The sequence below is a fragment of the Rhizobium sp. BIGb0125 genome, from assembly GCF_024810055.1.
GTDB lineage: Bacteria > Pseudomonadota > Alphaproteobacteria > Rhizobiales > Rhizobiaceae > Agrobacterium.
This window is the reverse complement of the sequence record NZ_JANUDV010000004.1, coordinates 288,358-346,028: the sequence shown is the minus strand read 5'-3', so window position 1 is coordinate 346,028 and position 57,671 is coordinate 288,358. Positions and strand designations below refer to the sequence as shown.

Here is a 57,671-nt window from a genome sequence, read left to right as displayed (position 1 = left end):
CTCAAGATCGCACAGAGTGAATACAACGGTATTGCTTTCCCCTCTGGCGAGCGGTTGACCATCACCACCCAGCAAAGACCAGACCACCGGTTGGGTCAGGGCATGCAGATACTGGCCAGCACCAAAGGCGAAACTGGCGGTACGTGCCGTTGCGGTTAACAGATCTATGCGCGCCATGCTGTTTAAATTCCTTTTCATTCAATGCGGTGGGCTATCTAAAGCCCACCGCAATTTCTGCATTAGATGCCGCCAAGGGCGTCATCGACGCTTGCAATAATTTCTGCCGCCGTGTCTTCCGCAGACTGCTGGCCATAGGCGAAGGCTTCGAGGTTGGTATCGAAGGCATCCGTGACGCGCGGATGTTCATTGAGAGGTGAAACGCTCGGACCTTCCGATTCCATCACGATCTTGTAGGCATCGGCCTGCACGGGTTTGATCTTGCCCGCATCGGTCAGCGTCTTGATTGCAACCTTGCTGGAAGGAATGCCACGTGTCGCACCAAGAATGGTGACAGCTTCAGGATCGTTGAGAAGGCAATTGATGATCTCCGCAGCGGCCTTTGGTTCCTTGCTGTTCTTGGAAATGGCGAGCAGCATGGACGGCTTACGGTAGATACCCTCGGTCTTGCCGCCCTCTGAGGTCAGCGACTTAGTGGGGACCAGTTCCTGACCCGCTTCAAGAGGACCGGCAATTTTGCCGTAGGTGCTGTCCCACTGGTAGGAACTGGCATAACGACCATTCGCCCATTTCGGGTTTTCAAACAGCGGGCGGTTGCCCCCAGCCGATGAACTCTTCCAGGATTCGATAACACCCTTGACGACCATGGACTGGTAGAAGTTCAGCGCTTCGGTCAGTTCTTCAGGCGACCATGCGACCTTGTTGGTTTCGGGGTCGATGAAGCTCTTGCCGGTCATCTGCGTTGCACGCAGGATAACGACGATACGGGCATTCAGACCGTTCCCTTCAGAAGGAGCAGCCTCAAACGGATAATAGTCCGCTCCCAACTTTTCTTTCATCACAGGGGCGGCGGCAAACAGCTCATCCCAGGTGGTCGGCAGGGCAACACCAGCCTTTTCATAGGTAGTCTTGTTGAACATGAAGATACGGGCAGTCGTTGAGACCGGCACGCCGTTGAGCTTGCCCTTGACGGCGCCGCTTTCCAGATCGGCATCTGTCCACTGGCTGAGGTCGATTACATCCTTGTACTGGTTGAGGTCAGCAAAACCTTCACCGCCCTTGGAGAAAATCGGCAACCATGGCCAGTTGATCTGCATGATGTCAGCTTCGGTGCGTCCAGCTAGCTGAGTTGCAATCTTTTCCTGGTGCCCGCCCCAACCGGTAAACTCTGGCGAAATCGTGTGACCGAACTTCGCGCCGCAAACCTTCAGCGCTTCCTGCGTCGCAAGATGGCGGTCATCACTGCCCCACCACGACATGCGAAGATTGGCAGCATAAGCGCTACTCAGGCTCGTGGCAGCAAACAGCACCGCTGTAATAAGTAATCTTTTCATAATAACTCCTCCCAAGGAATGACTGTTGAATGATGGATGGATCAGTCCAGGCTGATGTTGTCACCGGACTGGCGATTGAAAATGTGGGCAGATGCAGCATCGGCGCTCAGCCAGACCTGATCATCGCGAAGGCTCTTGCGGTCATAGGCATGCGACGGAACAACCGCGATCAGACGATTTTTACCGGCCTGCACATGCAAATAGACTTCATGACCCATGAATTCGACATGGCTGATCTTGCCGGACAACGCGTTGGCGGCATCTGGTGCAGCAAGGCTGAAATGCTGCGGACGTACGCCCAGAATGATGTCCTTTGGCGCATTTTCTGCCAGGCGATCCATCAACTGCGGACCAAGCTGCAGTTTTTGACCGGCAATATTGATCGACCTGTCACTATCAAGCGTCGCATCGATCAGGTTCATCTCCGGGCTACCGATGAAACCTGCCACAAATGAGTTGGCTGGTTTGTTGTACAGTGTCACCGGATCAGCCACCTGCATGATGTGGCCTTCCTTCATGACGCAGATCCGGTCACCCATTGTCATGGCTTCGGTCTGATCATGGGTCACGTAAACAACGGTTGCCTGCTGCCCCTCAGCCTTCAGGCGCTTGTGCAGATCGGTGATGCGAACCCGCATCGAGGCACGCAGCTTTGCGTCCAAGTTAGACAAAGGCTCATCGAACAGGAAAACCTGCGGTTTTTTGATCAGTGCGCGGCCCACCGCCACGCGCTGCGCCTGACCGCCGGAAAGCTGTTTGGGCAGGCGATCCAGCAAAGCTTCGATTTCCAGCGTTTTGGAAACGTCCTGCGTTGCGTTTTCGATTTCGTCCTTCGGGCGACGCTTCAAGCGCATGCTGAACGACAGGTTCTTGCGAACTTTCATATGCGGATAAAGGGCGTAGTTCTGGAAGACCATCGAAATGCCACGCTCGCCCGGCGGCTTGTCATTGACGAGTTCTCCACCGATGCGAATTTCCCCGCCGGTAATGCGTTCCAGACCGGCAATCATCCGCAAGGTCGTCGACTTGGCACAGCCGGAAGGACCCACCAGCACCATAAATTCACCGTCCTCGATGTCGAGGTTGATGCCATGCACGGCGCGGAAAGAAGCGTAGTCTTTTTCGAGATTTCTGAGTTGAAGACGAGCCATTTTGTTATCCTTTGATGCCGCCAGCAGAGATGCCGTCGATGAAGTATTTCTGCGCGACGAAGAACACGACGAGTGCAGGGGTGATGGCCAGGACCGACATGGCCAAGATACGGTTCCAGTCAAATGCCTCTGTCGTATCGATCGAGAGTTTGAGGGCTAGCGAGACGGGGTATTTTTCGACCGATGACAGATAGATCAGCGGACCGAGGAAGTCGTTCATTGTCCACATGAACTGGAACAGGCACACCGATATCAGCGCCGGCATCAGAAGTGGCACGACGATGAACAGCAATGTCTGCATGGTGGACGCGCCATCAACACGGGCAGCCTCTTCCATATCGCGCGGGATGGCGCGCAGGAACTGCACCAGCATGAACACAAAGAATGCGTCGCCAGCAAAAGCAGATGGCACCCAAAGCGGCAGGTAAGTGTCGAGCCAGCCGAGATCACGAAACAGCAGGTATTGCGGGATGCGCGTGACGACATTCGGCAAAAGCAGTGTCGCGATCAGCGTTGCGAAGAGGATTTTCTTGAACGGAAAATCAAACCGGGCAAAGCCGTAAGCCACCGCCGTGCAGGAGATCGCGGTACCAATCATCTTTGGCAATACGATCCACAGCGTATTCAAGAAGAACGTGCCAAATGTGTACGGCGTCGATGTCTTCCAGCCATTGATATAGCCATCAAGGGTTGGGTTTTCTGGCCAAAAACCTGGATTATTGAAAATCTCGGCATTGGTCTTGAAGGATGCACCAACCAGCCAGATCAGCGGGTAGAGCATCAGCAAACCAACGCCACCCAACATGGCGTAACGAAGGACTGCACCGATGCGCTGGCGACGGACTTCCTTGTCGCGAATGCGCTCTGCTTCCGTGACACCCTGAATATTTGAAACAGTCTGATCGACCATAATCAGCTCCTCTTGTCGCCGGCGTAATAGACCCAGTGGCGCGACGACCAGAAGGCAACAACCGTAAGAACCATGATGATGACGAACAGCACCCATGCGATTGCCGAGGCATACCCCATATCGAACCGCTTGAAGGCTTCGTCATAGATGTACAGCGGCAGAAGATAAGTCGACTTCAACGGGCCGCCCTGTGTGATGATGTAGGGACCGTTAAACTCCTGGAATGCCTGAACCATCTGCATGATTAGATTGAAGAAAATTACTGGCGTGATCAGCGGAAGGGTAATGTGGACAAAGGTTTTCCACTTGCCCGCTCCATCAATCGATGCCGCCTCGTAAAGCGAATTATCAACGCTCTGAAGGGCAGCAAGGAAGATCACCATGGCTGAACCAAATTGCCAGATGCGCAGCATGGTGATGGTGAACAACGCATTTGTGGGGTCACCGAACCAATTGATCGGCTCCATGCCAAATACCGCAAGGCCCATATTGACCAGACCGGTGTCGGCAAAGATGTAACGCCACAGAACGGCGATAGCTATGGAGCCGCCGAGGATAGACGGCACATAATAGGCCGTACGGAAGAAATTGATGAACTTCAGCTTGTAGTTCAGGATCACCGCAATGAAGAGCGCAAACGCCAGCTTAAGCGGGACCGTGGTGAACACATAAATGAGTGTCACCCACAGCGACTTGCGGAACGTGCGGTCACTGGTGAACAGCTTGATGTAGTTGGCAAGTCCGGTGAACGTCGGCGAGTCCAGTAGGTTGTAGTTCGTAAAGCTCAAATAGAGCGATGCAACGAAGGGCAGGGTCGTGAAGACCAGCAACCCGATGATGTAGGGCGTCAGATAGAACAGCCCGAGAAAACGGTTGTCTCCACTCATTCAGCAACTCCGGAGGTCAGTTCTTCCGGCAGGAAGTGACGTGTAGCGGCCACCCTTTCCCGGAACATTGTAATAGTCTTGTCTGGCCCGATAGGCTGGACAAGCATATCGGAAAGAGCATCTGCCCCACGAATGTCCTCGGCACGCTCTGCGTGATATTCGACCTTCGGGCCGTCCGACGCCGCAGAATATCGCATGCCGATTGCCGCGTTTCGCTCAACAGCCGAATGATCGATGTCATGGAGTTTGATTGTTGCCGGGATAGTACCGTCACGGGCGAGGTCGCCCATGAGTTTCATCGCCCAGTTGAGAGATCCGCCGACCATATAGACGATACGGACAGGGTTTGTATATTCCGAATTGTGCATCCTCATATCGATGGCTGAACAAGGAGAATCACCCCATACAGGGTAATTTCCCAGAACAGCCTCGCTCCTCCCATTGAAAAGGCCGTCAATCTGGTCAATCTGACACTTGCCGGGTAATATCAGCCGATGTTTTGTGAAAAAGAATAGATTCTTCAGGACAAAAAGATGGACAAAAGCGAACAAGGCATTCTCGGCAGCATTCCGGTTCAAGCGCTCAGCCTTTCCCTAACGCGCTCCGCCATCAAGATGGAGCACTCATCAAGCTGGCGGATCGATAAAACCAATAGCGTTCATGACCTTGTCATCTGCCTGACCGGTCGTGCGGAGTATGAAATCGAGGGCGAAAGAGTGGTGATGGAGCCCGGCTGCGCCATGCTGATTGAGGCCAATACCCGTTTCGTCGGTCAAGCTTTGTCGCGGGAGTTATACACCGGCGTCGCGCAACATTTCACGCTGGATGTGTTTGGCCGCATAGACCTGATTTCACAGATGGAAAAGCGCCGCTGGGTGATGATGCCACGCTGGCACATGCTGGAACCGCTGGTACGGCACTTTCGCGAAACCGTGCCGCTGTCATCGACCACACTTGTTCAGCATCACCAATTCATGGTTTTTCTGATCGACTTTCTCGAAACAGCATTTATCGGTTGGCGACAGCAGAAACAGGCTCCCGTAGACAATCCGGATGCATTGTCACTGGCGATCATGGTGGCTGCCAGCCAGATCGCCGCTGAGCCACTCGACGATGAGATCGTGGAAAAATCGCTGACGGCAACGCCATACAATCCCGACTATTTCCGCCGAATGTTCAGAAAACAAGTAGGGCTAACGCCGGCAAAATATCAGGAATTCAAGCGCATGGAACGCGCCATGGGGCTTCTGGCAGGTGGCAGTTCGGTCAAAAAAACCGCAGAACTGGTGGGCTATAGCGACAGCTATTATTTCTCACGCATGTTCCGGCAATATATCGGTGTCAGTCCAGCCGGCTACAAGGCCGCAGAACGGCGCAACAGGGACGGACAATTCCCGCGCGGCGAAGAAGATGGGCAGGTCAATTACCCCAAAATAAACAGAACACAGCCATCGCTGCAGGATTTGCAAATGGCTGACAAACTTAGTCACGATTGAAATCCCCAAGGCGAAGGTGCTCGAGAAGGGGCTCGCACGCCGAAAGCGGCGGGCCGTGCAAAATGCGTTTAACCGCAGTTGCATGGTATTGTCGTTCATTGTATGGAAGTGTCGTCAATTATTGATGGCCTCATCGAAAGCGAACGCCATGAGCGGAAAAACAGCGTCAGAAAGCATGGCTCACAAGGTGGAGCGGCAATTGCGTGGAGATATTCTTTCGCTTGTCCTGCCGCCGGGCTCCCGTATTTCCGAACAGGAAATCGGCGAGCGGTACGGCTCCTCACGCCAACCGGGGCGCGAAGCGCTGATTGCACTTACCAAAAGCCGCTTGGTCGAGGTTTTGCCGCAGCGTGGCGCTGTTATCGCGAAAATCTCGGTCGCCAAGCTGATGCAAGCCGCCTTCATTCGCGAAACGATAGAGACAGCCGTCGCAAAGACCGCCAGCCGTACCTTTCACTTCCATGCCCGTTCACGAATGGAAGACTGTCTGCGGGAGCAAGAAAGGGCGGCCGAGATTGGCGACCATGTCGAATTTCGCCGATACGACGATCTGTTTCACAAAATTCTAGCCGAGGGCGCCGGTATTCCAATGGCCTGGCCGGTCGTCGAGGATTTGAAGGCGCATATCGACCGGGCCTGCAGCCTGTCGATCCACGATGCGTCCTCCTTCACGCGGCTCATCGGCGAACATCGCGCCATTCTCACCGCAATTGATGCGCGAGACGAAATGGCTGCAGAAAAAGCGATGACAGCCCACCTTTCCGAACTGCTTCGTGACCTGCCAAGGCTGGAAGCAAAACATCCTGATCTTTTTGAGTAAACCAAGGGAGGTTCAAAACCCATGACAACGAAAATCGAAACACTTCACGCCGTTCACTACACCCAGTCGGAACGCATGACGAGCGGCGAACTACGCGAAAACTTCCTGATGGAAAGCCTGTTTGTCGCCGGTGAAGTCAATGCCGTCTACACCCATTACGACCGCCTTCTGTTGGCTGGTGTCATTCCGCTTGCCTCGTCCTTGAGCTTTGGCGAAGAGATTGCCAAAACGGTTGGCACCTCGTTCCTGCTCGAACGCCGTGAGCTTGGCCTCATCAACATCGGTGGCGCAGGCCGCGTGATTGCCGACGGAACGACCTACGATATCGGTTTCCAGGATGCGCTTTATCTGGGCATGGGCACCAAGGAAATCAGCTTCGAAAGCGTTGACGCAGCAGCACCCGCAAAGTTCTACATCAACAGCGCACCAGCCCATGCAACGTATCCATCGCGGACCGTCAGCGTAACGGAAGCCATCGAAAACAATCTCGGCGATAGCGCTACATCCAATAAGCGCAAACTTTACCAGTACTTGCACCCGGATGTTCTCCCAACCTGCCAATTGCTGATGGGTCTGACACGTCTTGAAGGTGGTAGCGTCTGGAACACAATGCCAGCCCACCTGCACGACCGCCGTATGGAAGCCTATCTCTATTTCGAAATTCCGAAAGAATCGTTTGTTGTACATCTGATGGGGCGCCCACAGGCGACCAACCACCTGATCGTTCGCAGTGAGCAGGCTGTCGTTTCTCCGTCCTGGTCCATCCATTGTGGCGCAGGCACCGGCTCTTACGCCTTCATCTGGAGCATGGCCGGTGACAACCAGTCCTTCAAGGACATGGACTTCGTGCCCATGGGCGACCTGAAGTAAGGAGCGTCGAATGACCCTGTTTGATTTCACCGGAAAGCGTGCGCTTGTGACGGGTGCGCGCAAGGGATTGGGCCAGGGCTTGGCTCTTGCCCTGGCTTCAGCTGGCGCTGACATCATTGCGCTTGGCTCACAGGAAATGCCTGAAACCCGTAAAAAAGTTGAGGCACTCGGACGCAAGTTTGAGGAGGTCGTTTACGACCTCACCAACCCGTCGGGACTGGCGGATGTGGTCACATCTCTCACCACGGACGGCCGCAATATCGACATCCTGGTCAACAATGCAGGCCAAATCCGCCGCGCCGACTTTACGGAATTTTCCGAACAGGATTGGGATGATGTGATGAACATCAATCTCAAAAGCATCTTCATGCTCTCGCAGGCGGTCGTGCGTCATATGACGGATCAGAAAATTGCTGGCCGTATCGTCAACATTGCTTCGCTGCTGTCATTTCAGGGCGGCATTCGTGTCGCCTCTTACACATCGAGCAAACATGCGGTTGCCGGTCTTACACGCCTGATGGCCAACGAACTGGCTGTCAAAGGCATCACCGTCAACGCCATTGCACCGGGTTATATGGAAACAGACAACACGGAAGCACTGCGTAACGACCCTGACAGAAACCGCAGCATCATGGAGCGTATCCCCGCCGCACGTTGGGGCACCCCTTCTGATCTCGATACTGCACTGTTGTTCTTTGCTGCACCAGCAAGCAGCTACGTCACAGGCCAAATTCTTGCCGTTGATGGCGGGTGGATGGCACGTTAAGTTGTAAAAAACACTTTCAATCGCGGTGATTGAAGGTATGTATGGAATTCCTGCCACTTAAGGGGGGCGGGAAGGTGATGAGGGGCATATCCAGCCATGTTGGGCAATATGGCTGGAGTTGGAGTGGGGGCTTTATGCCTCTCATCATCATGATTTCATAGAAGATGGCGGATATTCACGCCATCAGTGATGGCTGACCCATTCCGCCAGTTCTTTTTCTGCTTTTTCCAAAGCGTTGTAATTCAACAGCTTGCGCAGGATTGCGATGGTGACAGCACGTGTGCGCAAATTATAGCGACCGTCGGGCTCATCCTCACCGGTTGCCTGATAGACGTTCAACTTCTCATACAGCGCCTGAAGACGGTTCTGCACACTGCGAAGCGAGAGATTACGCCGCCGCGCTATCGTCTTGTCGGTCAGACCCAGCGCGATATCGATCAGAATTTCATATTCGGAATCACTGACGCCATTGACCTTGCCAAGGCTCTTTTCCTGCAGGCCACGCACCTCACGGTCGATGACACATTGTGCTTCGATGAAGATACCGCGCAATGCCAACCGTAAACGTTCGTCAGATGCGGATTTAAGAACATATCCGTAAGCCGCACCTTCCGGAACGATACGGGACACGCCGCGAACATAGGCCTCATCGGCATAGTTCGACCAGAACAGGATGCGGGTATCGGGGCGTTCCTTCCAGATGGTGCGGGCAGCTTCGATGCCATTGCGTTCATTCATCTGCAAATCCATGACAATATGGGCTGTACGGTTTTCCCGCGCCAGTTTTTCGCCCACCTTACCGTTCTCCGCCTCCAGCACCCTGGCGCATTCCGGCAGGGCATTGCGCACGACTTCATTCAAGTAAGCACGGTGCAGAACATCATCCTCAACGATCAGCACGTCCATTTAACTCTCCTCCGCCGTTTTTCCCGCCAAACCAGGTTTTACGCTGACACTGACGCAAGTCCCCGGCCCATGACGATTTTTTCCAATCCCGAAACGGGCCGATATCAGTCTCGCTCGGGTTTTCATGTTGCCAATGCCATGGCCAGTTGAGTTGCCAGATGCATCTAGACCGGCTCCGTCATCGTTTATCTCAACCGTCAGCCAGTCTTCACGACGGCGAAGCGTCACCACAATACGATCCGGCTGCCCATGTCGTATGGCATTATTGATGGCTTCCTGCACGATCCGGAACAGCGAAGTCGCGACACCTTGCTCCAGCTCATCGACCATGCCCTTGCTATCATCGGCAATTTCCCAAGCAATTGATGCGCCGCTATCGCGAACCGATCGGTCGAGATATGTTTCAATCGCCTGCACCATTCCAAAGAGTTGCAGGATCGAAGGTTTTGCCTCTTCGATGATCTGACGCAGATCATGCATGCAAAATTGCAGACTGCGCGCCAGCGGCTCCAGCATTTCACCGCTTACTTCAGGCAGATGGGTCATGCGCTCGACACGCCGGGTGAGCCGTGTCAAATCCGCCAGCGTCTGGTCATGCAAATCCATGCCGATGCGCTGCCTTTCCGCTTCCAATGCCTGGGTAAGTTTCAAGGCACCGGAGCGCAGTCCTTCTTCACGTGCGGTCGCTTCTGCCTCTTCAATGGCAGACCGTTTTGCCTGTTCGGCAGCGCGAATTGCAAAGAAATAGGGCGCCAACAGGTCTGCCACCGCACGGGCGTTAAACACATCATCCATCGTGTAAGCGTCTGTCGTGTGAGACGAACAACTCAGCGCACCGATGATGTCGCCATGCACCTTCAAGGGAACATGCAAGCGGCTGTGTAACGACAGCGTAATGATCGGGCTGGAAAACGCTCCCTCGAAATGAAAGCGTGGATCAACGCAGGCATTGCCACTCAGCAGAAACTCTACCTCGCCAGCCAGCAACGAACGGATTGGACTCCCGGTCAACAGCGCGGGCGGATGTTTGCTCCAGTCGCTTTCCAGACCGCTTTCATAGGCAATGTGATATTTATCATCGACCAGCTTGATACAGACGTCGAGATGATCATGCGGAATGATATGGGATATTTCCGTCGCAACAGCCTGAATGATGGAGTTGAACTCCAACTGCCCCGCCAGCAAACGGGAAATACCGAGATAATGCTCGAATAACGAACTACGTAGGGAATTAAGCATTCTCGGCGCCCTCCCAAGCACCTGCGGCACAGTTTTCAACACATGCGAAAAACCATGCTTCTATCCGTCATTGTGCGCCTTGTAACGAGCCTCGTCCTGCATTTTTGCGCACATTATGTGCGGGTTCCCGCAAATGGTTTGCCAAGATCAGCCTATACAACTGCGCCTTTGTTGGTCATGCTGGCGGTTACTGGGGGAGGAGCCTCAGGGCCATAAAAATCCGTTGAAAATCCGCGACTTTTGCGGAGGGATCTCTATGCCCCGGTTATAGTTTTGTGAGCCATCAGGGAGGAAATCAATGGCTATCAAAAAAATGCTTGTGGCTTCAGTCACGCTTGCATGCGCTGCCTTGCCGATGGTGGCACAGGCGGACACATCCGCCAAGAAAATCGCACTGTCCAACAACTACGCTGGCAACTCCTGGCGTCAGGCCATGTTGACCAGCTGGGACAAGATCACCAAAGAGGCTGTATCCAAGGGAACGGTTGCTGCTGCAGACGCTTTCACAACAGCTGAAAATCAGGCGACCGAACAGGCCGCGCAAATCCAGAACCTCATTCTTCAGGGTTATGACGCAATCGTCATCAATGCCGCTTCGCCAACTGCGCTCAACGGCGCCGTAAAAGAAGCCTGTGATGCCGGCATTACGGTCGTTTCCTTTGACGGTGTGGTGACGGAACCTTGCGCATGGCGCATCGCGGTTGACTTCAAGTCCATGGGCGAAAGCCAGGTCGATTTCCTGGCAAAAAAGTACCCTAATGGTGGCAACCTACTCGAAATCCGTGGCCTGGCCGGCGTATTCGTGGATGATGAAATCCACGCAGGTATCCAGGCCGGCATTGCCAAGCATCCAAACTTCAAAATTGCCGGTTCTGTAAACGGTGACTGGGCGCAGGACGTCGCACAGCGTGCCGTTGCCGGCATTCTGCCAAGCCTGCCGGAAATCACCGCTGTGGTGACACAGGGTGGTGATGGTTACGGTGCGGCACAGGCATTTGCAGCTGCAAAACGCCCGACACCAACCATCGTCATGGGTAACCGTGAAGACGAGCTGGTCTGGTGGAAACAGCAAAAGGATGCCAGCGGTTATGAAACCATGTCAGTTTCGATCGCACCAGGCGTTTCCACGCTTGCGTTCTGGGTTGCGCAGCAAATCCTCGACGGCAAGGACGTGAAGAAGGATCTGGTTGTTCCGGTTCTGCGGATCGATCAGGCAAACCTTGAAGACGGTCTGGCAAAGACCGAAAAGGGCGGCGTTTCCAATATCGAATATTCGCAGGAAGACGCCCAGAAAGTTATCGCCCAATAACTTTCCGATACCGCGATATCACCGCACGGCGCCGTTTGAAGGCGCCGTGTACCGCCTATCCAATAATTCTGTGTCGTGCTGATGAACGAAATCCTGTCGAGAGAAGAGGTTGTCGCCGCACGTGGCGTCAAGGTGACCTTTGGTGCCGTAAAGGCACTGGATGGTGCCGACCTCATTATTCATTCTGGCGAATGTCTTGGTCTCGTCGGCCACAACGGTGCCGGCAAGTCCACCATCGTCAACGTCATCAACGGCAATCTCACACCCCATGAGGGCACCTTGTCTTATCGTGGCGGCCAAGGAGAACACGGTATCGCCGTGGCACGAGCCAATGGCGTACGCTGCGTGTTTCAGGAATTGTCTCTTTGTCCCAATCTGACGATTGGCGAGAATGTCCGCATCATGCATGCCGATATGAAAGGCAGCAGATGGCGCGGTCGAGCGACCAGCCTCATTCAGCAGCAACTCGACGATATTTTCCCCGGCAGCGGCATTGATTGCACGGCAACCGTCAGCGAACTTTCCATTGCCGAACGACAGATGGTCGAAATCGCCATCAATTTCGCAGGTGTCGAAAACAAGCCAAGGCTGGTCATTCTCGACGAACCGACCTCGTCACTTGATGCCGGCCTTGCAGAACAGCTTATGGATTATGTCCGTCGTTTTGTGCGCTCCGGCGGCTCTGTTCTGCTGATCTCCCACATCCTTGGAGAAATCCTCTCAACCGCCACCCGCATCGTTGTGATGAAGGACGGCAAGGTGGTTGCAGACCGCCCCGCTTCGGAATTCAGCACCCGCAGCCTTGTCGAAACCATGGGCAGCGTGGTGAAGGAAAGCGGCTGGGAGCGATCACAAATTCAAAGAACCGGACAACCTGTTCTATCCATGCCTGCCCGCAAGGGCGAGGGCCATACGTTCGAAGCCTATAGAGGCGAAATCATTGGTCTCGCAGGATTGGGCGGCCACGGCCAGACCGAAGCACTGCTCGATCTTTATTTGTCGCGCAACAGCAACTGGTTTCCGACCAGACAGCAGGACATTGCCTTTGTTGCCGGCGATCGCAGCCTGAATGGCACGTTCCCGCTGTGGAGCATTCTGAAAAACCTTAGCATTGCATCGCTACGCGACCTCTCCAGTCTCAGTCTCGTCAACCACAAGCGTGAGAACGAACTTGGCGACAACTGGAAAAAGCGCATCGAAATTCGCACGCCCAACATGGGCAACAAGATCCTGTCGCTGTCCGGCGGCAACCAGCAAAAAGTGCTCTTTGCCCGCGCGTTAGCCACGACAGCCGAAACCGTTTTGATGGATGACCCGATGCGCGGTGTCGATATCGGCACCAAACAGGAAGTCTATGAAATCCTGCGCACCGAAGCGCGCCATGGCCGCACCTTCGTCTGGTACTCGACCGAGATGGACGAAATCCAGCTTTGTGATCGCGTCTACGTGTTCCGCGACGGCGTCATCCACGCGGAACTCGTCGGTGACGACATCACTGAACAGAACGTGCTTGCAGCGTCCTTTGCAGGGGAAGGCCACTGATGAAAATTTCTGCCAATACCATGCGACTTGTCATTCCGGCGGCATCCCTTGCCGTGCTGCTGGCCGCAGTCTTTTACATGCAGCCGCGGGCCATGAGCTACACAGGCCTGAACCTGCTGTTCAATCTGGCCGTTCCAATCATTCTGGCAACCATCGCCCAGATGCTGATCATGTCGGTTAATGACCTTGATTTGTCGATGGGCACATTTGTCAGCTTCTGCGCCTGCGTCACCGCGACCTTTTTGCAAACATCACCTGTGGTCGGCATTCTGATTTTCGCAGGCGCAATTGCGGTTTACGCGGCAATCGGCGCCATCATTCACATACGCTCGCTGCCATCCATCGTGGTGACACTCGGTATGAGTTTCGTCTGGGGTGGCCTTGCTGTTCTTATCCTTCCGTCTCCCGGCGGCACGGCACCGGGCTGGATCCGCTGGCTGATGACGTCAAAGCCACCGCTCATTCCAGTGGCGATCGTTGCCAGTATTCTGATCGCCATCATTGCCCATCTGATCGTCAGTCGATCGTCCTTCGGCGTGCTGATGCGCGGTGTGGGCGGCAATTTCCGCTCGGTGGAACGGGCAGGTTGGTCCGTGGTTGGTATTCGCGCTGCAACCTTCGCGCTTGCCGGTTTTTTCGCAGTGTTGGCCGGTATCGCACTTGTCGGTCTGACGACGTCGGCCGATGCCAATATCGCACTTCGTTATACGCTGTTGTCGATTGCCGGTGTGATCCTCGGAGGCGGTGAATTTGTGGGCGGCCGCGTGTCGCCGGTTGGTGCAGTTATTGGCGCGCTGACCCTGACACTTGCCGGCTCCTTCCTGTCCTTCATGCGCATTTCGCCGGACTGGCAGATCGGTGCACAGGGCGCCATCCTGATCGTTGTCCTGGCGCTGCGTATTCTGCTCAACCGGCTTGAAAAGCGGGAGAAAAATCAATGAGTGCTTTTCAAACCATCTCACGCAAACCCTGGATCTGGTCTTTTGCGGCAACAATCGTGGTCTGGCTGGCAACGGTCATGTTCACTGGCGGTGCTAGTTCATTCGGCCTGTCGCACGCGGCTCTGACATTTGCTGCATTTTCGGTGATTGTCGGTATTGGCCAGATGTTTGTTATCACGCTCGGTCCCGGCAATATCGACCTCTGCGTGCCCGCGACTATGACACTGTCAGGCACGCTTGCCCTGAAATTCATGGATGTTTCCGACAGTCTGATCCTCCCAGGTCTGCTGATCGCCGTGCTGATCGGCATCGGCGTTGGCATCGGCAACTACCTGCTCATCAAGGCACTGCGCATTCCGCCAATCATCGCGACACTGTCCATGAGCTTTATCGTGCAGTCGATTGCCATCTGGTCAAACCGGGGCCTGCGCATCAAGCCGCCGGAAAGCCTTGCCAGCTTTGCAACAGGAAGCACGCTTGCCATTCCGAATGTCGCGCTGGTTGCCCTTCTGCTCTCCGTCACTGCCTGGCTGTTGCTCGATCGCAGCTTCTATGGCCGCTGGATTTCTGCCATTGGTCAAAGCACCTTTGCAGCACGCATGACCGGCATCCCCGTCGATGGCGCACGTTTTGTCACCTATGTGCTGTGTGCCGTTCTGGCCGCTGTCGCCGGTTACCTGCTTGCCAGCTTTTCCGGTGGAGCGGCCCTCAATATGGGCTCGGAATATCTGCTGATGTCGATTGCCGTCGTGGTGATTGGTGGCACTGCCGTGGCAGGTGGAGATTCCAACGTGCCGGGTATCTGGGGAGCCTCGCTCTTTATGTTCCTCGTGGTCTCGATGCTCAACACCTATGGTTTCGGGGCTGGCATACGCCTCATTCTGACAGGTCTCATCATCATCTCCGTCATCCTGCTGGCCGGCGGGCCTAAACCTAACCGTTGATCAGGCGCCCCTGCGCGACTGATCGCGAAAGATAATATGGATAAAGCCATGCAATTCGACCCTTCGTTCCCCTATGACATCCGTGACGAGCGTTTCCGCCAGTACATTGTTGGAAATGCCGGACTGGAAGAGCTCTACTCCGGCTGCCGCTGGGCAGAAGGCCCTGTCTGGTTTGCCGACATGGATTGCCTGTTGTGGAGCGACATTCCCAACCAGCGCATTCTGCGCTGGGTTCCAGATGGACATGTCTCGGTTTTTCGCCAGCCATCCAATTTCACCAACGGTAACACCCGTGATCGCCAGGGCAGGCTCGTATCCTGCGAACATGGCGGCCGACGTGTCACACGCACCGAAATAGACGGATCGATTACCGTTCTGGCTGATAGCTATAACGGCAAGCGGCTCAACTCACCCAACGACGTCGTCGTCCGCTCAGATGACACGATCTGGTTTACCGATCCGACCTACGGCATCCTCTCCGACTACGAGGGTTACAAGGCAGAACCCGAACAGCAGACACGTAATGTCTACCGCCTCGACCCGGCGTCCGGTGAAATCACCATCGTGGTGGATGACTTTGGCCAGCCAAACGGCTTGGCCTTCTCGCCAGATGAAACAAAGCTTTATGTCGCGGATTCATCATCCAGCCACGACATCACTCGCCCACGCCATATTCGCGTCTTTGACGTTGTTGACGGCAAGACCCTGGCTAATGGCCGGGAATTCTGCGCACTGGACAATGGTCTGCCAGACGGGTTCCGCCTCGATACGCTCGGCAATGTCTGGACGAGCGCTGCCGATGGCGTGCACTGCTTCTCGCCAGAAGGAAAACTGCTCGGCAAGGTTTTGGTGCCGCAGACGGTTGCCAATGTCACTTTCGGCGGTCCCCGCAAGAACCGCCTGTTCATCACCGCAACCAAATCGCTTTATTCGGTTTATGTTGCGGTGACCGGAGCCGTTTGACGCCTGAAATTTCAGGTAACCGCAGGCTCACGCAGCCTGCGGACGCCCCCAGATCGGGAACGGGTCGGGCAGGTCGCGATACATCTCGGCTTCAAAATGCTGCAGATCCGTTCCGACAAGGCAGGCGTCAAGCGCAGCACGAATGGCCTGTTCATCCATACCCGAACCAATAAATACCAATTCCTGTCGGCGATCACCCCAAACCGGATGCCAGCGCTTCTCCATTGCATCGAGAAAATCGGGATGGTCCGGCCAGCGGCTTTTTGGCACCGAAACCCACCAGCGCCCCATGGGCGACACGCGTGCAATGGCACCGGCCAACGAAAAGTCACCAGCCCATTCCGGGCGGGTCGCCAGCCAGAAATGTCCTTTGGCACGGATCAAACCAGGCCATGTCTTGTCGACAAATTCTTGAAATTTTTCCGGGTGAAAGGGCTGTTGTGCACGATAGACGAAACTCTGAATGCCATATTCTTCAGTCTCAGGCACATGATCGGCAAAGCCATACAGTTCCTTGAACCACAAAGGATGTGTCTCGGCCTTTTCCTCGTTGAACAAGCCGGTGTCGAGAACATCGCTCAATGCGACTTTGCTGAAATCGGTTTCAATAATCCGTGCATCAGCATTGAGGGCCATGATGATCTTGCGCACGACATCGCGTTGCTCTTTGCTGATCTCGGACACTTTGTTGAGGACGATGACATCGGCAAATTCGATTTGCTCAACCAGCAAATCCACAATCGTCCGTTCATCAGTGTCGCCGTTGGATTCACCGCGTTCGCGTAAAAGATCATTCGATCCGTAGTCTTTCAGCAGGTTGATCGCATCAACAACCGTAACCATGGCGTCCAGCCGCGCAATATCCGAGAGGCTGGCGTCATTTTCGTCGCGGAATGAAAAGGTTGCAGCAACCGGCAAAGGCTCTGCAATCCCTGTCCCCTCGATTAGAAGATAGTCGAAACGTTTTTCCTCTGACAAGCGACGAACTTCAACAAGCAAATCGTCACGCAATGTGCAACAGATGCAGCCATTCGTCATCTCGACCAGCTTTTCTTCCGAACGCGACAGGTTGCCACCGCCTTCACGAACCAGTTCAGCGTCGATGTTTACCTCACTCATATCATTCACAATAACCGCAACGCGCTTTCCTTCACGGTTGTTGAGAATGTGATTAAGCAGTGTCGTCTTTCCCGCACCAAGAAAGCCGGAGAGCACTGTCACCGGCAGTCTGCGATCAATGATATTTGCTGTGGGCATCGGCTATCTCGCTAAAATGTTATAACGTTACATCTAATTATTCGAACCTGACGAACTGTCAAGTTGCAAACGTATATCGATTGGAAAATTGGTCGTGATGACCAGACAAGAGGGCAGTTTGTCACGGCGTTCAGAAGGGCAAGGGGTGGTCTTTGCCATCACCGTGTGCAGCTAACAGCTCATCACGAAATCAACATTAAATTGCAATTCGCGCGTCATATATCGTTGCGAGCAAACGTTTTGCCATTTTTGCTATCATTGCGTGTTTTTCCGCAAAACGTCACTTGTGCATCATGAATGTTCAAAATCGATACAAACTATAGAATTTTATAACTTCAACCTGCACCTTGTTTCATCGATGCTTTGGAGGACTGACCAATCACACCACGCATATTGAGGAGACACCATGACAACAATTACGAAGCCGGGCATCATCGCAACGACAACTCTTGCCGCGCTCTTGCTGGCTGGACAGGCTTCCGCGTCAGACGCACTGGTTGACGCCGACTGGCTACAGAAAAACCTCGACAATCCAAAGGTGCGTGTCTTCGAAGTAAGTGTTGATACCGGCGTTTATGAACGTGGTCACATCCCCGGTGCTTTGAATATCAATTGGCATAGAGATTTGGTCGACAAGGAACGTCGTGACATCGCCAAGAAAGAGGACTTTGAAAAGCTTCTGCAAGCATCCGGTGTCGACAAGGACACAACGATCATCCTCTACGGCGACAACAACAATTGGTTTGCAGCCTGGGGTGCATGGATATTCGAAACCTACGGTCTTGGTCAGCAGGTAAAATTGCTCGATGGTGGTCGCAAACTCTGGGAAGCCAAGGGCCTGCCTCTAGATACGGCAGCGAAGGGACAGACACCAACCACATTGGCACTACCGGAGCGTGACACAGCAATTCGTGCCCGCTTTACAGACGTCGTCGCCGTGGCCGAAGGAAAGCACGACATCAAGCTCATCGATATCCGCTCGGCGGATGAGTATTCTGGGAAGATTTTCGCCCCCGAAGGCGTTAAAGAGTTATCCGTACGTGCCGGTCATATTCCCGGCGCGGTCAACGTGCCTTGGGGCAGCATCGTCAATCAGGACGGCACCTTCAAAAGCGTTGATGAAATCAAAAAGATTTACGCAGACAAAGGTGTTGATGGCAGTGCGCCCATCATTACCTATTGCCGCATTGGCGAGCGTTCCAGCCACACATGGTTCGCGCTGAAAAAGATCCTCGGTTACGACGTCAAAAACTACGACGGCTCCTGGACGGAATATGGCAATGCCGTTGGCGTTCCCATCAGCAATCCATCCGGCACCGTCTGGACTGGCAAATAAACACATTTCGGCCTGAGCTTTTTACGGGCGTTTCAATACGACGAGCGGCGTGATCTCTGCGCCGCTCGTCAATGTGTAATTCGATTGATCAGAGCGGTCCACGCGGACCTGATGCAGTAAAGTGGCTCTGAAAGCATAATGAGACTGTTTATGAGCCCATCAATCGGCCGGGCGGCCATTTCTCTGTTGCTGATCGCTCTGGTCAGTTGGTGGTCCATTTCTCTTGCAACAGATGCCACTGGCCGAATACTCTCGCTTTCTCTTATCCTTGGCCTGCTTTTTGGCATCGTCCTTCAGCGTGGACGTTTCTGCTTTCTCTGCAATTTCAGAGACTTTATCGAACACCGTAAGATAGACGGTGTTCTGTCCATTTTGATCGCGCTCGGTTTTGGCATCGTTTTTTACACTGTGATCATGATGGCCTGGGTCCCTGTGCCACAGCCAGATCGTCTGCCACCCAATGCCCATATCAGTCCAGTCGGTTGGGTTATGGCGCTTGCGTCGACTGCCTTTGGTTTCGGTGCAGCCCTCTCCGGCTCTTGCCTGTCAGGACATCTCTACCGGATTGGCGAGGGTGCTTTCGGATCCATTATTGCCATCCTTGGCGCTGCCTTGGGTTTTCTGATCGGCTTCCTGACATGGAACAGTCTGTTCACATTGGCGGTGCATGATGATCCTCCTCTGTGGTTACCCCATATATTCGGGCATGGCGGCGCACTTATCGCCGGGCTTATCGGCGTGGTTGCACTCATCATCATCACCTTGTGGCTTGGCAAACGGCAACCACAGCCTCCTTCCGATGACAACAAAAACTACCTGTCATTAGCAGGACAGGCGGTCTTCTCACGCCGATGGCCGCCGGTCCTGACCGGCATCCTCGTTGCCGCAATCGGCGCGTTCGCTTATCTCAGAATTGCGCCTATCGGCGTCACCGCAGAACTCGGCAGCCTGGTCCGCACAGCCGCAACACCTGCCGGTTTCGTGCCGGAAACACTCAGCGGTCTCGATACATTACGAGGCTGTGTTTCGGCCGTTAAAAGCACACTCCTGTCTCCCAATGGCGTGTTTGTCATCGGTCTGGTCATCGGTGCTTTTGCAAGCGCAGTAAATGCCAGACAGTTCCAACCGTCCTGGCCGGATGCAAAGGGCTTGGCGCGTCGGCTCATTGGTGGGGTGCTGATGGGTTGGGGGGCGATGACCGGACTGGGTTGCACAATCGGCGTTCTGCTTTCCGGCATTCAGGCAGGCGCTGTCTCTGGCTGGGTTTTCCTTGTCTTTTGTTCGCTCGGCGCGGCTGTTGGCCTATTCACCCTCAGACGCGGTTGGCTTTGATCCCCAGAAGTTGTCATTCAGACCTATGTCTCGGTCTAAAGCTGCAGTCATCACTGAATATGCTGGCATGGCCACAAGTCACAACGATCTTTGTCGTCATTCTTGCCACCGTGGATGTGTCTGAATCGATTTCTGCCGGGGTGAGAAAGGCAATCACCTGATGCATCGGGCGTCAAATCCGAAAAAATATAACAGCCCAAACACCCAGCGCCAGAAGGATGACCGTGACAACTGACGTTGGCGCGGTCTTTTAACAACTTTAGATTCGCATTAGCGACATAGGCAATTATGTGATCATCTGGCACAGCTCAAAAATAGGTCGGCGCATTGAAAATTGGGAGCAACCGTGGCCCACTGGAATGCAACGTTGAGCAACGAGCGACCAAAAAAAATGTGCTCAAGCCATCTTGATCATTATCCCTTGAAACTCAGTGTGTAGAACCGATTTCTGTACAACGTCGGCTCCCGGTCTATGAGACAAGAACTGATAAACCAAAATTTGTAGATTGACACATATATGAAACCGGTTACATTTATCGATGTAAACGGTTTCATTGGAAAATCCGTTGCTTGGAGGAGCAAAATTTTCATGTCTATTCACTTGAGGTTTGCTGCAACAAAAGTTTGCGCAGACTAACGTCCGCTTTTGACATTGTTGTCCCAACTTCTTCCATTTCGTCCTCGACGTAATGGCAGCTGGGGCAGACGTTTGTTCATTGATGCGGCAGTACGGTCCAGCCAGACCACGTCTTGGGTCGGGATCGACATTTAACCCGCAGTCTATCTGAAACAGACGACACCACACATTGGAGGCTGCTTTTGCACCTCCGGCTGCAGGGCCGGGGAGGGTGGCGCTTGCGTGTCGTTTATCGCTCAAACGAAAAGGGAGTTACGCGTTTGAAATCCTTGAAATCAACATTCACAGGTATGGCACTGGTCGCAGCAATGGCGGCAGGTATCGCAAACCCGGTTGTGGCTGACGACAACAAAAGCCTGCCAATCGCAGCGCAGATGTACACATTGCGCGATGCAGGCACGCTTGAAGAGCAGTTTGCCATTCTCAACCGCGCTGGCGTCTCGGTGGTGGAAACCGTCGACATGCAGAAGGTCAGTGCAAAAGAACTGTCTGCACTGCTTGAGAAACACAAGATCAAGGTGATCTCGTCACATGTGCCGATCGACAAGCTGCGCGGCAATCTGGACGACGTCATTGCCGAGCAGAAGGCCGTTGGCAACCCTGTTGTGACCGTGCCTTTCCTCAAGCCGGAAGATCGCCCAGCGGATGCTGCTACATGGACGGCCTTTGGCAAGGAGCTTGGTGGTTACGCAGACAAGCTGGCTGCAGCCGGTTTGGCCATGTCCTACCACAATCATGACTTTGAAATGGTCAAGTTTGACGGCAAGACAGCGCTTGAGCTTCTGCTCGATGCTGCCGGTCCAAAGCTGCAGAGCGAGCTTGATGTCGCCTGGGTAGCACGTAGCGGCACTGACCCGGCAGAGTTTCTCGGCACATTGAATGGCCGTGTATTTGCGATCCACGCAAAGGACAATGCACCTGCGGGGACCGCGGAAAATGAGCGTGGTTTTGCCACCCTCGGCACCGGCGTCCTGGATTGGAAAACAATCTTGCCAGCGGCCAAAAAGGCCGGTGCGAAATGGTTCATCCTTGAACACGACATGCCGCTTGATGCCGAAGCCGTCCTGACCAAGGGCAACGCTTTCCTCAACGAACACCTGCCAACAATTCAGTAATGCAACAACCATTCCCCGGTGGTGACACTACCGGGGAATAACAGGCGCTTTTGAACAAAATGTTTCCCGTCGATATCTCGGCCGGACCGGTGAGTTGCGCCTTTTTTCCAAACAACAGTTAGAGGGATTATCATGGCTAACAATCATTACGACGCGATTGTTGTCGGTTCGGGGATCAGCGGAGGCTGGGCGGCAAAAGAACTCACACAAAAGGGTCTAAAAGTTCTTCTTCTTGAACGTGGCAGAAACATCGAACATATCACCGATTACCAGAATGCGGACAAGGAAGCATGGGACTACCCTCACCGCAATCGTGCCACGCAGGAAATGAAGGCAAAGTATCCGGTTCTAAGCCGGGATTATCTGTTGGAAGAAGCCACACTTGGCATGTGGGCTGACGAACAAGAAACGCCTTACGTCGAAGAAAAACGTTTCGATTGGTTCCGTGGGTACCACGTGGGTGGTCGTTCTCTCCTTTGGGGCCGTCAAACCTATCGTTGGTCGCAGACCGATTTTGAGGCCAATGCAAAAGAAGGCATCGCTGTTGATTGGCCTATTCGTTACCAGGATGTTGCACCATGGTACGACTACGTTGAACGGTTTGCTGGCATTTCCGGCAGCAAAGAAGGGCTCGATATCCTTCCTGATGGTGAATTCCTTCCACCAATCCCTTTGAACTGTGTCGAAGAAGATGTTGCCCGTCGTCTGAAGGACAGGTTCAAGGGCACGCGTCACCTGATCAATTCCCGCTGCGCCAACATCACACAGGAACTTCCTGACCAGGATCGCACACGCTGTCAGTTCAGAAACAAGTGTCGGTTGGGCTGTCCGTTCGGCGGTTATTTCAGCACACAATCATCAACCCTGCCTGCGGCCGTCGCGACCGGCAATCTCACCCTGCGGCCGTTCTCAATCGTCAAGGAGATCCTTTACGACAAGGACAAGAAGAAGGCCCGCGGTGTCGAGATCATCGATGCCGAAACCAACATGACCTATGAATATACTGCGGACATTATCTTCCTGAATGCCTCAACGCTGAATTCGACCTGGGTGCTGATGAACTCAGCCACCGACGTGTGGGAAAGGGGATTGGGAAGCAGTTCCGGCGAACTCGGCCACAATGTCATGGACCATCATTTCCGCATGGGTGCGACGGGTGAGGTCGAAGGATTTGACGAGTTCTATTTCAAGGGACGCCGCCCGGCAGGTTTCTACATTCCTCGCTTCCGCAACATCGGCGATGAAAAGCGTAAATATCTGCGTGGTTTTGGTTATCAGGGTTCGGCAAGCCGCTCCCGCTGGGAGCGCGAAATCGCCGAGATGAATATTGGAGCAGATTATAAAGACGCGTTGACCGAACCAGGCGGCTGGACAATCGGCATGACAGCCTTTGGCGAGATGCTGCCCTACCACGAAAATCGCGTGAAGCTTGATCAAAACAAAAAGGATAAATGGGGGCTGCCGGTCCTTTCAATGAATGTCGAGTTGAAACAAAACGAACTCGATATGCGTGAAGACATGGTGAATGACGCTGTCGAAATGTTTGAGGCCGTCGGCATCAAGAACGTCAAACCGACCCGAGGTAGCTACGCACCCGGTATGGGTATTCACGAAATGGGAACGGCGCGCATGGGCCGCGATCCAAAGTCGTCGGTTCTGAATGGCAACAACCAGGTGTGGGATGCCCCTAACGTGTTCGTGACGGATGGTGCCTGCATGACGTCTGCCGCCTGTGTAAATCCGTCTCTCACCTACATGGCACTGACGGCACGTGCTGCCGATTTTGCGGTGTCAGAGCTCAAGAAGGGAAATCTGTAATGAACAGACGTGAACTGCTAAGACTTATCACGGTTGCGACAGGCATCTCCCTGGTCGGCGCTGATGTCGCCTTCAGTCTGGATAAAGCCGCTGCGGCAAAGCCCGACCAACTGTTTACTCCGGAAGACATCCGTTTTCTGGATGAGGTTGCTGAAACCATCATTCCTCGGACATCCACCCCCGGCGCGAAAGACGCCGAGGTCGGCGCCTTCATGGCTGTTTATGCTGCCGATTGTTATACGGAAGACCAAAAGAAGCTCTTCCATTCTGCGATTTCCCAGATTGAAGGCAGCAGCCAGGAAAAACATAAAAAGCCATTCCTCAGCCTGACAGCTAAAGAGCGGGAGGATGTCATTCTGGCTTTGGACAAAAAGGCCAGGGCAGAACAGACCCCAACCAATCCACAGGCACTCACCCTCGTCAAACAGCTGACATTGTTCGGCTTTTTCACATCGAAAATCGGTGCAACCGAAGTTCTTGTCTATGACGAAATCCCGGGAGAATACGAAACCTGCGTCCCTTATAAAAAGGGTACGCCCGCCTGGGGCACAACCTGAGTTTATGTCCGTTCGTCCCGCGCGCCCCCGCGTGCGGGACTTTTTATTTGCAAGACAAGGATGAAAAAATGCGTATTTCAATATTGTTGGCAGCGGTGTTGATGGCTGCGAGCGCTATGCCGGCGCGATCCGAGGGCGATGTTGCCAAGGGTGAAACAGTATTCAAACGCTGTTCCGCCTGTCATGCCATCGGGGAGGGCGCCAAAAACAAAGTTGGCCCCCAACTCAATGCTGTCATTGGCCGTACTGCTGGCAGCTTGCCGGACTACAATTATTCCAACGCCATGAAAAAGGCGGGTGAAGAAGGCCAGATCTGGACCTCGGAAGAATTGAAGGCGTTTTTGAGCGCTCCCAAAAAGAAAATACCTGGCAACAAAATGTCTTCAGCCGGGGTGAGCAAACCGGCAGACCTCGACAATCTCATCGCTTACATTGAAAGCGCATCGAAGTCGTCCGCAGACTAATCACGCCAGGATTTGATAAAAACCGCCTGGGGACGCATGGAACAAAATGTCGAAACGAAAGTTTGGACACAGCCAAACCTCGTCTTCCCCCCGGGGTGTGGCTCTCGATGCGACCTCGGCACGTCTTTCAACAGGACGTGCCTCTTTTTTTGCGCTCGACCTTAACTGAGCGACAGGGGTGTAGGACGACGGAAACGTTGTTGCAGAAAACTTGCCGTCTTGTACCGCACTCCCGCAGGTCTTTCCGGATCCGCAAATTCTGATTCAGCAAACACCTCATCGGCAGCGGTGAGTTCTCGGATAGGCACAGGGATCAGGCCGCGGCCTGCAGGCTGATTGAGGGTCTCGACAGCCTTGATCAATGAGCCTGAGGCTTTGATCTCCTCAGACACCCTTTCAACCGCGCATCCGAGGTGTTCGGCAATAAGCGTGTCTCTTATTCTGGAGATTGTTGCACGCGTTGCGAGATCATTTGCTTCAATCGCGATGTCACATTCCGTATCAAAACCCATTGAACGATTGTTGAGATTGGCTGAACCAAGTTTCAGAATATTCTCATCGGCAATCATGATCTTTGCATGGACGTAGATCGGCGAGCGATTTTCATTCACCGGGTACAACACCCGGAAGCGGTCGAAAATATCGGCATCCGTAACAAGCTTCATCAACCGAACGCGAGCAGAATCCATCGTTTTTGCCTCGAGCCAACCTCCTGCGCCTTCAGGATTGATGACCAGTACCTCCGGGCCGTCTTGCTCTCCCAGACGCGCAGCAATCGCCTCTGCTATGCGCCTCGATGCAAAATACTGGCTTTCGATGTACAGAGATTTTCTCGCCGACGCGATCATTGCAAGTTTGACTGTCTCAACTTCGCTGATCTGCGGTCTGCTTTCGTACTGCGGCGCGGTTCTGGAAATGGCGATCTCGACACCACGCAAGTCAACATCGAGACCATCCGGCCAGATTTGATCTGCACCTTCGCTTTTCGAAAGCTTTTCACCTGTCGCATAATACCAACGAGTTCGAGCCAATTCACCCAGCGCTGCCGCCGCCGGGCCTGACACGCACGTCGTGGCGTCATGCCAAGGACCTTGCGCGAAGCCCATGGGTGATCGACGTCGAGGTTCATTATCGCGGTGGTCAGTTGTGTCCCAACGCCCAACAGTCATGTCGATCCCGCCACAAAATGCGAGCTCATCGTCAATGACAAGAAGTTTCATGTGATGAGCCGACATTGCGGGATGCGCACCGTCGAGCTTCAGGTGGATCTGATTGGAAAACATCCATTTCAAAACGTAGAAGGGCGTCTCTCCTCGGGCCAGCGAATTGATCACGCCGAGGTCCCACTTCAGAATCCGTATTTCGAGATCGGAATTGCGCGCCGCCAGCCAATCCAGCAACGGCCCTACTTTCACAGGCGCTTCATCATCCTTGCCGTCATGTGCAAGCTCGATCCGGGTATCGAAATCCCAACCGATCAACATGATGTTGCGTTTGGCTTTCAGCATCGCATTGCGTGCATGCCTGAAGAATTTGTCCGCATCGACGATCACCGAAGCGCGATCTGCCTTATCCAAGCGCCAACATGTTTCGCCAGCCACCAAAATCGACACTTTGCCACCTTTTTTAAAATGCTAACACATAAACTGCTCGTCACGACCGGAATGACACTTCGACTTCAATCTCGATTAGGGACCTTCCGTGCGTGAATAACCCACGCGCGTACGACCGCGATGTGAACGGGAGAATAGCAAAATCGTTCCCTCTTCCGATCAGTGATCACATGCAAATCTCAATATTACAGGACAACCAGTCGCATGCCTTGCGACAAAAGAGAGAATGGCTGCTTACAAGCAGGTTAAACTGGCAAAGTTGAGAAAACTTCCAGACGTCTTAAATATCGCTACTTCCTTGTTTGTGAAATTTTTTTTGAAGATGATCGGCTGCTGCTTTCGAGCCCAAACCTAAAATAATCGGAACAAAACGCCGCTGGCATGGTTTGGTTTTTGAGAGAAGGAGACCACAATGCAAAAAATCATTATTCCAGTTCTTGTTGCTCTGTCGCTGGCAGCATGTTCCTCAACTGAACGCGGTGCAACCGTCGGCGCAGCAGGCGGAGCCATTATAGGTGGCGCAGCAACTGGCAATCTGCGCGGTGCGGCTGTCGGTGCGGCAGTCGGCGGTGTTTCGGGCGCATTGATCGGTAGCGTCGCGGACCAGCCAGGCCAGTGCTACTACCGCGACCGCAACGGAAATCGTTACATCGATCGTTGCTAATCATCTTTCAACACCGCCACAATGGTAGCCACCCGCAGATAAGCTTGTGCGGGTGGCTATATCTATATCGGCGTGTATTGCACTATTGTGTGTAATGAGAGATCAAAGCCACAGTGCATCCCTTGAATCCAATATCAACAACGAGATTATCAGCTTGTCTCGACAACAGGACAATCGACAAGGCAACAGCCAATTATGAGCCGGTTTGAAGATACTGAGATCGCCATTTCCCAGCGACTTAAAGCACTGAAGGCAAAGCCTGACAAAACGCTCAATCGGCCTGATATTGCTGAGCCATTAAAGGCCGATGGGTTCACCGACGACGAAATTACGGCTGTCCTGAATGCACTCGAACAAGATAAAGTCCTTGCCTTTTTACCGGGTAACAGGCTGTCGGTGCTTAAGGCACTTCCATAATTTGTCGAATTAAAAGGCCTAGCATTGACAGGTTTGGCTTGTCGAATGCCAATACAACGACCCGGGGTACTACTTTTGTGACATTCGAGGTCCATGGTGACCGCTTCGGCTGCCTGCCCTTCATCGGCGTTCAGTTGCTCCGGCTTGACTTTGCGTGAAAATAGAACAAAATGAGAACATTCGCGGAAGTTATTCTCGGGAGTTCACCATGTCTCAACAACTCGCTTTCAATATCTATCCTGATGACATCATCGGGCCCGTCTCCGGCGAAGTCGATCTAGCTGCAGCCGTGCTGGCGGCCCATGACGGGGATGCGCTGTCTGCAATCAGAAACCTTTTGGCAGATGCCGACTTCTTGCGCGATCAATTATATCGAGCCTCTAAGGTCATGAGCCATGGAATGGTTCGGGGGTGGAGGCCACGTTACGAGCGTACGGCGTAAAGCAGGAGGATAAACTCTGCCAGCTGCCGCGATTGGGGACATCCACCTTCAATTGTTGGCATACTGCCAGTCGATTGTCCTTTGACGTACCGAGACCGATTGAGATGGTCCGAGCCTTGCAAATGTTTCCGGGCCATTCATACTCATCTCTAAAACAGCGCGGTAAAGCGGATCCGTGGAGAGGAAACAGGTTGAACAGGAAGATTTTTCAGAACCGAACGGAATGGTATAATGTACATGGCCAGATCCATAACGAGAATGGGCCTGCCATCAGTTACAATAATGGCAAACAGGAATGGCTGGTAAACGGCCGACATCACCGTGTTGATGGTCCAGCCCTATCTTCTCCAAATGGCTATTGTGAATGGTGGCTTGATGGAAAACGCCATCGCAAGGACGGGCCTGCAATAGAGTGGCCTAACGGTGATCAACAATGGTACTTGAATGGCGAGCTTCACCGCCTTGATGGACCAGCTATCATGATCCAAAGCACCAGATATTATTACATCTCGGGCGAGGGCCGTGCCGAGGAAGAATTTCAGGCTTGAGTTCGGGCTGATGGGTGAGCCACAGATCGAACGTATCCTCAGCTGATCTCGTCTGGTTATAACGTTCTTGGCCAATAATCCGTGAGAAATGTGGAGCAGGGGTCAATCCACCAAAATATTTGAAAGCAATAATAGGGTGCCGGCTGTGGATAACGGACAAACGATGAGATTGTTCGTATTTTATTAAGTTTGTTCCCAAAGACTACCTCATGGGGGCGATCTTAATCTGAACACGCACGTTGTATGCGTGATCACAATGGAGCCGACCCATGTTTCTGCGTACCGTGCTTATCGTCGATGACGAGCCTCTGATTAGAATAATGCTCACTGAAGTCCTCGAAGACGAGGGCTACCAAGTAATCCAAGCCAAAAACGCTCTTGAAGCGATCGTCGCCCTTGAAGCGCGCCAAGTCGATGCTGTTATTACTGATGTAGAAATGCCCTGCGGCATCAATGGCGTCGATCTCGCCCGACACATAAGGTCCACCAAAGCCAGCATATCCGTTATCGTGACTTCGGGTGGCCGATCTATCGGCGCTGACGAGCTGCCAAACGGTGTGAAATTTATTCCAAAACCTTACGACGTAGGTTTTCTTATCAACACGCTGAGTGAGCTGCTTTCCCACTGGGGTGAAAATCAACCATCACGCGTAGTCGGTCGAGGAGCCTGAGGTTCGCCACCTTCTACAGCAGTATCCTGGCGCACGAGTTTGCGACCATGAACGACCGATTATCGGCGCTGCGGCGCCGTGGTCGAACCCTATACTTTCCGCTACAAGCTAGATTTCACCGGAGCCCATAACAGCCTTCTATTAGGCCTATACAAGCCCATCGGCAATTTTGACCAGTTGTGCCACCGATGTCGCTTTCATCTTCCGCATCATGTGCCCTCGGTGAAGTTTCACCGTAGGCTCGGCCAGTTCCAGCTCTGCCGCGATCTGTTTGTTCAGCTTACCGGCAATGACAAATGTCATGATCTGGCGCTCACGTTCCGTCAGCGTCATATATCTTGAATGGGTCAAAGCTTTTGCTTTTCTTTCGTCGCGGCGCGCAGCATCGTTGGCGATCGCACGGTTTACCGCCTCCAAAAGATCCTGTTCTCGAACCGGCTTACTGAGAACGTCTATGGCGCCAGCTTTCATGGCCCGCACTGCCATGGGCACATCAACATGGGCGCTAATCAGCACGATCGACCGCAGAAGGTTGCTCTTCGCCAACGCTTCCTGAAATTCCAGGCCGCTTTGCCCGGGAAGCCGGATGTCGAGAACGATACAACCGGCTTTTTCAGGATCATCTGCCGCCATGAACTCCGTGACAGAACCATGCGTTTCGGCAGCAAGCCCCACGGATTCGAACAGCCCTTTCAGCGCTTCGCGTACGCTTTGATCGTCATCAATGACGATGACGGTGGGTTGCCGGTTCTTCCGTTCATCGATCAACGGGTGTTTCCTTAAAATGAGAGAGCGTGAAGGTGAACGTGCTTCCACACGGATCGTTAGCGGTTGCCCAGATACGTCCTCCATGCGCTTCAACTATTGAGCGACAGATGGAGAGGCCCATCCCAATCCCATCAGATTTTGTCGTATAAAACGGCTCGAATATTCTATCGAGTTCATCAGTAGGTATGCCATTGCCGAAATCGGAAACACTGACCTCAACGTCACCGATCTGGCCCACGTTACAACTGATTTTGATAACAGCTTCCGGACGTCGTGATGTCGCCTCAGCGCCGTTCATGATCAAATTTACCAGGACCTGCTGAAGTTGAGTACGATCGCCGAGAACCTCAATAGGTTCAGCCGGCAGTTCTACAATGACGCCCAAGCCACGCGACCGCAATTCCCCGTGTAAGAGATCCAAAACATCCCTTAGCGCGAGGCTGAAATCCGTGCGTTGTATTTGTGCTGGCGTCTTCTGCGCCATGGAGCGAATGCTTGTTACGATTTCGCCGGCACGATGACCGTCATGAACGATCCGTCCGGCGGCCAATCGCGCTTGTTCAAGATCGGTGTGTCCCTCCTGAAGCCATCTGAGACAGGTGCCTGCATTGGTTACAATTGCCATGAGCGGCTGATTGATCTCATGAGCAATCGATACGGCAAGCTCTCCGATCGTCGTCACTCTCGTAACATGTGCGAGTTGACTTTGGCTCTGACGAAGTGAGTCCTCTGCACGTTTGCGGTCTTCAATGTCGACAACGATGCCATACCAGCGAACGACGTTGCCGTGAGTATCCAGAAGTGGGCTTTGTCGCAGATTAAACCACCTGTATTGGCCGTCGAATCTTCTGATCCGGGCGTCAACAGGTTTGGGTTTTTTCGTCGTGACAACCTCTTCCCAACTCTCACGCATCCGTTCGACATCATCGGGATGAAACATGCGGTAGAAACCGAATCCGACAATCTCTTCGAATGGCAGGCCCACAAAATCGATCAGATTCTGGTTCCAGTATTCAAGTCGGCCATCCGGCGTACAGGACCAGGCCATGGCAGGAATGGTGTTGATGATGAGGCTGAGCTTATGTTCACTTTCCCTAAGCGCCGCTTCGCTTTCTCGAAGGGCATCTTCGGCGCATTGCAGGTTTTCAATGTCGATATTGACACCAAACCAGCGCACGACACCGTTTGCATCTATCAGCTTTCGTCCCGCGAAATAAAACCAGCGATAGGTTCCATCTGCCCCACGAATGCGACCTTTCAGTCGGGTATGATCTGAATGTTCGAGGTCTCGTTTCCAGATTTCCACCATCTCTGGAATATCGTCGGGATGATAGAGGTCCAGAAAGCCCCATTCGAGAATTTCGGCGGCTGGTAATCCGGCATAATCAAGCCAATTCTGGTTCACGAAATCCGCACTTCCATCTGGGCGTGCGGACCAGACAAGGACTGGAAGCGAATTGATGATAAGCCTCAGGTTCTCTTCACTTGCAGCAAGCGCAGATTTGGTCTCTCTGAGAGAGTCTTCAGCCTGTTTCCGATCTTCTATATCGAGAACGACACCGTACCATTTGATGACATCTCCGTCAGAATCGAACCGGGGTTTTTGCCGAAGCGAACACCAGCGATATTCGCCGTCGGCACGCCTCAACCTGCCTTCGACTTCCCTCCCTATTTTGGAGATCATGATAGCGCGCCACTCGGAAGCAAGCCGAGTTGTGTCATCGGGGTGGAATAGCCGGTAAAAATTTTCACCAGCAATGTCTGCAAGCGGCAAACCGACATATTCGAGAAAATGCTGATTAGCAAAATCGAGCATGCCGTCATACGTCGTCGACCACGCCATTGCAGGGATAAGGTCGATGATCGCATCGGTGTCCTTATGCTTGTCCAACTTGGTCCCCTACCATTTCGCTGAGCGTAAACGCCCCATCTCAGGTTACGCTGTTTCTCGCCACCGTGTTAGGCGAGATTGATAGACGATGGTCTATTTTCGCACTGCCTTGGTCTAGTTTGCTGCGACCTAGATCGCAATTGAGGGCGGGCTTGAACCGACATATTCATAAAACAGGATGGTTGAACCTGGAGCCGAACAATGACGGCTTGGGCGAAAACCCGTTTACCGATCGCAGCCAATATACCGGCACATTCGGCGACGCCACGACATCATCAATCGATATGAAGGAAGACGCCATGCCTCAACTTTCACGCCGTGCATTTGCCAGTGCCTTGCCTCTTGGCCTCGTTGGAGGAAGTCTTCTCGGCGGGGGGCTGGTTAGTGTTTCGTCTGTCCAAGCCGCGACGCAGGCAGCCGACAAACCTCCTGCTGCCATAACCCCAACAGCACAGATACGGATCGGTCGCTTCACTGTCACGGCGCTGACGGATGGATATGCCGATATGCCCTATGACTACTTCCCGGGACGGTCAGCCCCGGATGTCGAGAAGGCGGCAAGCGCACAATTTACCGCCAGACCAAGTGGGGTACGGTTCCTCTTCAATCAGTATCTCGTCGAAGATGGTGAGCGCCGCATCCTGATTGACGCCGGTGCGGCGGGCTCTATCGGCCAGACAGGAAAACTGCCACAAGCGCTCGCCAACTATGGTCTTCGACCCGATCAGATCGACGCAATCATCGTGACACATATGCACCAGGATCATATGGGCGGGTTGGTACTGGCAGGCAAGAACAACTACCCTGACGCCGAACTCTTTATAGATCGTCGCGACGTTACCCACTGGACCGACCCAGCGAAGAAAAACGGTGCTCCTGATTTTCTGCAGCCAAGTTTCAACATGGCAGAAGAGGTGGTGCGGCTTTATCCGAAACTCCAGGCAATAGATGGAGAGCGCGAGATCACACCGGGCGTTTCGATTGTTGACCTGACCGGCCACACGCCGGGCCACATCGGCGTGCGGATCGAAGATGGCGGCAAGAGCCTGATCATGGTTTCGGACATGATTTTCCCGGTTGTACATCCCGCCGCTACCGATGTGTTCTTCCTGTTTGAGCAGGACCGTGTCGCAGCAAAAGCCATGCGCGATCGTTTCTTTCCGCTTGTGGCATCGGAGGGTGCGCTTATCGCCGCAACCCACATGCCTTTTCCCGGTCTCGGTCGCGTCGTGGCTGATCGTGGGGAGATGCGTTGGCAGGTGGCGGACTGGGCCTTGCAGGAGTAATCTTTGTTTTCGGAGCCTCGGAGGACAGAAAGTACGTAACGAGAGGCGTTGCCGAAAGACATATCCAGGCACGCATCGTTCTAAATCGATACGTGCCTGGCCGAACAGGGAGATCAGGCATGCCATATCATTTCCTTGAGGTTGCCGTGACACCGAGTGTCAGGGCAGTTCAGGCTGACATGGGCGCGGATCAGATCTGGCTGGGGTCTCATGACCGCCCTTCAGATATCCTGACAGACGCCGAAATCGCTTTCATCGCGACACGAGACAGCTTCTATATGGCATCCGTCTCCGAAACGGGCTGGCCATATGTTCAGCATCGAGGAGGCAAAGCCGGTTTCCTAAAGGTCGTCGACCAGCAGACCATGGCATTCGCAGACTATCGCGGAAATCGCCAGTACATCAGTGCTGGCAATTTTGCAGCCAATGATCGCACCTGCCTGTTTCTAATGGATTATGTCCGGAGAGCCCGGCTCAAAATCTATGCCTATGTGGAGCAAGTGGAACTGGATGCGGACCAGCAACTCACAAAACTTGTGTCCGATCCGGATTACAGGGGTAGGGCAGAGCGTATCTTCAAGCTGCGACTTGAGGCCTTTGATTGGAACTGCCCGCAGCACATCACCCCGCGCTACACCGAGCACGAGGTCGGACAAGCAATCGCTCCACTTCGCGACCGACTGCAGCAACTGGAAGCGGAGAACGCCGCCTTGCGGGCACGTCTGGAGGACCATTGAGATGAGCGACGCTGAACGACCACCTAATCCTCCGTTTACATCAGAAAGTGCGGCCCAGAAAGTCAGGTTGGCTGAAGACGGTTGGAACAGCAGAGACCCTGTCAGGGTCTCACTGGCTTATACCGTTGACTGCCGGTGGCGGAACCGTGCCGAGTTTGTGACTGGCCGGGATGCAATACAGACGTTTTTAGCGACGAAGTGGCGGAGAGAGCTTGATTACAGATTGATCAAGGAACTCTGGGCTTTCGACAATAATCGGATCGCAGTTAGATTTGCTTACGAGTGGCATGACGACAGTGGCAACTGGTTCCGATCATTCGGCAACGAGAACTGGGAGTTCGATGATCGTGGCTTGATGCGAAAACGCTACGCCAGCATCAATGACCTGCCGATCAGCATCCAGAACCGCAGCTTTCACTGGCCACTCGGCCGAAGACCCGATGACCATCCCAGTCTCAGTGAACTTGGCTTTTAATCGAAGTACCCTGCTAACGCTCATATGACCCCAATCGTTACGGCTTAAGGAGCCTGTCTTGAATTTTCAGTCTTCAGAAAGCTTTGTCCCAACGGCTGAAGAGGCTATCGAGGCCGCGGCCTTCTTGAGCCTGCACAAGCTCTCACCGAACAGTTTCCGTGCCAGGGAAGTTTTTGACTGCATCACCATCAACGGCGGATGCGCAATCTCTCTGCCAAATGCCCCTGCAATAGGTCTCAATCGTATTCTCGGCTTGGGTACGGTCAATGATCTGGATAAGGCATATGACTGGATGCAGGGCAGGGCCGGCAACAGGTATCTGCAATTGAACCTTGAAGCCGTTGCGGATGATGTGAGAAGCTGGATGAGCACAAAGGGACTTCATGAACATGGTCCCGGCTGGTCGAAGCTTACCCTAGACGCGTCATTACACAGCATCGATATGCCAGTTCGTGTCAGCACCCGAACGGTGCGCGCCGCCGAAGCTCCGCAGTTCGGATCAATGATGTGTAGCGGGTTCAGCTTTCCACCGACTTTGTCGGCCTTTTGGTCGGCCATCGTCGGGAAAGAAGGATGGTTGTGTTTTTTTGCCCTGGACGGTGAAACGCCTGTCGGCACCGGCGCCATCTATGTGTCAGGTTCATATGCATGGTTGGGAGGAGGTACGACAGTGCCTGAGTTTCGAAATCGCGGCGCTCAAAAGGCGCTCATCGCGGCTCGCATTAACAAGGGTATCGCGAATGGCGTGTCTACGTTTGTGGTTGAAACAGAGGCGCCATCAATCGGCAGACCCAACATTTCCTACGAAAACCTGAGAAAAATTGGATTTCGACACGCATACGACCGTAAGAATTTCAAGCTGTAGTTCAGGACTGACCGTCCTGACAGAACACGTCAGTCTTGAAGCACAACGACAAAGACACCTTCATGCCACGATAGAAGACGGTGTGACTCTATTGCCAGCTGTTGCTTGTGCGTAAAGCCCAATTTGCCTGACTAAGGCGTGGTGAACCATTTACCGCTGCGCTTCCCGCAACTGGCCGGTTCTGCGCATCCGGGCGTGCTGCCGGCAATGGAACGCGAGCTCCGCTCTGTAGGCTGACCTGCCGAAGACCACCTGAATTATAGGAGGAATTCTGCGGCACTGCGTGATCGGTCGCAAAAGTCTCTTCTATGCCTGAACGTATAATTTCTTCGGTAATGACTGGCGCCGCCGCTGGATTCGGTGCTGCAGAAGCAACCTGCACAGCATCAGCGGAAGCATTGTTTTCCAATGATGTCACAGCCTGTGTCTGTGTCTGTATCGGCGACGCACTTGCCACTTCTGTCCCTGTCGTCGCTCCAGCTGCCGCCTCTGCAATGATCGATGAAGATAGGGCAGGGTTCTGCTCTGGATCATTGGACGAGTAGGCAAGTATGTAGCTGTTGGCAGGCTTGGGCGCCACGGTTTGCAGATTGCCGTCTTCGTCTCGCTTCTCGTAGAATACATTACCGCCTGCTGCAGCAACGTAATGCATGTTGTTATAGGGGAAAGTGTACCCCTCGGTATGGAAGAACATGGCATTCTTCACGTCAGGATGGCGGGCGCCCTTAAGAACAGCATCTGCAGCAATGTTGAGGCTGGGTGCGGTGGACTCATCCATTTTGCGTGTCATCACACCAGGTGCAAACTGATTCTTCTGGCTGACAACGCCACAGATGCTCTCAGGATAGATGCCGGAAGTGAGCCGGTTCATAATGACGCTACCGACAGCAAGGAACCCGTTCTCGCTTGACCGTTTCGACTCGAAGTACATCGCGCGCTTCAAACATTCACGATCTTTGTTCGTATAGCTGTAAACCGTCTTTTGACCCTCAACGGGCAGCTTGGTCGACTGGTGACTGGTGTCCACAGAAACGGTCTGTGCGCTCGTGCATGCAGAAAGCAGCATTGCTGTCGAAAGGCATAAAGCTGCCCTGCTAACAGCCGTCTGTAACTTTATCATCGTGCCGCCCAAAAATTTCAGAATATACACGTGGTAGGAATAACATACCTAAAAGCTAAAACTTTATCAATGCCCTACCAGAAACGCAAAAATATCTGAAATTCCATTCCCTTAAGAAGGTCGCCCGACTTATGGAGATCGAACAGCGTCATCATACTCCAGCTATTTGACGAGTCTATAAATGCGCGCAACGACCCCGTCGTGTGCACACTATTGCTGCCCAAACGTGGCCTAACCATTTGGACAAGTGTGACATGCCCTGAAGATGCAAAACCACGAATTACGTGTTTTTTTTACCTCACGTGGTAGGCTGCCTTACTTGCGGGGTAGGCGTGGGGCTGGCCATCTTGCAAAATAAAGCCCTTGCGCGACATGCACCGGCGTATTTCGGCAGAACCATAGTCTCCACCATAAAAACCAACCCGTTGGTGTCCGTAATATCCCTCATAGCTGCAGTGGTCGAGGGCGGCGCGGTAGGCGGCCTCAAGCACGGTATCACCCGCCACCGGAACAGCACCGTAGAGATGCCAGTTGTTGTGCGCCTGCGCCGCTGCTGCCGAAAAGCCAACACCCAATACCACGCTTAAAACAAGCTTCAGTTTCATCTGATGTCTCCAAAGGAATTATCGCCAAACAGAACGGCAATTTCGACCAATTTGTTCCACCGGTTGTACAGCTGCAGCGTTGTTTGCGCAGGAGCACCAATGCTTTGTTATCAAAACAGGTCGATGACAGCTGTTTGCGGTTTTATTTGCCTCAAATTGCGCCAAAACCTAAAATCATATGCGATGAATGCAGCTGGGAGCTGCGTGGCTTTTTGCCATAGTCACAGTCGGGGAGTTTTTATGATCACCACCAAACGCGTTCTTCCAGCCGTCTTTTTCGCACTTGTTTCAACCACAGCCTTTGCTGCAGTCAATGGACCCGTCAAGTCAGTGACGCTGTCGTCCGGGGGACTGGCGGAAATTGTCCGGTCCGCAGAGGTGGGGCAGGATTCTGAGATCACCATTGAGGTGCCGCTCGACCAGATCGATGATGTTCTCAAAAGCCTTGTGGTTCGGGACAAGGAGGGCAGGGTCAAGAACCTGTCGCTGGCTGGCCCAAACCCGCTGGAAGAGACATTCCGCACATTGCCGTTCAAGGCATCCGATCTCTCTTCCATGCCGAAGCTTTTGGATGCCATCAAGGGAACGCGGGTGAAGGCGGGCGACAAACACGGCGTTGTTCTTGGAGTCACGGCAAGTGAAAATGAAAAGACGGCAAAGAGCTGGCAACTATCACTGATGACCGATGACGGCGAAATCGCCATGGCGGCGATACCCGGCACCAAGGTTGAAATTCTCGATGCTGCCGTCAAAGACAAACTCAAGACCGCAATGGATGTGATTGCCAAGGGCAAAACGGATGGCGCGCGAACCGTGACCCTGAAACTGGATGGCGCAGCCCAAAGGGAGGTTGATATCTCCTATGTCGTGCCAGCGCCCATCTGGAAGACATCTTATCGCCTTGTCACCAGCAAGGAAGGTGAGGTGCGCCTACAGGCGTGGGCGGTTTTTGAAAATGCCTCTGGAGAGGACTGGAACAGTGTTGGCGTCACGCTGTCGTCCGGCAAGCCGGTCACTCTCAAACAGGCGCTCCATCAGCACTTCATGCGTGAGCGCATAGAGGTGCCGGTTGATACTGCCGCAGCTGGCCTGCCAGCGGGTTCGATGGCAAAACCCACGGTGGCGCGAAACAGCATGGGCGGTGCAGATTTTCTGGCATCCGCCCCCATGGCAGAGGCAATGGCTGCTGAAGCGCCGGCACCGTTTGCCATGGCAAGCGGCCAAGAGGCCAGTGCTGCCGAGCAGGATGTAACATCGACTTTCTCGCTGCAAGGCAGCTATGACATCAAGAATGGCGACACGATCTCTGTGCCGATCCTTGATCAGGGCGTGAAGGCAGAAATGGTTTCGCTTTACCGGGCCAGCATGGCCGGTGAACATCCGGTGGCAGCGGCACTGATTGAAAACAATGCCGGCATCAGCCTGCCGCCCGGCATCATGACGGTTTATGACGACAGTGTCGGTTATGTTGGGGACGCCCAAATCAATGGCCTCCCACGCGACCAGAAGCAATCGGTCAGCTTTGCCGTGGACCAGAAGGTCAATATCGGTACTGCGGTGAAAACAAGCCAGAACATTGTCAGCCTGAAAGTTGTCGATGGCATGATCCACACTAAGTCCTCGACTGTTGAGGTAGCGACCTACGACATAACAGGTGCGCAAGACGGTGAGCGCATAGTCGTGGTCGAGGTTCCAAAACGCAGCGGCTGGACGTTTAGCGCTGAGGGACAGGACGAAGCGACAGCCAGTGACTACCGCATCAAAACCAGCCTGAAGGCCGGGGAAAAAAAGACGGTCGAAACCCGCTATGAGTTGGTCAATGACGAGACAGTCTCACTGATTGATGCTGACGCCTTTACGCTGGTTGCTTGGCAGGAGGCTGCCGCAGATGACGAGACAAAGGCCAAACTGATCGAACTTGCCGATGCTCGCCGCAGCCAGAATGACGCGCAATTGAAGCTGCAGGTGCTTGATGAGGATTATAGCCGCACGTCAGACGAACAGGCGAGGGTGCGTGAGAATCTGCAGGCCGTCGGCGATGGCGATACGAAAAACCGCTTCGACAAACAGCTCAACGTGCTGGAGGACAAATTGGCTGCCATCGAGGGTCAACGGATCGAACAACGCAAGGTGCTGGAAGATTTCACCGCGAAAGTTGGTGACATTATCAGGACGTTCTGAAGCGATTTACCGCAAAGTGAGTGGATGCGGCGCAAGCGCTTCATATGCATGCCTGACTAACTGGACCAGAGAGCAAGTGAGTGCCGACAGGGCGTTCGGCACAACTTGGCTCTTTAAAACCTCAGGCTCCGCGCCTGTCGACGCCGGTCGAACTGGAGCCCGCCAAAACATGGCTGGCTTCCCGACGTTGCAAGACATGGTGACTTTCGGCCAGTATCTCGCGATATCTCTGAATCTTGGTCGTTTTCATTCTGATTAGATCATCCTTCGATACGGAGGACTGATGCATCGGTAACACCGCTTCGTTCTCCAAAAGGTCCAGTAACAGGTTTCGCATCACAGCGTTTTCCTCACGGATTTTTGCAAGTTCAATAGCTTTGCCACTCGAGGCAAATTTGCTTGCGATGACCTTCTCGATATCCTTTTCGGCAACGAGGGTCTTGGCGGCGTAATAACGACAGACAAAGAATGTTGTGACCAGTGCGCAAATCGCAACGATAACGTAGAACATTTCGACCTCCAGGTTATCCTGAATGTCGATATTCACGAGGCAATTTTCAATACACGGCTGACGGCCTAATATCGATCAGCGATCTCCGAGAGGCTGCGCAGCTTGGTGATGACCGCCGTAAGCTCTCTTGATCGCGATCTGGCGGAGAAGACAAGACGGTCGTGCGACATCACCGAATAAGGCGGGTTTTAAGCTCGTTTCTCGTTAGTCTTCCTTGGGCTTCGGACGTTTAGTGTGAGTGCCATTCTTACTGATTGGAGCATGACAGGTTCCGTCTCTCCGATACTAGCAAGCCGCCTTACAAACTTAAGAAGAACAAAATGCATGCATGAACGAAACAGCACACCTCAAGACTGAAAACATCTGGCTGGATTCAAGCCACCGTTACGGATTGATCAGCCGGGCGGTGCATTGGATCATGGCGTACCTGTTGTTCTTTATTGCAAGTCGCACTTGGAAATAGAATGTACCCGGCTACATGCATTGTCAAAACTGATTAGAGATCCGACGCCGCTGGCCCGTTAGAAATGCGACACCGCCTCCAACAATCAGCCCCCGACCGGACCGGCTGGCCCGGGTTGCAAGGGTAGGGAGGGGGCGGGTTAAGGAACACCACTTCGGCTTTAGCTTCCTCAGTCGTCACGACTGCTGTGCGCCAGAAGCGGTCACGGCGACCACGCCGCAGCATCATGGGTTTATTCACCAGTAAGGCGGTTCTTCCACTTTCCTTCACGTACTACGCCAAAGAGGCTTCCCCCCGTGTCAACCACTTGCATCTCAGCCGCGCCGTCGACTGCTCCTAGGCGACAGTATGAGGCCAGGGCTATACTAGACTGATGATTGGCCGAGATTCCCAACCACTGCCTCCGATTCACAGTGAGGGTCGGTGGCTTTCTCTCAAGCTCAACCGCCCAGATCACGTTCTGATTTTGCCAAATCGCTACGATGTGGTCTTGCTCCGCACATAGATACTCTAGAGGGGCAGGCTGCAACACGGTTTTAGTTTCCGATGCTGAAGCGTGCTGAACTGACGTTGCTGCTGCCAGGATGATAAAGTGACGAAGCATGTCCAACAGCTACCATGCCCCATTTGGCTGAGCAACTTCACAGTCCGGTCAGGGCCGAAAGCAGTCGAGTCGATGGCCGCCTCAAAAAAGTGCCAGAAGATGAAGCACCTGAATACTTTTGTGATCCGCCAACCCAGACTGGAGACTTCAGTTTGGCTGAATAAGCCGGGCGGAATAGATGACAGTTCGCCCACAGGCTGACGAGCATGACCTCCGACTTCGCGGAAATATTCAGGGCGTGATATGGTAGTAGTTCCTCGATCATCCATTTAGGGCCATTGGGAGGCCGTGCATGTGTAACCTTTACACCGTCCGTAAATCCGCCGCCGAAGTCGCAGCGCATTTCCGTGTGCCAAACCCGATGCAATCCAATGCACCAGAAGAAGTCTACCCTGGAACACCTGGTATGGTCGTCACGGAGGCAGACGGTATTCGTGAATTGCGATCGATGACTTGGGGCTTTCCCTTGAGGCTCAAAGGAATGAAGCCGGATGCAAAGCCGAAGCCCGTCAACAATATCGCCGATCTATCGAAACCGATTTGGATTGGACTTGCTCGCAAACCTCAATGGCGATGCCTGATACCCGTTACCGCTTTTGCCGAGGCCGAGGGAACAAAAGGGGAGAAAACGCGCACTTGGTTCAGCCTTCCCGATAAGCCGATCTTTGCATGGGCAGGTCTTTGGCGAATGAGCGATGAATGGGGACCTGTTTATTCTGGTGTCATGACTGACGCCAACGAGTTTGTGTCGCCTGTGCACGATCGCATGCCCGTACTACTTCACCAAGACGATCATGACCGTTGGCTGCATGGGAGCTTTGATGACGCGTTGTCATTCCAGACACGAGTCTTTCCGAGCAAACTAATGGCCATCGAGCGCACTCCAGAACTCTGGGTAAAACGGAAACCACAAGCGGGAGCCGGAGAAGCGATATTACTTTGATCGAAACGCGATGTCCGTCCATCGGTTTCTCCAGTCAAATATGCTCCTACAGAAATATTTTCTGGGGATCATGCTATGGGGGTGAACCTTAGGCCTCTGATTCAGCTGGCATTTCCGATCTTCATATCTTTGGCTTTGTTGTTATCGCCATTTCGACTGTCTTGACTCAAATTCGAGATAGGAACAAAAGAAGAACATTAGCAATTCTGGACATGAAGTCCATGTTCCAACGTGTGCCAAAAGGAGGTCCGCGAACCATGTCGCATACGCGCACCTCAAGACTGATCGAAGACCTGAGAGAACGGATATCGCACCTTGAAGGCTCTGCTACGCGTAGGGCTGCAACGCTGCCGTTTGGGGTTCGCCAGATAGACGAACACCTCCCAGGTGGCGGGATCGCCTTTGGCGCACTTCACGAATTTGCAGGAGGTGGAGCCGGCACTGTCGATGGCGCTGCCGCTGCGCTTTTTGCGGCGGGTATCGCCGCAAGGTCGAAGGGCAAAATCCTGTGGTGCCTTACGCGTCCTGACCTTTTTGCTCCGGCCATTTCACAAGCAGGACTTCACCCGGATCGGGTGATCTACTGCGAGGGCAACAAGGATGAGGACGTGCTGGCCTCGATGGAGGAGGGCCTTTCCTTCGGTGGCTTTGGGGCCGTCGTTGGAGAACTGGTTCGGTTGCCGATGACAGCGTCGCGTCGTCTCCACCTTGCCGCTGAGAAAACGGGCAGTTTGGGGCTCGTCGTCCGTCGATGGCGGCGACAGAACGAGGCCTCTGACTACGGAAGTCCCACAGCTTCAACAACCAGATGGCGGATCAGTGTTTTGCCATCTGAACATTTACCCGTCGCAGGCGTCGGAAGGGCGCGATGGTTGGCTGAATTGATGAGAGTAAAAGCAGGCGAGTGTGCTGAGTTTGAATTAGGAGCCTGTGATGCCGAGGGTCGTATCTGTTTACTTCCCGTATCTGTCGACGGATCGAATACGTCGACATGGAGAGGGAGCCGTGCCGGCTGAAAAACCACTGGTGGTAATATCCAGGGCCGGCTCAAAACGATGGGTGTCTGCTGCAGATGCAGCGGCTCGAAAAGTTGGACTGCGTGTCGGTATGTCGGCAAGCAAAGCCCAGGCCGCATTTGCTGATCTGGTGTTGACTGATGCTGATCCCGTAGCAGATGCAGCCGCTCTCGAACGCTTGGCACTTTGGGCGCTGAGGCAGTATAGCCCGGTAGTTGCCGTCGATGGTTCTGACGGCATCGTCATGGATACCGAGGGCGCAGACCATCTTCGTGGTGGTGAAACGATGCTGATATCCGGTCTGGTGAACATGCTGCGTGCGCGAGGCCTGACAGCACGAGCGGCAGTATCCGACACATGGGGAACCTCTCATGCCATTGCCAGGCTAACGTCCGCCGAAACGACAGTCGTGCCCATTGGTGAAGTCCAAAAAGCAGTCGTTGATCTACCTATCCACTGTCTTCGACTTCCCGCAGACATGATTCAAAGCCTTCGCGTTCTCGGTGTGGAGACGGTTGGGGAATTGTCGGCAATGCCGAGAGCGCCATTGACCCTTCGATTTGGCCCTGAGCCAGCACGACGTTTGGACCAGTTATTTGGCCGGGTTGCTGAACCGATCGAGCCAATTCGAACTCCAGAACTTGTCGAGGTCTTTCGTAATTTTCAGGAACCAATCGGTGCTGCCGAGACGATCGAAAAGTACGTTCGCCGCTTGGTGGCGCAATTGACCAGTGAGCTGGAGAAACGTGGTCTTGGTGTGCGACGATCCGACCTCGTAATCCATCGTGTTGACAATACGCGCCAGTGCCTGCGTGCAGGGCTCGCCAAACCAGTCCGCGATCCGGCACGTCTCTCCAAGCTTTTGTGTGATCGTATCGAAAAGATCGACCCCGGCTTTGGTATCGAGAAATTGGTGCTCGTTGCAATTATGGCCGAGCCATTGGAAGAAAAGCAGACGGCGTCTTCGCTGATTGAAGAAGAGGTCGTTGACATCACACCTCTTGTCGACATTCTCGGCAACCGGGGACAACGTTTGTATCGGATGACACCTGTCGCGTCCGATGTTCCCGAACGATCTGTCATCAGGATCGCGCCCACAGCCCTTGAAACAGGGGCAGACTGGGCATCGAAATGGCCACGCCCATCGAGACTTCTTCCCTATCCAGAACGGATTGAGGTGGTGGCCTTGCTTCCAGATCAGCCACCTGCGGTATTCACCTGGCGGGGAAAACGTCGACGCGTCAAGCGCGCTGACGGTCCTGAGCGGGTGTTCGGAGAATGGTGGCGAAGGCCACAAGAAAGTCAGGCAGTGCGAGACTATTTCGTTGTCGAAGATGAGACAGGTGAGCGGTACTGGGTCTACCGTGCCGGCGATGGCGTAGATGCCGAAACTGGCTCGCATTTGTGGTTCGTACATGGGGTATTCGGATGAACTACGCCGAGCTTCAGGTCACGACACATTTCTCATTTTTGCGTGGTGCGTCCAGTGCAGACGAGTTGTTTGCGCGTGCTGCCGAACTCGGGATTGATGCGCTCGGTGTCGTCGACCGTAATTCGCTCGCTGGCATTGTCCGAGCTTGGGAAGCCGCAAAGAAAACAGGTGTTCGCCTGGTGGTAGGGTGTCGTCTTGACCTTGCAGACGGCATGTCGATCCTTGTCTACCCAATGAACCGTCCTGCATACTCGCGCCTGACGCGCCTGCTGTCGTTGGGAAAGAGCCGGGGAGGAAAGGGCAAGTGCATTCTCGATCTCACCGATGTCGAAGCCTATAACGACGGACTGATTGCGATATTGCTCCCGGATGAAGCGGATGATGTGTATGCGAGCCAGTTGCGCAGGGTTTCAGCCGTCTTCGGTGATCGTGCCTATGTGAGCTTGTGTCTTCGTCGTAGACCACGCGACAGACTTCGCCTCCATAATCTGTCGAACATGGCCTTCCGCCACAAAGTGAAGACAGTCGTAACAAACGATGTCCTTTTCCATGATCCGTCGCGACGGCAGCTTCAGGATATTGTCACCTGCATCCGAAACCGCACGACAATCGACAATGTCGGTTTCGACCGTGAGCGCCATGCGGATCGTTTCCTCAAAGCACCGGAAGAGATGCATCGCCTGTTTTCTGATTATCCAGAAGCTTTGGTACGACCACGTGAGATCGTCGATCGTTGCCGTTTCGACATGAGTGAACTCCAATACCAATATCCCGAAGAAGCCTTGGTCCCCGGATTGGATGCCCAGCAATCGCTGACGAAATTTACTTGGGAGGGAGCTGCGGATCGATATCCCGAGGGTATTCCAGAGAAAGTCCGAAAGGCGATCCTGCATGAACTCGATCTGATCCGAATCATGAAATACGCGCCGTATTTCCTGACTGTGTATTCCATCGTGCGGTTTGCCAGATCAAAAGACATCCTTTGCCAGGGGCGTGGGTCAGCGGCCAACTCGGCTGTCTGTTACTGCCTTGGGATAACTTCGATCAACCCTGAAACGTCTGATCTACTTTTTGAGCGTTTCGTCTCAATGGAGCGTGATGAACCACCAGACATCGATGTGGATTTCGAGCACAACAGACGTGAAGAAGTTATCCAGTGGATTTACGAGACCTACGGCCGTAGCCGTTCGGCTCTGTGTTCCACGGTCACACGCTACCGGGCAAAGGGTGCGCTGCGTGATGTCGGAAAAGCCTTGGGTCTACCTGAAGACCTGATCGGACAATTATCCTCAGGCATCTGGGGATGGTCAAAAGATGGAGTCGGCGAGAAACAACTCAAAGAAAACAACATGAATGCGTCGGACTATCGACTGCAACTGGCGCTCGACCTTGCGGGGCAATTGATGGGTGTGCCTCGGCACCTTGGCCAGCACCCGGGTGGGTTCGTGCTGACGCAGGACAGGCTTGACGATCTCGTGCCGATCGAACCTGCGGCCATGGATGATCGACAGGTGGTGGAATGGGACAAGGACGACATCGAAGCTCTGAAGTTCATGAAAGTCGATGTCCTCGCGCTGGGTATGTTGTCGTGCATGGCGCGGTCATTCGAGCTTTTGGCTGAGCACAAGGCATTGCCGATGGGGCTCGCCGACGTTCCGCAGGAGGACACCCGAACCTATGCGATGATCCGCAAAGCCGACACTCTGGGCACTTTTCAGATCGAAAGCCGTGCACAGATGTCTATGCTTCCTCGATTGAAGCCGAGGACATTTTACGATCTGGTAGTGCAGGTCGCTATCGTGCGACCTGGCCCCATACAGGGCGACATGGTCCATCCCTATCTCCGTCGTCGTGAAGGTAAGGAGAAGGTCGAATACCCGACACCAGAACTGGAGGCCGTGCTTGGCAAAACCCTCGGTGTCCCACTTTTCCAGGAAAGTGCGATGAAGGTCGCTATGGTATGCGCCGGCTTTTCTGCAGGAGAAGCGGACCAATTACGCCGCGCCATGGCTACGTTCAAATTCACGGGTGGGGTCTCGAAGTTCAAGGACAAGCTCGTCAATGGCATGGTGAAAAATGGCTACTCTGCTGAGTTTGCCGAGCGCACCTTCAGTCAGCTTGAGGGGTTTGGTTCATATGGTTTTCCGGAGTCGCACGCGGCTTCGTTTGCTCTCATCGCCTATGCCTCTTCATGGGTGAAGTGCTGGCATCCTGATGTCTTCTGCACGGCACTGATCAACAGCCAGCCTATGGGGTTCTACAGCGTGGCCCAAATCGTCACCGATGCCCGTCAGCATGGTGTCGAGGTTCGACCCGTTTGTGTGAATTCATCGAGATGGGACTGCACCATGGAGCCGATAGCGGGAACTGACCGGTTCGCCGTCCGCCTTGGTATGCGTGTTGTCAAAGGGCTATCTCAATACGATGCCGCCAAGATCATTCTCGCGCGCGCCAACCAGGCGTTTGAGAGTGCAGACGACATGTGGCGGCGATCAGGTGTGCCAACAGCGTCTCTGGTAAAGCTGGCAGACGCAGATGCATTCCTCCCAGCTTTAAAACTCGAACGAAGGCAGGCACTCTGGGATATCAAAGCGTTGCGTGATGAGCCGTTGGAACTGTGGGCTGCAGCGGCTGAGCGGGAAGCGAGAACAGTTTCCGAGATGCAGGAGCCTGAAGTCGCACTGAAGTCGATGGCGGAGGGTAGGGAAGTCGTTGAAGACTACTCGCATACGGGCTTAACCCTGAGGGCTCACCCACTGTCTTTCCTTCGTAATGACCTCAAGGCCAAGCGCATTGTCACTTGTGCTGAAGCAATGGCTGAACGAGATGGCAAATGGCTGTGGACTGCCGGGCTTGTTTTGGTGAGACAGCGACCCGGTAGCGCGAAGGGCGTGATGTTCCTGACGCTTGAAGACGAGACAGGTATCGTAAATGCCGTTGTCTGGCCTTCTTTGTTTGAGCGCCAGCGACGAGTATTGATGACCGCTAGCATGATGGGTATCCACGGAAAGATTCAAAAGGAAGGGGAAGTGGTGCATCTCGTTGCCCAGAAGCTGTTCGATTTCTCTAGTGACCTTGCAAACCTTGGAGAACGGAACGGTGAGTTCCCATTGCCCTATGGACGTGGGGATCAGGTGAAGAACGGTGGTGGACCCGATTCACGAGACAATCTCAAGCCAGCTGTGCAGGCGAGGGACATTTATATTCCCGATTTGCATATCGATACGTTGAAGGTGAAGTCTAGGAATTTCCACTGACTTCGATAGTCCATCCAAGACGGCAACCGGAAAACATATAAATGATGAAGACGTAACTATAAAAATTATTTACTTATCTAGCCAAAATCTACATTATTGATATATAGATATATTTAATTGTTGTATTTTTTAGATTTATTCGAATCTAATAATGAAATTATGTATTAAAATACAGTTGATATGATTTATATTCAATATTTTGTTTAATTGTTCAATTTAATTTTCCACATATGCGCTAGATTCTTATGGAATTGTTTCCTTTTGTACGTATAGTTTCAAAAAATGAAGGGGAATCATAAATATTAGGGGAGGTTGAGATGCTTCGAGCTCTCGGCAGTTGCTTTATTTTGCTTTGCAGTCCTGTCTATGCTCAAGATTCCGTTCCTACGCTACAGCCTCAAATATATCAGTCCGCCGGAGACTACACTTGGCTACGTCCACCAGAAGTTCAGTTTGTCCTCCTTACGTTTTGTGGCGGTGGCGGTGGTGGAGGGAGAGTGCGTCCTCCTCCTCCTAGTGGTGGCAGCTCCGGAAGAACCAATCTTCCTGCATTGAGTGGCGACAGTTCTCCAGCGATGACGATTTTAATTCGCGTAGATCAGGAAAAGTATCAAATTCGCGTTGGTCGAGGTGGTGTTGGTGACGGTGGACAAAACGCCCCAGCCAAGGACGGCGAAGACACAACAATAACTTTAGCCACAGGTATTCTCAGGGCAGTGGGCGGCAAGTCTAATGTCTTGGAAAAAGAAGGTGGATCGACATTTCTCGGAAGTGGGGGGATTAAGAGCTCCCCGAATGCCACAGGTAATTGTGCTGGAGGTTACCAAGCAGGGCCCACGATAGTCAGACCGTTTGTTCCCGCAGGGAATGGAAGTGACGGATATGTCTCAATCTTCCCTATGCCAGATATGGCCCGTTTTGCGAGGGTGTTGGCGCTGCTGGAAAACGTTCCTCCTCCTCCATCACCCAGGCAAGATACCGGGGAAACCGCTCCGACAAACCCAACTCCTGCGAACTAGGACGGCGATCATGAGAAAAGCCCTGCTTGCAGCCTGTGCTCTAATCGCTCTCTTCCCTGTGGACTACGCACAAAGCAACGAGCTCTCTCGCGCAATTTCACCTTGGGGGGTCAAGGACTTGAAAGGCGTTGATCCGTTTGGGGAGACGCTCATCTCAACAGATGATCGAGGCAAGCTCCAATCATATCTTTACCAACAGACGCTCCTTGAAGGCGTAGCAGCTGCACAATCATCACAAGACGTGCTCAAAGGGATGGGATACGCCGTTAAAGGACTCGGCTATGCAGCGGGCACCTTCGGAGGTGGGGATACTGGAGGTTTAGGTGATGGGCAAATGGCCAAAACGATGGCGGCCATGCAACTCGGCCCGGCGGCCCTCGCGTCAGCAATAGCAGGTGGATACGTAGGCGATCTTGGAGATGCGATTATCGAGAACGCTAACGAGGTTGCCACAGCAAGGGTCGCCTCTTACCTGCAGGAGGAATACGGAAACATCATCCGACCCAACGGCAAGCTAAATTTTGAACGTTTACGAGAAATCGGTGACACCGAGCTCGGAAAGGCAATTCGAGACCCTAAGTTTCGAGAGCAAGTGGGCAACCTCGACATTCTGAATGATTTAAAGACTACTGCGGTAATCGACATGCTGCAGGTTGGTTTGCAAGACACCAAGCTTTTGAAAGAAGGAGTCGGCAAGCTTGATGAAAAATTGGTTGCGCTGAACAAGGGGTATCTTGAGGTTAAGTCCTTACAGAAAGCCGCCTTGGAAAGATTAGATAATCACGGCGCGATTATCTCGAAAGTTCAACGAACGACGGACAGCACCAAGCTACTTCTATCGTCTCTAGTAAATTCAAATATGCCTCCACAGCAAATTTTGGCTCTTTGGAACGCGGGGGCGTTGCAGATTAGCGATGATGCTATAGAAGGAGTGCGCCGTCGCGCTTCGGCGTCCGATCTGAAAAAAGACTTCGATTCTGCATCCTCAGCATTTAAAAGTGCCGCTACCGTCTTTCAAACGCTTGGGATGAGCGAGCTTGCGGATGCCACGAATAAGACCAGCAGCCTACTTGCTGCAGGAGGGGCTTTTGCAGCTGCTTGCACCATCGGGGAACCTCTTTCGATCTTCAATACTGGTGCTGCGTTATTCGGTTCCATGGGCTCAATGTTCGGCGGTGGTGGTAGGAGCGACGGTAATGCTAAGCTTTTGCAGGCAGTGTTCCGCGAGCTTCGCCAACTCAGCGAGGTTATCCAAGCAAACCATGTCCGTGAAATGGAGGCACTCCGGCAAATTGCAATCAAGCTCGTTGACGTCGAAGCGACCATAAATCGTAAGTTCGCGGAGCTCGGACTAGATGTTGCATACCTTCAACGCGATAGCCGAGAATTGCTGTATGAAGATGTTCGTGTCTGCGAGCGGTTGGTTGAAGAGGCGCAGCTTCCAGAAACCAGGAAGTTATGGACGCGCGGTTTAATTGGATTTGCGATCTGGTTTGAAAGCGATAATCGTCCCCTCGATTATGCGCGATGCCTAAATGGCTTGTCCGCTAGACAAAGAGTATCCTCTGAGACGGAGTACTCTGGGATGCTTAGAGCGGATAATCTCGAAGAGGGGTCAGGCGGTGTGAACGTTGCTGCTAGACGTGATTCCGTTAGGCGTTTTTCGCAACGGGTACTACAGCCGACGGTAGAGTATGTCCGTGAAATGCGTGAAGACGAAAGGCCAGAAGTAGCAGCTGGCCTGCTCTACAACCCAGCCCTAAGCCTGTGTGACATTTACGTTAGATACGCTACAGAAGCCGGGTTGGTACCCAACTGTCAGAAAGTACCGCTCCCGCCAATAGTTTCAAGGATCAAAGCAAGCGAGTACAACGCTGGGCAGGGTGCTTGGCTGAGTACGCCGACAGTGGTTCTTTTATCGAAATTCACTAGAACGGTTGCCCCTTGGAACGGGGTATTAATAGAGCGCACCACAGGCGCAGCATCACGAACAATCTCCGAAGCGGAAGCGCTTAAAATAACGAAACTAAGTGCTAGTAGACGAACACGACATGTTCGAGCATTGTCGGATAGCGTTGACGCAATTGACCTTACTTTGGGACAAGCGCAAATCATTGCTGGTCTTCCAGCGGTACCAAAAGCTGTTTCGATTCTCAAGACAAAGGTAATACCAGCATTTCACAAAGCGAGACGGTTGAACGAGCCTGATGAACTAAACAAGCTTTTAGCCGCGCCTGATCCCTCTGCGAGCTTACCAGGTCCTGTTTGCGCAACTGGAAACGACGTCTGGGATACCTTGTGTATGATGCAAACCAATCCAACTTTTGCAACGAATGTCATCCGTGCTCTTGTCGCCGAGCAGGTGAGTGCCTCCAACATTTCTTTTGACCTATGGCGAAGCGCAATTAGATCGCCGTTTTCAAATCGAATTCAGGAAGTGCTCGGTTCGAACGTTGTTCTCTTCGACGCTGTGCCAGAAAAACCACAAACTACTTTGGGTTTGTGGGCAATCGAGCTTCCGAGGGTACACTCCGATCCAAATTACCCAAAGGCACCGTCAGGCTCTGTCTCATGTTGGACCAACGTCGCTCCGCCGAGTTTGTATAAGACGGGCGGAACTGAAGTTGACACAAGTGTTCCCTATTACACGACGCAGTCGAGCGGGAGGTGCTATCTGCTTGACCCTCATACATCAGAGAACTTTGAAGTTGCAGCCTTTGCCACCGACTATCATTCGCTCCTGACAGAGAGATTGTTGGCTGCCGGTGTGCTAAAAAGTTTGTGTGATAGCAACACTCTCTATCCGCAGATGTATTGCCACCAAGTCCAGGAGCCAACTACAAAACCTGATGCTCCGAGCGTGCCTCAGAGGCTAACTTCTCGATGAAATTGAAAGACTTGTTTTAACTACCTTTTCGGCAATTGCGATAGTCGGAGTTCGAACAAATGTGAGCGACATACGTCAGCTTGAGAACACGGTGTGTGGGAGCGGGAGCGAACCGCTCAGCGGCCGTTCCGGTACAACCGTTGAGTTTCGATCATTATCTTATCGAGGGCGTGACCGTCGGCGTTTGTCTGTTGGTGACTTGAAATTGTCCACCTCTGACAAACAGCAAACACGCCTTCAAAAACCGCAATATGTCGCCGGAGCTTTTCTGCTTAGCAGCGCGTTTCCCTTTCTCGCCATGGTCAGTGGTGGGGCGAGTTTTGGAGCCATAACGGGTGCACTGCCAGCAAACCTCCGCAGCACAGGGATATCCGTCACATACGCGGTCGTCGTTTGCTTGTTGGGAGGTTCCATCCAGTTCGTAATGACTGCGTTGATCGCCCTAACCGGAAACCAACTGGTTCCAGCATACTGCATGGTAGTGACGACATTGGCTGGGATTGCAGGAGTGCCATTCCTGTCTGGGCGGTCGTACAGCACCTCGAGCATCGGTATACTCAGGTAAGAACACTGACATCGCTATGGTGCGACGTTCGACGCGGAATATTCATAATTTCATCTTGACGATTTAGATTTTGTTCTTTATTTGTTCACGCCATGAAAAACTTTACCCACCTCATACGAATAGGTTGATCCCACGAGCCGTAATGATCACGGCAGCGATCTGCTTTGTTTCGTTGAGGTATTAAAATGGGTATCGCCGAGAGCGCGAAGTCGCTTCGAACAAATCGTAATACTGCAGCAATCCGCACTTTTTCACCTACAGCCACAATCAAATGCGACGGCTTGGCGATCTTTCGATCTCAGCCCGCCCGAGATGCCGCGTGCCTCTTCGACGTGAATCCTTCGGTAGTCTCATGGCATTGTATGCCACTTTCGTTGGATTGCGGCGGCGTTGTCCATGTTCCGGACTTTGGTGTTGTCGACAGCGACGGTGGACGTTTGTTGATCGACGCGTCTGACAGAGTGATGCCTGTAGCCTCGGCAGTCATTGAGGAAAGCGCAGCTCGTCATGGAGCCAGGTATCGGCGCTTGATCGCCGAGGAGGTTTACGACGGCCCCAGGCTGCAGAATGCACGAGACCTTCTCATGTATGGCAACCATGCGATCTCGCTCGGCGACCGACTACGGTTGCTATCAATTCTCAAAGATCACGGCGACCTGTCGGTTTCTGAATGCCTTACTATTTTCAAAGAAACCAAACCGATCGCGGGACTTGCTCAATTGATCCTGCGGGGTTTTGTCGAGGTGGACCTGGATGCTGAGTTGCTCGGCCCGGAAACAATGGTCCGTCGAATACGGATGTGACTGATCCGTCGTCACAAATTTCAATATCCGTGTTCCGAGGTTTCCATGAAGTCCCTTAGCGATAATCTTTGCGCCAACCATGATCTGTCTCACAGTTTTAAATACCAACTCACCCTGTCCACGCATTTAGCGATCGTTGCAATGTCGAGGCCGATCAAGCGATTACTCAAAAGACGGTTACCGTTCGTAGCCGCGTTTGTAATGCCGCTAAACGCGGACCGCCATGCGTACAGAATGGCGGCCAAATGCATGTTGGAAGGTACTTCGCTACTGGGAGGCGAACACGGCGACATCAACGTTGTGCTCGTCAACGATGAAAATCACCTAGGTGATGATTTTGTCGCGTTCCGAAAGCTTCGTCAGGTCAGACGGGCAATTATTCTAATCGAGAACCCCGACTTTTTGTCAGATGAGGTTCGCATCGCGGCCGACATCGTTGTTCATTTGTCTGAACCTTCGGCAAATGATTACCGTATCGTGGCTCACCGCATGGGTTTCGGTGAGGTCACAAAAGCTGATGCGGAATTCCTGGCGAAACAATCCTCAAAACGGGTCGAACTCGGCTGGAGGCGGGGTCGATCTCTGTCCGCCAGCATTGAGCGTCTCCGACGATATTCTCAGGTCGGCGGAGAAAAGCCAGCACTGGAACGTATTTCCGCTGGACCGACCCTCCACGACTTGTCTGGATATGGCGAGGCGAAAGGCTGGGGTATCTCACTCGCTGAAGATATCAAGTCATGGAAAGACGGCGTACTTGCTTGGGAGGATGTCGATTGTGGAATTCTTCTGTCCGGCCCTCCAGGATCGGGAAAAACCTCCTACGCAGCTGCTCTTGCGAGAACCTGCAACGTACCATTGATCCTTGGCTCGGCTGCTAGGTGGCAAGCGACAGGCCACCTCGGAGACATGTTGAAAGCAATGCAAAGGGCTTTTGCCGACGCGGTAGCCCAGTCACCAGCGATTTTGCTGATCGACGAGTTTGACAGTTTCACGAGCCGCGAAGAAGAAACGGGGAATAACGATGACTACAAGCGCCAGGTAGTCAACGGACTACTGGAACTGTTGGATGGCGCACAGTCGCATCAAGGCGTTGTAGTGATCGGTGCGACCAACTATCCCAATATTATCGATCCAGCGCTACTCAGAGCTGGGCGGCTTGAACGGCATTTTTCCATCCCGCTTCCAGATGAAACGGCACGCGTCGGCATCTTTCGTTTCTATCTGGGCGATAGTTTAAAAGATGAAGTCCTAGATACGCTCGCATCCGAATGCGAAGGGTGGTCAGGCGCTGACATTGAACGATGCGTCCGTGAAGCGCGTCGGATTGCTAGAAGAGCAGAACGACCGATGCGGCTCGATGACATCATCGCCGCAATGCCAGCTCGCATTCAGATCCCTATGGCAGTGCAACATTGTGTGGCTGCACACGAGCTCGGCCATGCCATCCTCGGCGTCCTTCTTAAATCTGATCCCTTGATTTCGGTGTCAGTCGCGAGAACCATCCGGCCAAGTATCGGGCCCCAAAGTTTGGGACATGCCAAGTTTCATGAACAGTTTTTCAATCGCAGAACTGGAACCTACTATCGCGACAAGATTGCAATTTTGCTTGGTGGGATTGCAGCAGAGGAAATTCTGTTCAAGGCGTTTGATAACGGGGCGGCCGGAAGTTCGACCGCGGACCTAAACCGCGCGACTGATATCGCCACCATGTTAGAAACGAGCTGGGGGTTGGGAAAAACTCTAGCTGTTGAACCTGGCAATAGCCCGCAAGAGCTGTCGGCATATCGTCACAATCGAAAGGATGTCGCCAAAGCTGTCGAGGCCACATTGCAAGCCGAAATGCAACGGGCAAAAACACTACTCGAAGAACACAGGTCGGTCCTTCTCGATCTTCACGCCGATCTCTTACGCGAAGGAACTCTACAGGCTGCCGTAATCAAAGCGGCGATGGAGAAGCATCATGAGGTAAGTCTATCTCATAAAGCCGAATCCGGCGGATACGAGCTCAGGAAGTAGGGGAGGAGAGATACCGGGCACGTTGCTATTATTAGCGATATGGTACGGAACACTCCACAGGGCGTTCAAGGGGTCGAATACCCCCGGCAGTGGGAAGTACTTATCGATTAATACAAAATCTCGTGCATTAAACGACGCGATTGGCATCTGATGGGTGATTGAAAGTGCTGCAAACAGGAGATCGTGTCCAATCTTATCTTTCTTTTGCCCGGGGCTTGTCATGTAAAGGTGGCGAAGCGGGCCAACCGTCGTCATTTGTGCGTAAAGATCGGAAGCCTTTGACGTGAGTTGTGCGAACTGAAAGTCCACGGAGAGCAGATCGTCGATCCAATCGTGCAACCTCATGGCTTTCTGGGGATCGGTTTTAGAGGAGAGATATGCACCGCGCCTCAATTCTGCTATCGCTGGGAACGAAAGAGCTAGGGAATTCGCACCCATTAATTTCATCCACGAGCGTAAGCCGGGAGGCGGTCGTTGTAGACCGGCGTTGCTCAAAATGTTCGTGTCCATCAAGAATATTGGACCTGCCATTTCAAAAACCTCGCACGTAGAACGGATTCCTGAAATGTAGTAACCGGAATTTACCGGTTTTCTGTAAACTTTGACTTTTACAACTCGAAATTCGGTGAACTGGAGATTTGGTGACAATGTCACAGAACTGGACGATAGAGACGGCATCTACCGACCTGCCAGGCTTGCTGAAACTAGCGCGGGCGTCTTCGCAATATATCGTCGTGCCAGACGGTAGATTTGTGGTGTCCTTCGAACAAGGTGGTCGCAAGTCTCTTACAGACATTTTGGACGAGGAAGGCCGACTGAAATCCGCTGATATTCGAGAGCTCTAGTCGGTCTAGGTAGACGGGCGGCCGGTCCAAACCACCCCTTTGCTCGATACCCACCTTTTGAACATCGAAATGTGTAGCGAATTTTCAAGTCACGCTGGGAGGGCTTCCCTTCACTAGACCGTTGCGTGGCGGAGTATGCGGAGGATTTTCTCCTCCTTCTGTGCAAACTCAGGTCGTTGTCTCGCCGAATGGCGGAGATATCAAGCGGGCAATTGCGACGTAGCTCAGGCTCTGACCTAAGCACCTTGTCCCGTCGAAAATGGCCCCTTAATTCAAGTGATAATGCCACCTTCGGACAATAGACTGTAGTTGGCGCTATGCTACCTTAGGTGGAAACAAGGTGATTCTGATGTCTTCCGCGCCAAAACCCAGTCTTCATATTCGAGCCAGTTCTCTTGGTCCGGTTGCGCAACTGGACGCAGACCTCAGCAAATTTTCCCAGAATCTTATCTACGCACGTAACGGCACCGGGAAATCCTTTCTAACCCGAGCATTGCGATATCTCGATCTGTATGGCGACGGTCAGGATATACAGGAGGCCCCGACCAATCTGATCTCAGAGGAATCTACCAACGGACACGGAATGTTCGAGGTATCTCAAGGTGACGCCAGCATTGGCAAGCTCTCCCTCAATTTGGCTAGTCGCGAAGCCACTCCACATATAGGCGACCGCATCTTCCACGTGTTCTCGGAAGACTTTGTTCATTCCGAGCTGAGACAGACGAACTTCGTGGTGGACGGGAACATTGAAAGCAAAATTACGCTCGATCATTCGATAATCAGCACCAAAGAGGCGGAAGAAAAGGTGCAGCGGGCAGAAAGGCTTCTGGCTGAATCGACCTCGGCATTGGAACATGTACTTGGGGAAGCAAAGGAAGGGCAGCTATTCAACAAAGCAGGTGTCAATCGCCGACTTCGGGAATATACCGCCATTCAACTCTCGGAACTATTGTCCAGCCACACAGTCCTGCCAGCACAGCCGGCACGGAGTTTCGCAAACGTCCTGAGCGACCTTGATGCTCTCAAGAGTGTGCCAGCGGAACCGGACTATCCTGGCAACATAGAAGGTATCACGTTCAACGCATCCGTTATTGACACCGTGATCGTCAACCTTTCTCGGATGACAACGCCGTCCAGCGTCGCGGACGAGATCAAAACGAAGATTACAGCACACCACGCTTTCATCGAAGCAGGAACCGAATTGGTGCAGGCCGGAGAGGGGACGTGTCCATTCTGCGCACAGTCAGTTGAGCATCCGCCCGCAAAGGACCTCATCGCGTCCTATATCGCTTTCTTTGCTGATGCCGAAGGCGCTCACAAGAAAGCGCTAAGGGAGGATTGGTCCAAAGTGAAAAGCCTCAGGAGTGCGGTCTCTGCTTGTGAGAGTTCGTATTCTCGGAATTTCTCGAAATACGACAGTCTTAAAAAGCTCGTGCCATCGCAGAAGAGTGTCACTCTTCCGGATCTACCTAGAGAAGCGCAGGCAGCCGACATTCTGCTCGGCGCGTATTCCCAAGCGATCGAGGCAAAAGGCACCAGTCCAGGTGAAGAGGTGAGCCGTCCGGAAGGCGATGTATCGTCCACAATTGCGACCTTGCAGCAAACGATCGGCGAAATAAACCACGCGTTTCTAGCATTGCGAAATGCGATTGGCGCGTCAGATGCTGAGCGCCGAAACCTCCAGCGCGAGGCTTGCGATACATTTGCCGTCGAATTTGTGAGGTCTAATTGGGCACCTTTCGCCGCCGTCTTCCGTGGTCAGGAAGATTTGCGGATTGCTGCCGCTGAACTTGCAACACTCGAGAAATCACAGCTTTCCGACAATGCAAAGGACCGCGTAGCAACTACGTTCGAGTCATTGATCGTCACCTTTTTTGGGCAGAAGTATAGCTTTGACAAAGCCTCATTCACGCTCAGGCGCGACAATCGCGAGATGCTTAGAGGGCCCAGCCGCACATTGAGCGATGGCGAGAAAACGGTGATCGCTTTCTGTTATTTCATTTCATGTGTCCACAAGAAGATAAAGGCGACGTCGGACTACGGGAAGCTTTTCCTGGTATTTGATGATCCCATAACCTCGATGTCGTATGACTATGTCTTCGCAATAGCCCAGACTTTGAAGCACCTAAATATCTCTGCCACAGGCACGGTCTCGATCAATCCGGCGGACATAAACAACGGCTCCCTGCGACCTGAGTTGCTCGTTTTCACCCACAGCAGTTACTTCTACAACATCTGCGTAACCAACAGGGTTGT

Annotated in this window: 51 protein-coding genes and 1 pseudogene (2 of these 52 only partly in view); 36 read left to right on the top strand and 16 right to left on the bottom strand. The window is 53.2% G+C overall.

Going from position 1 to position 57,671, the window contains the following annotated elements; genetic code table 11:
* The 6 genes from M2418_RS13275 to M2418_RS13250 form a co-directional block, all read right to left on the bottom strand.
* Positions 1-177, bottom strand: the beginning of a protein-coding gene (locus M2418_RS13275) for a glycoside hydrolase family 28 protein (protein WP_259147087.1). The gene continues 1,335 nt to the left of window position 1, outside the view; only the first 177 of its 1,512 coding nucleotides appear in the window; its start codon is at positions 175-177; the stop codon falls past the left edge of the window.
* A 62-nt stretch (positions 178-239) separates the two neighbouring features.
* Complete coding sequence (locus tag M2418_RS13270) at positions 240-1,511, bottom strand: ABC transporter substrate-binding protein (RefSeq protein WP_259147085.1); 1,272 nt, start codon at positions 1,509-1,511, stop codon at positions 240-242.
* Positions 1,512-1,552: 41 nt separating this feature from the next.
* Positions 1,553-2,662: an ABC transporter ATP-binding protein gene (locus tag M2418_RS13265; protein WP_259147084.1), complete on the bottom strand. Its 1,110-nt coding sequence runs from the start codon at positions 2,660-2,662 to the stop codon at positions 1,553-1,555.
* A gap of 4 nt (positions 2,663-2,666) precedes the next feature.
* Positions 2,667-3,467: a carbohydrate ABC transporter permease gene (locus tag M2418_RS13260; RefSeq protein WP_352230591.1), complete on the bottom strand. Its 801-nt coding sequence runs from the start codon at positions 3,465-3,467 to the stop codon at positions 2,667-2,669.
* A 107-nt stretch (positions 3,468-3,574) separates the two neighbouring features.
* On the bottom strand, positions 3,575-4,459 hold the full coding sequence (locus M2418_RS13255) for a carbohydrate ABC transporter permease (protein ID WP_192489122.1): 885 nt from the start codon (positions 4,457-4,459) through the stop codon (positions 3,575-3,577).
* Positions 4,456-4,827, bottom strand: coding sequence for a hypothetical protein (locus M2418_RS13250; RefSeq protein WP_259147081.1), 372 nt, complete (start codon positions 4,825-4,827; stop codon positions 4,456-4,458). Before M2418_RS13250 ends, M2418_RS13255 begins: the two co-directional genes overlap by 4 nt.
* A 165-nt stretch (positions 4,828-4,992) precedes the next feature.
* Here M2418_RS13250 and M2418_RS13245 point away from each other — a divergent pair, with 165 nt between their 5' ends.
* From M2418_RS13245 to kduD, 4 genes are all read left to right on the top strand, one after another.
* A complete protein-coding gene (locus M2418_RS13245; RefSeq protein WP_192489124.1) occupies positions 4,993-5,955 on the top strand; it encodes an AraC family transcriptional regulator in 963 nt (320 codons plus the stop codon).
* A gap of 148 nt (positions 5,956-6,103) precedes the next feature.
* Positions 6,104-6,775 (top strand): GntR family transcriptional regulator, encoded by a 672-nt coding sequence (locus tag M2418_RS13240; RefSeq protein ID WP_259147079.1) that lies wholly within the window; start codon positions 6,104-6,106, stop codon positions 6,773-6,775.
* Positions 6,776-6,796: 21 nt separating this feature from the next.
* Positions 6,797-7,645, top strand: coding sequence for a 5-dehydro-4-deoxy-D-glucuronate isomerase (gene kduI, locus M2418_RS13235; RefSeq protein WP_259147074.1), 849 nt, complete (start codon positions 6,797-6,799; stop codon positions 7,643-7,645).
* Between the two features lie 10 nt (positions 7,646-7,655).
* A complete protein-coding gene (gene kduD / locus M2418_RS13230) occupies positions 7,656-8,411 on the top strand; it encodes a 2-dehydro-3-deoxy-D-gluconate 5-dehydrogenase KduD (RefSeq protein WP_250984915.1) in 756 nt (251 codons plus the stop codon).
* A 183-nt stretch (positions 8,412-8,594) separates the two neighbouring features.
* On the opposite strand, the gene M2418_RS13225 is transcribed toward kduD, so the two are convergent.
* On the bottom strand, positions 8,595-9,317 hold the full coding sequence (locus M2418_RS13225) for a response regulator transcription factor (protein WP_250984914.1): 723 nt from the start codon (positions 9,315-9,317) through the stop codon (positions 8,595-8,597).
* The gene (locus tag M2418_RS13220; RefSeq protein WP_259147072.1) at positions 9,318-10,556 is read right to left on the bottom strand and encodes a sensor histidine kinase; all 1,239 of its coding nucleotides are present in this window, start codon (positions 10,554-10,556) and stop codon (positions 9,318-9,320) included.
* Positions 10,557-10,854: 298 nt separating this feature from the next.
* Here M2418_RS13220 and M2418_RS13215 point away from each other — a divergent pair, with 298 nt between their 5' ends.
* The 5 genes from M2418_RS13215 (at position 10,855) to M2418_RS13195 (ending at position 16,255) form a co-directional block, all read left to right on the top strand.
* On the top strand, positions 10,855-11,865 hold the full coding sequence (locus M2418_RS13215; RefSeq protein ID WP_192489130.1) for an ABC transporter substrate-binding protein: 1,011 nt from the start codon (positions 10,855-10,857) through the stop codon (positions 11,863-11,865).
* 81 nt (positions 11,866-11,946) lie between these two features.
* Positions 11,947-13,407 (top strand): ATP-binding cassette domain-containing protein, encoded by a 1,461-nt coding sequence (locus M2418_RS13210; protein WP_259147070.1) that lies wholly within the window; start codon positions 11,947-11,949, stop codon positions 13,405-13,407.
* Positions 13,407-14,348: an ABC transporter permease gene (locus tag M2418_RS13205; RefSeq protein WP_259147069.1), complete on the top strand. Its 942-nt coding sequence runs from the start codon at positions 13,407-13,409 to the stop codon at positions 14,346-14,348. The genes M2418_RS13210 and M2418_RS13205 overlap by 1 nt, the downstream gene beginning before the upstream one ends.
* Positions 14,345-15,292: an ABC transporter permease gene (locus tag M2418_RS13200; RefSeq protein ID WP_259147067.1), complete on the top strand. Its 948-nt coding sequence runs from the start codon at positions 14,345-14,347 to the stop codon at positions 15,290-15,292. The genes M2418_RS13205 and M2418_RS13200 overlap by 4 nt, the downstream gene beginning before the upstream one ends.
* A gap of 48 nt (positions 15,293-15,340) precedes the next feature.
* Entirely contained in the window at positions 15,341-16,255 is a 915-nt protein-coding gene (locus M2418_RS13195; RefSeq protein WP_250984908.1) for an SMP-30/gluconolactonase/LRE family protein, read from the top strand.
* A 27-nt stretch (positions 16,256-16,282) separates the two neighbouring features.
* Here the strand turns inward: M2418_RS13195 and zigA are convergent, their stop codons facing one another.
* Entirely contained in the window at positions 16,283-17,512 is a 1,230-nt protein-coding gene (gene zigA, locus M2418_RS13190) for a zinc metallochaperone GTPase ZigA (protein WP_259147065.1), read from the bottom strand.
* A 406-nt stretch (positions 17,513-17,918) separates the two neighbouring features.
* Between zigA and M2418_RS13185 the strand changes: the two genes are divergently transcribed.
* The 7 genes and pseudogenes from M2418_RS13185 (at position 17,919) to M2418_RS13155 (ending at position 24,771) form a co-directional block, all read left to right on the top strand.
* Positions 17,919-18,848, top strand: coding sequence for a sulfurtransferase (locus M2418_RS13185; RefSeq protein ID WP_259147063.1), 930 nt, complete (start codon positions 17,919-17,921; stop codon positions 18,846-18,848).
* A gap of 150 nt (positions 18,849-18,998) precedes the next feature.
* On the top strand, positions 18,999-20,180 hold the full coding sequence (locus tag M2418_RS13180; protein ID WP_259147060.1) for a YeeE/YedE family protein: 1,182 nt from the start codon (positions 18,999-19,001) through the stop codon (positions 20,178-20,180).
* Between the two features lie 29 nt (positions 20,181-20,209).
* Positions 20,210-20,341: pseudogene (locus tag M2418_RS13175) on the top strand (phosphonate ABC transporter, permease protein PhnE); the annotation flags it as partial.
* Between the two features lie 736 nt (positions 20,342-21,077).
* Positions 21,078-21,932: a sugar phosphate isomerase/epimerase gene (locus M2418_RS13170; protein WP_259147058.1), complete on the top strand. Its 855-nt coding sequence runs from the start codon at positions 21,078-21,080 to the stop codon at positions 21,930-21,932.
* 132 nt (positions 21,933-22,064) lie between these two features.
* On the top strand, positions 22,065-23,750 hold the full coding sequence (locus tag M2418_RS13165; RefSeq protein ID WP_259147054.1) for a GMC oxidoreductase: 1,686 nt from the start codon (positions 22,065-22,067) through the stop codon (positions 23,748-23,750).
* Complete coding sequence (locus tag M2418_RS13160; RefSeq protein ID WP_259147051.1) at positions 23,750-24,307, top strand: gluconate 2-dehydrogenase subunit 3 family protein; 558 nt, start codon at positions 23,750-23,752, stop codon at positions 24,305-24,307. Before M2418_RS13165 ends, M2418_RS13160 begins: the two co-directional genes overlap by 1 nt.
* A 68-nt stretch (positions 24,308-24,375) precedes the next feature.
* Positions 24,376-24,771: a cytochrome c family protein gene (locus tag M2418_RS13155; RefSeq protein ID WP_259147049.1), complete on the top strand. Its 396-nt coding sequence runs from the start codon at positions 24,376-24,378 to the stop codon at positions 24,769-24,771.
* A gap of 161 nt (positions 24,772-24,932) precedes the next feature.
* On the opposite strand, the gene M2418_RS13150 is transcribed toward M2418_RS13155, so the two are convergent.
* Positions 24,933-26,348, bottom strand: a complete 1,416-nt coding sequence (locus tag M2418_RS13150; RefSeq protein ID WP_259147046.1) for a phospholipase D-like domain-containing protein — start codon at positions 26,346-26,348, stop codon at positions 24,933-24,935.
* Between the two features lie 448 nt (positions 26,349-26,796).
* Here M2418_RS13150 and M2418_RS13145 point away from each other — a divergent pair, with 448 nt between their 5' ends.
* From M2418_RS13145 to M2418_RS13125, 5 genes are all read left to right on the top strand, one after another.
* Complete coding sequence (locus M2418_RS13145; RefSeq protein ID WP_192489141.1) at positions 26,797-27,048, top strand: glycine zipper domain-containing protein; 252 nt, start codon at positions 26,797-26,799, stop codon at positions 27,046-27,048.
* Positions 27,049-27,243: 195 nt separating this feature from the next.
* Positions 27,244-27,465: a hypothetical protein gene (locus M2418_RS13140; RefSeq protein WP_250984899.1), complete on the top strand. Its 222-nt coding sequence runs from the start codon at positions 27,244-27,246 to the stop codon at positions 27,463-27,465.
* 208 nt (positions 27,466-27,673) lie between these two features.
* Positions 27,674-27,907, top strand: coding sequence for a hypothetical protein (locus M2418_RS13135; protein ID WP_259147042.1), 234 nt, complete (start codon positions 27,674-27,676; stop codon positions 27,905-27,907).
* A 191-nt stretch (positions 27,908-28,098) separates the two neighbouring features.
* Entirely contained in the window at positions 28,099-28,455 is a 357-nt protein-coding gene (locus M2418_RS13130) for a hypothetical protein (RefSeq protein ID WP_259147040.1), read from the top strand.
* Between the two features lie 269 nt (positions 28,456-28,724).
* The gene (locus tag M2418_RS13125; protein WP_259147037.1) at positions 28,725-29,126 is read left to right on the top strand and encodes a response regulator; all 402 of its coding nucleotides are present in this window, start codon (positions 28,725-28,727) and stop codon (positions 29,124-29,126) included.
* Between the two features lie 147 nt (positions 29,127-29,273).
* Here the strand turns inward: M2418_RS13125 and M2418_RS13120 are convergent, their stop codons facing one another.
* Together M2418_RS13120 and M2418_RS13115 are read right to left on the bottom strand one after the other, a co-directional pair.
* Complete coding sequence (locus M2418_RS13120) at positions 29,274-29,894, bottom strand: response regulator transcription factor (RefSeq protein WP_259147391.1); 621 nt, start codon at positions 29,892-29,894, stop codon at positions 29,274-29,276.
* On the bottom strand, positions 29,884-31,785 hold the full coding sequence (locus M2418_RS13115; protein WP_259147033.1) for a PAS domain-containing sensor histidine kinase: 1,902 nt from the start codon (positions 31,783-31,785) through the stop codon (positions 29,884-29,886). The genes M2418_RS13120 and M2418_RS13115 overlap by 11 nt, the downstream gene beginning before the upstream one ends.
* 299 nt (positions 31,786-32,084) lie before the next feature.
* On the opposite strand from M2418_RS13115, the gene M2418_RS13110 reads away from it, so the two are divergent.
* From M2418_RS13110 to M2418_RS13095, 4 genes are all read left to right on the top strand, one after another.
* The gene (locus tag M2418_RS13110; RefSeq protein ID WP_259147388.1) at positions 32,085-33,071 is read left to right on the top strand and encodes an MBL fold metallo-hydrolase; all 987 of its coding nucleotides are present in this window, start codon (positions 32,085-32,087) and stop codon (positions 33,069-33,071) included.
* A 119-nt stretch (positions 33,072-33,190) separates the two neighbouring features.
* Positions 33,191-33,808: a pyridoxamine 5'-phosphate oxidase family protein gene (locus M2418_RS13105; protein ID WP_259147031.1), complete on the top strand. Its 618-nt coding sequence runs from the start codon at positions 33,191-33,193 to the stop codon at positions 33,806-33,808.
* A gap of 1 nt (position 33,809) precedes the next feature.
* A complete protein-coding gene (locus M2418_RS13100; RefSeq protein WP_259147028.1) occupies positions 33,810-34,283 on the top strand; it encodes a nuclear transport factor 2 family protein in 474 nt (157 codons plus the stop codon).
* A 58-nt stretch (positions 34,284-34,341) separates the two neighbouring features.
* Positions 34,342-35,148, top strand: coding sequence for a GNAT family N-acetyltransferase (locus M2418_RS13095; RefSeq protein ID WP_250984891.1), 807 nt, complete (start codon positions 34,342-34,344; stop codon positions 35,146-35,148).
* Positions 35,149-35,236: 88 nt separating this feature from the next.
* Here M2418_RS13095 and M2418_RS13090 read toward each other — a convergent pair whose 3' ends face one another.
* Positions 35,237-36,214 carry a cell wall hydrolase gene (locus tag M2418_RS13090; RefSeq protein WP_250985116.1) on the bottom strand — a complete coding sequence of 326 codons (978 nt, stop codon included), beginning with the start codon at positions 36,212-36,214 and terminating at the stop codon, positions 35,237-35,239.
* A 347-nt stretch (positions 36,215-36,561) separates the two neighbouring features.
* Entirely contained in the window at positions 36,562-36,873 is a 312-nt protein-coding gene (locus M2418_RS13085; protein ID WP_250984890.1) for a hypothetical protein, read from the bottom strand.
* A 240-nt stretch (positions 36,874-37,113) separates the two neighbouring features.
* On the opposite strand from M2418_RS13085, the gene M2418_RS13080 reads away from it, so the two are divergent.
* Positions 37,114-39,054: a DUF4139 domain-containing protein gene (locus tag M2418_RS13080; RefSeq protein ID WP_259147024.1), complete on the top strand. Its 1,941-nt coding sequence runs from the start codon at positions 37,114-37,116 to the stop codon at positions 39,052-39,054.
* 121 nt (positions 39,055-39,175) lie between these two features.
* On the opposite strand, the gene M2418_RS13075 is transcribed toward M2418_RS13080, so the two are convergent.
* On the bottom strand, positions 39,176-39,601 hold the full coding sequence (locus M2418_RS13075) for a hypothetical protein (protein ID WP_250984888.1): 426 nt from the start codon (positions 39,599-39,601) through the stop codon (positions 39,176-39,178).
* A 1,323-nt stretch (positions 39,602-40,924) separates the two neighbouring features.
* Between M2418_RS13075 and M2418_RS13070 the strand changes: the two genes are divergently transcribed.
* The 8 genes from M2418_RS13070 (at position 40,925) to M2418_RS13040 (ending at position 54,570) form a co-directional block, all read left to right on the top strand.
* Positions 40,925-41,575 (top strand): SOS response-associated peptidase, encoded by a 651-nt coding sequence (locus M2418_RS13070; protein ID WP_259147020.1) that lies wholly within the window; start codon positions 40,925-40,927, stop codon positions 41,573-41,575.
* A gap of 257 nt (positions 41,576-41,832) precedes the next feature.
* Positions 41,833-42,591 (top strand): ImuA family protein, encoded by a 759-nt coding sequence (locus tag M2418_RS13065; RefSeq protein WP_259147017.1) that lies wholly within the window; start codon positions 41,833-41,835, stop codon positions 42,589-42,591.
* A complete protein-coding gene (locus tag M2418_RS13060) occupies positions 42,509-44,023 on the top strand; it encodes a DNA polymerase Y family protein (protein ID WP_259147015.1) in 1,515 nt (504 codons plus the stop codon). Before M2418_RS13065 ends, M2418_RS13060 begins: the two co-directional genes overlap by 83 nt.
* On the top strand, positions 44,020-47,280 hold the full coding sequence (locus tag M2418_RS13055) for an error-prone DNA polymerase (protein WP_259147012.1): 3,261 nt from the start codon (positions 44,020-44,022) through the stop codon (positions 47,278-47,280). Before M2418_RS13060 ends, M2418_RS13055 begins: the two co-directional genes overlap by 4 nt.
* A 317-nt stretch (positions 47,281-47,597) precedes the next feature.
* Positions 47,598-48,299 carry a glycine-rich domain-containing protein gene (locus M2418_RS25795; RefSeq protein ID WP_405049417.1) on the top strand — a complete coding sequence of 234 codons (702 nt, stop codon included), beginning with the start codon at positions 47,598-47,600 and terminating at the stop codon, positions 48,297-48,299.
* A gap of 10 nt (positions 48,300-48,309) precedes the next feature.
* Entirely contained in the window at positions 48,310-51,186 is a 2,877-nt protein-coding gene (locus tag M2418_RS13050; protein WP_259147010.1) for a hypothetical protein, read from the top strand.
* A 750-nt stretch (positions 51,187-51,936) separates the two neighbouring features.
* Positions 51,937-52,554 carry a hypothetical protein gene (locus tag M2418_RS13045; protein ID WP_259147007.1) on the top strand — a complete coding sequence of 206 codons (618 nt, stop codon included), beginning with the start codon at positions 51,937-51,939 and terminating at the stop codon, positions 52,552-52,554.
* 45 nt (positions 52,555-52,599) lie between these two features.
* Complete coding sequence (locus M2418_RS13040) at positions 52,600-54,570, top strand: AAA family ATPase (protein WP_259147004.1); 1,971 nt, start codon at positions 52,600-52,602, stop codon at positions 54,568-54,570.
* On the opposite strand, the gene M2418_RS13035 is transcribed toward M2418_RS13040, so the two are convergent.
* Positions 54,526-55,008: a type II toxin-antitoxin system VapC family toxin gene (locus M2418_RS13035; protein WP_259147002.1), complete on the bottom strand. Its 483-nt coding sequence runs from the start codon at positions 55,006-55,008 to the stop codon at positions 54,526-54,528. The two genes, M2418_RS13040 and M2418_RS13035, sit on opposite strands and share 45 nt — an antisense overlap.
* 203 nt (positions 55,009-55,211) lie before the next feature.
* Here M2418_RS13035 and M2418_RS13030 point away from each other — a divergent pair, with 203 nt between their 5' ends.
* The gene (locus M2418_RS13030; RefSeq protein WP_259147000.1) at positions 55,212-55,415 is read left to right on the top strand and encodes a hypothetical protein; all 204 of its coding nucleotides are present in this window, start codon (positions 55,212-55,214) and stop codon (positions 55,413-55,415) included.
* Between the two features lie 349 nt (positions 55,416-55,764).
* Positions 55,765-57,671, top strand: partial view of an AAA family ATPase gene (locus M2418_RS13025; protein WP_259146997.1) — the 5' portion only. Its footprint extends 352 nt past the window's final position; the window shows 1,907 of its 2,259 coding nt (coding positions 1-1,907); it begins with the start codon at positions 55,765-55,767; its stop codon lies beyond the right edge, outside the window.

Excerpts from the sequence above, each read along its gene's own strand:
- M2418_RS13270 (WP_259147085.1), bottom strand. The coding sequence starts at position 1,511 with ATGAAAAGATTACTTATTACAGCGGTGCTGTTTGCTGCCACGAGCCTG.
- M2418_RS13265 (WP_259147084.1), bottom strand. The coding sequence starts at position 2,662 with ATGGCTCGTCTTCAACTCAGAAATCTCGAAAAAGACTACGCTTCTTTC.
- M2418_RS13260 (WP_352230591.1), bottom strand. The coding sequence starts at position 3,467 with ATGTTGGGTGGCGTTGGTTTGCTGATGCTCTACCCGCTGATCTGGCTG.
- M2418_RS13255 (WP_192489122.1), bottom strand. The coding sequence starts at position 4,459 with ATGAGTGGAGACAACCGTTTTCTCGGGCTGTTCTATCTGACGCCCTAC.
- M2418_RS13250 (WP_259147081.1), bottom strand. The coding sequence starts at position 4,827 with ATGCACAATTCGGAATATACAAACCCTGTCCGTATCGTCTATATGGTC.
- M2418_RS13245 (WP_192489124.1), top strand. The coding sequence starts at position 4,993 with ATGGACAAAAGCGAACAAGGCATTCTCGGCAGCATTCCGGTTCAAGCG.
- M2418_RS13240 (WP_259147079.1), top strand. The coding sequence starts at position 6,104 with ATGAGCGGAAAAACAGCGTCAGAAAGCATGGCTCACAAGGTGGAGCGG.
- kduI (WP_259147074.1), top strand. The coding sequence starts at position 6,797 with ATGACAACGAAAATCGAAACACTTCACGCCGTTCACTACACCCAGTCG.
- kduD (WP_250984915.1), top strand. The coding sequence starts at position 7,656 with ATGACCCTGTTTGATTTCACCGGAAAGCGTGCGCTTGTGACGGGTGCG.
- M2418_RS13225 (WP_250984914.1), bottom strand. The coding sequence starts at position 9,317 with ATGGACGTGCTGATCGTTGAGGATGATGTTCTGCACCGTGCTTACTTG.
- M2418_RS13220 (WP_259147072.1), bottom strand. The coding sequence starts at position 10,556 with ATGCTTAATTCCCTACGTAGTTCGTTATTCGAGCATTATCTCGGTATT.
- M2418_RS13215 (WP_192489130.1), top strand. The coding sequence starts at position 10,855 with ATGGCTATCAAAAAAATGCTTGTGGCTTCAGTCACGCTTGCATGCGCT.
- M2418_RS13210 (WP_259147070.1), top strand. The coding sequence starts at position 11,947 with ATGAACGAAATCCTGTCGAGAGAAGAGGTTGTCGCCGCACGTGGCGTC.
- M2418_RS13205 (WP_259147069.1), top strand. The coding sequence starts at position 13,407 with ATGAAAATTTCTGCCAATACCATGCGACTTGTCATTCCGGCGGCATCC.
- M2418_RS13200 (WP_259147067.1), top strand. The coding sequence starts at position 14,345 with ATGAGTGCTTTTCAAACCATCTCACGCAAACCCTGGATCTGGTCTTTT.
- M2418_RS13195 (WP_250984908.1), top strand. The coding sequence starts at position 15,341 with ATGCAATTCGACCCTTCGTTCCCCTATGACATCCGTGACGAGCGTTTC.
- zigA (WP_259147065.1), bottom strand. The coding sequence starts at position 17,512 with ATGCCCACAGCAAATATCATTGATCGCAGACTGCCGGTGACAGTGCTC.
- M2418_RS13185 (WP_259147063.1), top strand. The coding sequence starts at position 17,919 with ATGACAACAATTACGAAGCCGGGCATCATCGCAACGACAACTCTTGCC.
- M2418_RS13180 (WP_259147060.1), top strand. The coding sequence starts at position 18,999 with ATGAGCCCATCAATCGGCCGGGCGGCCATTTCTCTGTTGCTGATCGCT.
- M2418_RS13165 (WP_259147054.1), top strand. The coding sequence starts at position 22,065 with ATGGCTAACAATCATTACGACGCGATTGTTGTCGGTTCGGGGATCAGC.
- M2418_RS13160 (WP_259147051.1), top strand. The coding sequence starts at position 23,750 with ATGAACAGACGTGAACTGCTAAGACTTATCACGGTTGCGACAGGCATC.
- M2418_RS13155 (WP_259147049.1), top strand. The coding sequence starts at position 24,376 with ATGCGTATTTCAATATTGTTGGCAGCGGTGTTGATGGCTGCGAGCGCT.
- M2418_RS13145 (WP_192489141.1), top strand. The coding sequence starts at position 26,797 with ATGCAAAAAATCATTATTCCAGTTCTTGTTGCTCTGTCGCTGGCAGCA.
- M2418_RS13140 (WP_250984899.1), top strand. The coding sequence starts at position 27,244 with ATGAGCCGGTTTGAAGATACTGAGATCGCCATTTCCCAGCGACTTAAA.
- M2418_RS13135 (WP_259147042.1), top strand. The coding sequence starts at position 27,674 with ATGTCTCAACAACTCGCTTTCAATATCTATCCTGATGACATCATCGGG.
- M2418_RS13125 (WP_259147037.1), top strand. The coding sequence starts at position 28,725 with ATGTTTCTGCGTACCGTGCTTATCGTCGATGACGAGCCTCTGATTAGA.
- M2418_RS13110 (WP_259147388.1), top strand. The coding sequence starts at position 32,085 with ATGCCTCAACTTTCACGCCGTGCATTTGCCAGTGCCTTGCCTCTTGGC.
- M2418_RS13105 (WP_259147031.1), top strand. The coding sequence starts at position 33,191 with ATGCCATATCATTTCCTTGAGGTTGCCGTGACACCGAGTGTCAGGGCA.
- M2418_RS13100 (WP_259147028.1), top strand. The coding sequence starts at position 33,810 with ATGAGCGACGCTGAACGACCACCTAATCCTCCGTTTACATCAGAAAGT.
- M2418_RS13090 (WP_250985116.1), bottom strand. The coding sequence starts at position 36,214 with ATGCTGCTTTCTGCATGCACGAGCGCACAGACCGTTTCTGTGGACACC.
- M2418_RS13085 (WP_250984890.1), bottom strand. The coding sequence starts at position 36,873 with ATGAAACTGAAGCTTGTTTTAAGCGTGGTATTGGGTGTTGGCTTTTCG.
- M2418_RS13080 (WP_259147024.1), top strand. The coding sequence starts at position 37,114 with ATGATCACCACCAAACGCGTTCTTCCAGCCGTCTTTTTCGCACTTGTT.
- M2418_RS13070 (WP_259147020.1), top strand. The coding sequence starts at position 40,925 with ATGTGTAACCTTTACACCGTCCGTAAATCCGCCGCCGAAGTCGCAGCG.
- M2418_RS13065 (WP_259147017.1), top strand. The coding sequence starts at position 41,833 with ATGTCGCATACGCGCACCTCAAGACTGATCGAAGACCTGAGAGAACGG.
- M2418_RS13060 (WP_259147015.1), top strand. The coding sequence starts at position 42,509 with ATGCCGAGGGTCGTATCTGTTTACTTCCCGTATCTGTCGACGGATCGA.
- M2418_RS13055 (WP_259147012.1), top strand. The coding sequence starts at position 44,020 with ATGAACTACGCCGAGCTTCAGGTCACGACACATTTCTCATTTTTGCGT.
- M2418_RS25795 (WP_405049417.1), top strand. The coding sequence starts at position 47,598 with ATGCTTCGAGCTCTCGGCAGTTGCTTTATTTTGCTTTGCAGTCCTGTC.
- M2418_RS13050 (WP_259147010.1), top strand. The coding sequence starts at position 48,310 with ATGAGAAAAGCCCTGCTTGCAGCCTGTGCTCTAATCGCTCTCTTCCCT.
- M2418_RS13045 (WP_259147007.1), top strand. The coding sequence starts at position 51,937 with ATGGGTATCGCCGAGAGCGCGAAGTCGCTTCGAACAAATCGTAATACT.
- M2418_RS13040 (WP_259147004.1), top strand. The coding sequence starts at position 52,600 with ATGAAGTCCCTTAGCGATAATCTTTGCGCCAACCATGATCTGTCTCAC.
- M2418_RS13035 (WP_259147002.1), bottom strand. The coding sequence starts at position 55,008 with ATGGGTGCGAATTCCCTAGCTCTTTCGTTCCCAGCGATAGCAGAATTG.